We start from the raw sequence: 57,671 nt of genomic DNA on the forward strand, positions 1-57,671 counted from the left end.
TTCCTCCTGTTGTTCGATAAATTCGGTTGGCGAACCAAATTTATTGTAACATCGGGAGGAATTTTTTTGGTACATCGCTGGAAGCTCTCCTGAACCATACGCATAGCGTATGGTTTTCTTTTGACAATAAAAGCAACAGCGGCAAGTTTCTAAGGAAACTGCCGCTGTTGCTTCATTCACTGCCTTATGATGGTTTCACTTATCTGGAGACATCTTCATATAAACCGGCAGGCAAAATCTCTACGAACGGCGACCAATCCCCAGTCGTGTAAAGATAAAGCCGGTGCATCGCTCGTGTGCACGCCGTATAAAGCAGCTTTCGTTCGTTCTCCTGGGCGTAGGCCTGCGGTGAAGCATCGTAGACCAGGACGGCATCAAATTCGACGCCCTTAGCCAGATACACCGGAATCACCATGACGCCTTTTTCAAAGACAGGCGTCTCCTTCGTAACATGCCTAAGCCCCTTGGCTCCATAGCTCCGCAAAGCTTCATAGGCTTCCCTGCTCTCTGCTGCGGTCTTCGTGATGACGGCAATCGAATCAAAGCCCTCGGCCTGCAGCAATGCAATGTCGGCCCGAATCTGACGCTCCCGTTCTTCCTGACGATGAACCTTCGCCAAATGGGGCTTGGATCCATGCCGTTCAAACGGCATAATTTCATCTCCGCCCGGCAGCATTGCTCTTGTAAACTCCACGATCTCCTTCGTAGAACGGTAGCTGCGAACCAGGCGAATGAGCTCGGTATCCGCTTCGCCGAACAGCGAGATCAGTGGCGAGTCCTCCGCATCCAGGATGGTCGATTGCATAAAGATAGCCTGCCCAAAGTCCCCTAACACCGTCATGCGAGCACGCGGAAATAGCTTCTTCAGATATTCATATTGAAACGGCGAATAATCCTGGCCCTCATCCACAAACACATGGCGGATTTCCGTATTCGTCCGCAAGCCTTCGATCAGCTCCTTGACGAATAGATACGGAGTGGCATCCTCGTACAGCAGCAAGTTCTGCTCCAGCGCCTCTCTGGATTGCCGGCATATTTCATCCCAAAGCGGAGGAACGGCACTGCCGTTCGTTCGCATCAGATACGCCGGTTCCTCAACGAATAATTGACCGTAAATCCCCTTGAAATCAATGAATCCGAGTTTTTTCACTGTTTTTCTTAATGGCATGAAGTATTCCTTCGCGACCTTGATACGAAGCAGTTCTTCCTCCTTCTGGGCGAAGTCAAAGTCCCCTTCATCTTCCCTCCGCTTTTTGCTCAGCTTTTCGTAGACCGTAGCGTATTGCTCCGCCAAATCGAGCACCTCCCGATCCTTATGCAGCATACCGAAGATCTCGGCATACTGCTCCTTATCGAGATAATTCAGCTCATCCTCAACCCAAGAGGCTTCCCGCTCCTGACGCTCCAACGCAGAAAGCTCCTTCAACAGCCATTCCTGCAGCAGAATTACCCGGTTACGAAGCGGCAGGCTGCGGTCATAGCTGTAAAATTGTGATCGGATTTGCTCTCCCGTCAACAATTCACGCTCCCGCAGCTGGATCCCGTGGAACTTCATCCCCTCTTGCCCCAGCCATCGGCCATAATGAATCAGCGCCTTCAGGAAATCCTCGGATGCCTTATAGCGGATCCCTTGAACACGCGCTTCATATCCTTCTTTGCTTTGCGCTGTCAGCACATATTCCATCTGGTCAAAGGGGTCCTCAGACTTCAAAGAAGCGCCCAGCCAGTAATCGAGATATTCCTGGAAGGTCGCCTGCTGCATATTCTCCTCTCCCAGCTCCGGAAGAACGGTGGAAATGTAGCTTGAAAACATCGGATTGGGCGAAAAAAGCACGATCTGATCCGCCTTGATGGTCTGCCGGTGCTTATACAGCAAATAAGCCACCCGCTGCAATGCCGCCGACGTCTTGCCGCTTCCGGCAGCGCCCTGCACGATGAGCATCCGGCTCTTTTCATTGCGGATAATCGCGTTCTGCTCCTTCTGGATCGTCGCAACAATGGTCTTCATTTGCGAATCTGCGCCTTTGCCTAGCACTTGCTGAAGCAGCTCATCCCCAATCGTTTCACTCGCGTCAAACAGATTGCGGATTTGTCCATTCTGAATCTGGAACTGCCGTTTCAGCTCCATTGTTCCTTCAATAACTCCGCCTGGCGTCGTATAAGCAGCCCGTCCGGGAGAGTGGTCATAATACAGGCTCGCGATCGGCGTGCGCCAGTCATAGATCAAAAAGCTCAGCCCATCTTCTTCAATAAAGGAGGATACACCGATATAAATTTGCTCCGTGAAGCCAAGCCCGTCTTCGTGAAAATCAATCCGCCCGAAATAAGGAGACGGAAGCAGACGCTTCATATTTCTGCACTGCTGTAGCAGTAATCTGTGTCCCCGTTCCCGTTCTGCCAATAACGCGGACTGTTGATTGATCGTATGAAAGGTCTCCTCGAAGTCTTCATCCGTACTTGTATTAATCGTAACTTCTTCCCAGAACCGCTTGCGAATGTCTGCCGCCTGATCGCCAAGCCCGGCCACCTCTGGCTCCAATTTAGCGATCCTTTTCCGCAGCTTGTCTCTGACCTCATCCAGCCGTTTCTGCTCCAGCTGCCATTCATTGGACTCCATAAATATACAGCACTCTCCTCTTCCGTATTTTGGGGTAAGAAAGTGTATTGACAAACCGAAATGATTGATGTACTATTATAGTAGGGATAAAAATAAATACATCTTCACTTCAATTGTCAACACGCTATTGATTTTATCATAGCGTTATTTTTCGTTCAACATATTTTTTCTATCACCCCCATGCCACCCAGCTCTAAAGCCATTTACCTTCTCACTTATGCCCTGGCTACTTCGCCTTTGCTGTTTAACTGATATGCAGTTGCACATTGCTATTCCTAAGCAGCATAGCAATAGCTGCACTGCTATTAACTTGCCTCCCTGCGGCATACAAGCAGGATACTCCACGCCAGCCTTGAGCTAAGCGCGAATGGATGCTTGCGCTATTGCTTTTGCACGACGTCAATGACCTACAGAGCCTAAAGTTGCGCCTCCGCCTCACGATGTTCTGGTCTTACACCGAAACTTTGCCTGTCCTATCCGTACTGAAGCTTTTCTCCGAAATTAACTTGTCCCACTGGCATTCTAGGTCTTGCTCCGAACTTCAATCGCCCTACAAGACGATATGAGCACCTCATTCTGCTCATGCTCATCCGGTCGCGATTTAATGAAATTACTTCCCTTAAAATCTTCATTCGACGCACGAACCCACTTTTAGTGAAAAAACTTACCTTAGATCGCCAGTAACTAGCCAAACCCGTGTTTTAGTCAATTTTAAGTACAAAAATTTCACTATATCCGCATTTCTAGCATTTCTACTGAATTTAAGGTAACTTTTTTCACTAGATACGTATGATCGTATTTTCATGCGAACGAACGACCACTGTCATGTTGCGAAACACCGCGCCCTGGGAGCTGCGCTCGGTGCAAGGCGTACGGCATACGTACTTGGTGGGTATATTGCTGAATCTACTGGAATAGCCTTGCTCTGCGGGCTTATTGAAGTGGGGGTATCCCCAATAATGATACGGTGTTGTCTACTTACTGTTGAATGCATTTGCGTCTTAGAGTGAGTGCGGTGCAATCAGCACTATAAAGCCGAACTAACGAGTCTGCGTAAACAAGGGCATAAGTGTGAAGTGTTACAAGCTTTCTGTAAGAAAGCTACTTCGGAAGCATTAAGCGTAAGCGTTCGCCTTTGTGAGCGGATTCCTTCAATCTCAGATTTTATTTAATCAAAGGAATCCGCGAACAACAGCGATCGTAAGCACACTTCACACGTTGCCCCCGGAACGCAGAATCAATCTTTAGTCGGGTTTATACTACTGCACTCTTGCAGGAGATTGCGCCGAATGGGGTCCCAGTGATAACTTATGGGACACCCTCTTTATTTGTTCTGCTTGCTTTCATCTTCAGTTAATTGCCCTTACTTCTGTCCCATTAATTTCTGCAGCTTGTTTTCCGTCAAAGAATCCGGCGCAGGCGTATAGATGCTGCAACGTAAGTCCGAACTGCCTTGCACCTGCAGGGACGTCAAATGAAACAGCATCTTCCCTGCCTTTGCATGACGGAACTCGATCAATACTTCCGGCGCCGATTTCACCTCGCTTTCCTGCCAGAGCTGTTCGAATCCGGGGTGAACCTGCTTCATCTCCTCAAGAAACCGGTCGTACCAATCATCCTCCATATACTGTCCGTAATATGCGCGAAAGATGGCAAGAAATCCTCTGACGAAATGCTCCCAGTTCACAGCCAGCCTTTGCAGCTCCTTTCTCGTGAACAGTAATGAGATCAAATTGCGCTGTTCAAATGGAATCTGCTCAAAGTCCAAGAATACATGGGCTGCCGCCTCATTCCAACCGACAATGAAATAACGCCTGTCCGTGATGATGGTAGGACAAAACCGCAGCTCATCCATGATCTTTTTCAGAGGCTGACTGATTTCGGTCCGATCCTCCTGAAAAGGCACTGCACCAGAGCCTGACTCCATCGCCAGGGCAAATACATATTTTCGTTCATCGGCAGTCAACTGCAGCGCATTTGCAATACAATCCAGAACTGAAGCAGACATTCTGATGTCCCTTCCCTGTTCAAGCCAGGTATACCAGGTGGTGCTGACTCCTGCCAGCTGGGCCACCTCTTCCCTTCGCAAGCCGGGCGTTCTTCTGCGGCCGCCAGGAGCGAGACCTACCGATTCAGGAAGAATCTTCGCCCGTTTGGACTTTAGAAAAGCGGATAGTTCCTGAAGTCTGGCTGCACGGTCCATCTGATCGCCTCCCTTCCATACTGGTTATATCATGGTATTCATTATACTAGGATAAACCATAACTTGTAATAGGATAACTTATCGATCACAATGATTTTAACTTACTCAAAGGGAGGACAACGCTATGGAAAGAGTCGTGATTACGGGCATGGGCGTGGTTACGCCGCTTGGAAATACGGTAGATAGCTTCTGGAATCGATTAATAAAAGGGGAATCCGGAATTTCCTCGATTGACACCTTTGATACCTCCAGACATAAATCCCGAATTGCGGGATTAGTTCGGGACTTTGATGCGGACGAGCTGTTTGGGCGTAAAGAAGCCCGGCGCATGGACCGGTTCTGTCAATTTGCACTTGCTGCAGCTGAACAGGCTTGGGAAGATTCGGGCCTGTCTCTGGAGCAAATCGACCAGGAGCGGATGAGCTTGTATGTCGGGTCGGGTGTTGGAGGCATTCAGACACTGTTCGATCAAGCGGGATTGATTCGTGATCGGGGTCCGGAACGGGTAAGCCCGACCTTAGTGCCGATGATGATATCGAATATGGCCGCGGCCATGATCAGCATTAAATACGGTGCTATGGGCGCCAGCTTCTCCCCAGTGACAGCATGCTCTATCGGGAATACGGCGATTGGAGAGGCCTTCCGGTTAATTCGCTCAGGAGGCACGGATATTGTATTTGCCGGAGGTGCAGAAGCTGCCGTTACTGAAATAGCCCTGGCAAGCTTCGGCAATGCCACCGCCTTGAGTACGCGCAACGAAGATCCAGCTCGGGCCAGCCGTCCGTTCGATGCCGGGAGAGACGGGTTCGTCATCGCAGAAGGAGCGGGAATCCTGATCCTGGAGTCCCTCTCACATGCCTTGAGCCGTAATGCCCGAATCTATGCCGAAGTTATCGGCTACGGAGCCAGCTCGGATGCTTACCATGTCGTCGCTACCCACCCTGAGGGCCATGGCGCATATTTGGCCATGAAGTTGGCGATGGAGGAAGCAGGGATCGCTCCCGAGGATGTGGATGTGATCAGTGCTCATGCCACCAGTACAGAGCTCGGTGACCGATCGGAGACCTTGGCGATGAAAAAGCTGTTTGGAGACCATGCGTACCGGATCCCGATCACGGCGAACAAGTCCATGACCGGTCATTTGCTGGGCGCAGCCAGTGCGGTTGAAGCCGTCGCCTTAGTAAAAAGCCTTCAACAAAACATCATCCCTCCGACCATGAATCTGGAGACGAAGGATCCCGAATGTGACTTAGACTATGTGCCTAACGAAGCCCGCGAAGCAAAATTAAGCATCGGATTGTCCAATTCATTCGGTTTTGGCGGACACAACGCGGTCATCGCATTAAAATCCTTTGAATGATATGAGACTGGACTAAGCCTAGGATGAACCGACCGGGTAACTCCTAGGCTTAAAGCAAATCCAACTTTAGATTTCCCTTCACAAATCCTTCCCTTTTCCCGAGATTAACCCCTGCTCCAAGGCATACCGGGTTAACTGAACCCGGTTTTGAACCTGCAGCTTCTGCAAGATGTTTTTCAAATGATTCTTTACGGTATGCTCTGAAATCACCAATTTCTCGGCAATTTCCTTGTTGGTCATTCCATCTGCGACATTAGTCAATATTTCCTTCTCTCTCAACGTCAAGGCATCGGCTTCGGCTGCTTCTTTTTTATTCAGAAGAGATACATCCTTCAGGATCTCAAAAGCGAGCTCACGGCTTAACGGAGCTTCTTCATTGACAATGGCGTTCAAATATTTGAGCCAAGTGGATGGCGCAAGATTTTTAAGGAGATAGCCTTGAGCTCCGCGCTTTAAGGCTTCCAGAAGATGAAACATATCGTCCGAGACGGTAATCATGACAATTTTCACGTACGGAAACAGCAGCTTGATGCGTTGTGTGGCTTCCAGGCCATCCATGTCGGGCATTTGAATGTCCATCAAAATCAGGTCTGGCATCCATTGCTCGGTGAATTCAATCGCTTCCTGGGCGTTCGTTACGACGCCGATAATCTCGAACTGTCCGTCTCCTGAGATAATCTCGCAGATCGCTTCTCTAGCATGCGCATTATCGTCAACGACCAATACCCGAGTCTTCATGCTTCCTCTCCTCTCTTTCTAATTTCAAGCGTTGTCAGCTCATTCTGATTGAATATGCGAAGCTGCCAACTCATTTCTTCCGCCCGGGTCTTCATAATATTTAATCCGAAGCTGTCTTTAGCATCAATTTGGTCAGGTTGAAATCCTTTCCCATTATCCCTTATGCTCACTTTCCATGCCTTTTCGTTCCCTTCCGCCGCAATCCATCCCTTCGTCGCTCGGGCATGCTTCTGAATATTTACGACCGCTTCACGAATGCACGCTAATATTTCTACCTTCTCTCTTGGACTCATGGCGTCGTCCGGAAGAGTCCAGGCAATCTCCATAGGCGTCAGGACTTCATTGGCAATTTGCTTCACTTTATCTTCCAAGGTTTCCAGGATAGCTGCTTCATGTTGTGTAGTTGCAGCGTATCTAAGGCTGGCAATCGCTTGTCTTACATATCTGTTCACTTCATGAACCGTCTTTCGAACCGCATATACGGCTTCCTCATGGCTCTCCTGGTCTGGAGTGAATTTTAAACGATCTACTTTAACGGATAACAAAAAAAGCGACTGTGCAATTCCGTCATGAAGCTCTTTCGCCAATTGCTCACGGGCCTCCAGCGCTGCTTTCTGAGCCCGTTCAACCTGAAGCTCCTGTTGGATCTTCTCCAGTTGAGAGAATAACTGATTTAGTAAGGTGACGCTGACAAGGTACACCAGAACCGGGGTAAGCCAGTTCCCCAAATCCATGGAGATGTAAGGCATAAGAAATTGATGACGAACATATTCCCACAGTCCGACAATTAATGTAGGCACGAACAAGATCATCCACTTAATCTGTTTATATGTCACGAATACATCCCCCATTTTTTCAACCTATGTATATATCAAACTATACTGTAATCTGAACAAAAAGAGGATTAAATAAATTTAATCCCCTCTGGCATCTTCAATTGCGTTGTCTAATTGCTGCTTATTCTGTATCTCCCCAATGATTGCCTGAGAGATTGCTCCATCTTTATTAAGAATATAGGTGGCAGGCAGCCCTGTTATGGAATAAGCCCCTGCTATTTTTCCGGCAGCATCGATAAGGACTGGAAATTCGAACTGATGCGCGGCTAAGAATTCCATAATGGTTCCTTTGGATTCACCGGCATTGACGAACAGGGTTGCAACATCATCTGGATGATCCTGAAACACCCCGTTAATAAGCGGCATCTCATTCACGCAAGGACCGCACCAGGACGCCCAAAAGTTAATCACCACAACTTTTCCCCAATAATCAGCAAGCCGAATCTTCTCTCCATTCGTATTTACACCCTCGAAGTCCGGAGCGTGGCTCCCTATGCTTAATCGTTGCATCGCAGGCTGGCCATCATTATGGCGGGTTATGGATATGACTACCCAAACCGCAGCGATTAGCGCGATCAATAGGATGAACCAGGTTAGTCCTGATCGTATATGAAGTTTCATTGCTCAGCTTCCTTCTCTTGACTAGCATCCAATTCCATCATCTGCTGGTATGCCCGGTGCAGCGGATAGTCACCAAACAATTGGCGATATTCCGTTACAGAGCCTTCACCGCAATTTCTTCCTTCATTCAAAAAAATAACCTCATCCGCCAGTTCTTCAGCGATATCCAATTGATGTGTTGAGAAAATCACGCTCTGTCCTCCGCGTCTCAAGCCCTTAACAAGCTGGACAAACTCCTTCATCCAGTAAGGATCCAGCCCATTGGTGGGCTCATCCATAATGAGCAGTTGGGGCTCTGCCAGCATGGATTGAGCAAAGAGAACGCGCTGACGCATGCCCTTTGAAAAAGCGCTCACCGATTTATTTTTCTTATCTTCAAGCCCTACAAGAGCTAATACCTCGTTAACTCTTTGTTCAGAAACCTTGCGAAGCCCCGCCCAAAACAACAAAATCTCCCTGGCCGTCATCCCTTGCGGAAATTGATAATCGTCGGGCATGTATCCGATTTGTCCGGCAAACCTTTTTCTGTCATGCTTCCACTGTAATCCGTTAACCATGATTTCACCAGAGGTGGGCTGCAGAATTCCTGCGACCATGCGCAGCACCGTACTCTTCCCGGCTCCATTTCCCCCGCACAATCCAACTATACTTCCTCTTTCCATGTGAAAGGAAATATCCTGTACAATCGTCTGACCTTTGATCGTCTTGTATAAATTCGTAGCCGCAACAAAATGCTCAGACACGCGCTCTCCTCCTTTCCCAAATCCAGCAGACACAGGTTAAGGAAAAAAGAAGCCAGAAAAAGAAGAGTAAAAGAAACAAGAGGCTTCCGGATGATCCTTGAATCCAGTTCACCCATTGATAGTATTCCGGACCAAGTACAGAGCCGCCCCCCAGCTTGATCACGACGAATAATCTTACAAACTCCGCGGGATTTAAAAGGGTGAAAAGCGTCAACAGCGGTTTGATCCACAGATAGGGAAAGAGCCCCAGTCCAGCGATTAACACGGTAGGCCAGGCTATGATGGTGAAGAACCAGACCATGACAGAGACCGTCAAGGCTTGCCAACGATTTTTCGCCAAAGAACCTATCCAGAGAGCAAGTGTCAGGAAGAGAAGAACTAATCCGCAAGAGAAGAACAAAAATAACAGATAGGTGTTGATCTCAAAGTTCTGTCCAGCCATTCCGGATGCGAGTCCCATTACACCGTAGCCAAAAAATAGAATCGTTAACAAGACAACAGACAAGCCGATGTACTTTCCTAATATAAAGGAGGACGTACCCAGAGGATAGGTGGAAAGCAAATTCCAGCTGCCCTCTTCTTTTTCTGCGGTCAATGAGAAAGATCCCAGGAACAGCGACATTAAGGGCAGCAAGTATAAAATCAAACTTAACATCGAACCGGTGACACCGGAATACCCGCTCACCTCATACCGGGCATTAATTAATAGCAAGCTCAGGCTAAATACCGTGAACAGGATTAAAAAGGAGTACGCCCATGGATTCCGAAAGCCGATTCTAATTTCTTTTTTGGCTACAAGCAGCATATCCGATAACATCATCAATGTCCCGACTGGTCTTCGCTGTGTTCATCATGAGTGTGTGACTCTTCATGAGTGTGTGACTGCTCATGGGTATGCGGTTCTTCATGGGTTTCACCATCTTCATGCATATGCATATCCATGTCCATCATATCCATGCTTTGCTCCCATGTATGATTGGCAAGCTCCTCGGAGCTTAGCAATTGCCCGACACCCTGCTCCTCAATGAACTGTTCAGCGGATTGTTTGTCCTTGAAGCTCACAAGCCCATAAGCCATAGGAGTTCGGATCGAAGCGTCATAAACATAAGTAGCCTTTTTATATTCGATCCACTCTTTATCATTATAATCGCGGACATACTCCATTCCGATATCCTCGGTGCCATTTTGGGTCTTCCATTCATTCATGCAGCCAAGATCATCAAATTTGAGGCTCTTGCCCTCCTTCGTTACAATCTGCGTAGCATAGGCATCATCCTTGACCTGCATATTGCAGATTACGCATACATCAACATCCTCATTAATGGCTTGCGGCTGATACGCTTGCTTTCCGCAGCCCGTAACTGCGATCATTACCAACATCAAACCAATAGCGATAATCCCTTTTTTCATTCCTTTGACCCCCTGGAATAGATAATAGTTAAGCCTGAAACAAGCAGCAGCATGGATGCCACAATGGTTAAAAACGTGCCTTCAGGCAGTGAATTGTTGTCTGCGTCCGCGTCCAAGTCCATGCGGGGCATATTCAGCTTCATACCTGGCGAAGGATCTATTGTCCAGCCTTGACGATCCTGTTCTGCCATCGTGCTTAAAAAATGGATTCCGGGCGATTGAAAGAAAAGTTGAAAGGCCGGTATCCGCGTAATCAAATTCCTGTAAAACGGATTGATCGCATAGCTAAGCTCACTAACTCCGTCATCGTTCAAATCAAGCAGAGCTGCCATATCCCAAAAATTTTGATAGAGTTGATTAGACTCGCTCTTGGTCGCTTCTGCCTCAATGACGTTTCCAACGAAATCGTTATAATGAATAAGATTGTCTTCAGCAGACACGAATTGCATGCCCACAAAATTTCTGGAGATCGAGTTATAACCCAATTCATTTTGACGGGAGCGCTCAAGATAAATGCCGACACGGTTGCCTTCCAGTACATTTTTTTCAACGAGAGAATCCCGAACATCATAGAGTAAAATCCCTTGGGAGTTTACATTGCTTCTTTGCTCGGCGAAAGAATTTGAAGATACGATAACATCTCGAACACCCATAATCATTGCGCCGGTGATATTATTCTCACCGATATTTCCCACAATTTCAGTTCCATCGACATACATACAATGAATGCCGTAGCGGGACCCGAATATTCGGTTATCCGCGATCATCAGATCCTTGCTGTTATCCAGATAGATACCGTCTCTCATATTCACGATTACATTCTGTTCGATCAGGTTGTTGCTTGATTTGTACAGATCGATCCCATTCCCCTTTTCCCCCAGCGTGGACGGCCCTTGGCTTCTGTCCCAGGCAATATAGTTGCCTTTCAAGGCTCCACCATGAGCATCCCGCAGCTGAATACCATATCCGCGTGTACGAATCTCCAATTCCTTAAGCATGACTCCGTCGGCCTGAACGGATACTGCAGTTGACTCATCCCCGCCTTGCTTCTGTATAATCCGGACTCCCTGAATCTCTACACCATCTGCTTGTATAGATATTGCAGGAGCTGGATGATCGTTAACCAATACGACTTGTTCCAAGGCCTCAATCACGAGTCTCTTATCAATGTGCACCGGTCCCCTATAGGTCCCTTCCGGCAGAACGATTCGTTCCCCTGGACCGGCTTTGTCAACGAGATCTTGAAGAGAAATAAGTGCGGCATTCTCCTCAGCCGCTCTTGCATCTGAAAAGCAAGGTAACAAGAACGCTGTGAAGCTGATTAAGAAAAGTGCGAATCCTCCCAGTTTGTTTTTTCTGCGAAATATACCAGAAATATTTATCCTCCTTTCCAGCTACAGAAATACAAATACGCATGGGTTCCACATGTATCTTAAATGAAACCCATTTTGTCCGAAATAGCCCCTACGAGTGATATTTCTCATAGAACACAGAAAGAATGTGAACCTTTTGTGACTTGAAGAAAAAATAAAGAGGCCTGCAAGCCGGCTTACGGCTCACAAGCCTCTCCAGGAAGAAGAGAAACGGTGATTTAACTAGTCTGCTGTAACAATCCCGATTGTATTTGTCTTTTGATCAAAGGTAATGGTGATTCCCAAAGCGTCAGCAAGGTCACGAAGCTTGAAGTAGTTGTTGCCGCCAATGGTATAGGCAGTGAAGGCTACTTCCTCATCATCAAGGAATACCTTGGACGTGGACAATGCGGCCTTCTTGGACGTTGCCTTCGCAGACACAGCAAGCTCCCCGCCTTGCGGAGTATATGCCTCAAAGGATGTCAGGCTAATCGCATTATGCTCGCCATCCCAGCCTACTTCAAAGCTCTTGTCCGTTCCGTTCACGGCCATGGCAATATCGCGCAGCTTGAAGTAAGTGTTGTTGTTGATGCTATAAGCTTCAAAGGCAACCTGCTTGCCGTCTACCAAAACCTTGGATACGGAAACCGTAGCCGTGGCTGCAGTTACGGGTTTGACTGTTGCTTCCGGCTTTGGTTCAGCAGGTGCAGCCGGAGAATCCTTAGGCTCAGCAGCTTGCTCTGAGGATGCTGGAGCCGTTGAGGAGGAGCCGTCGGATACTTTGTAAATGATGTTCGACACTTGATCCCCTTCGCCAATGCTTAATACGTAGTAAAGGTCGACAGTAAAGCCGCCATATCTTTTCGAGAGCTGAACCGTAGCCGTCTTGTTCGCTGCGATTTCACTTGTCATTTCCTCCGAACCGTCAATGGTCCAGATCAACGCACCGCCGGAGCTTCCATCTACGAGATAGTAGTTCACTATGGCACGCATCTTTTCCTTCGGTGTAAATTTAATCTCAGCGCCGTCCTTTACAAGTACAACTTTGTAATTCTCTTCGGCGAGCAGATCACGGAACTGCTGATTATCATCGTAATCCTCTAGCTCGATCTTATCCGATTGCGAGCCAAGCTCGCCGGATAACTCATACGTGTACTTGTCCGCCGGCACCTCCGCAGCCAGGGCGGGAATTGCACCGAGCATGACCATGATGACTGAGAGCATAAGAGCTAATGAAACGCGAAATCTTTTCTTCATAAAGCGCCTCCCATAATATGTATTCAGTTGCTATATCTCCTCCATCGTAGAACTGTACTCCCTGCTCCGTCTGTGATATTTGTTTTAACTTTGTCGGAGTTAGTCAAATTTTGTTTAGGCTCGGGTCATCTCTTCGAGAATCACGTTATGTGATTGGGGATAAGCAAAAAACTTCTCTCCGCTTCATAACATAAAAAGCCCCCCGCGATTGGAGGGCTGAACCGGTTGAATCGATATTACTTCAAATACCTTCCTGTTATTGACTGCTCCGCATATACAATCAGGGATGGCGTGCCTTCAAAGATGACTTGTCCCCCCTTGCTGCCTCCATCCGGCCCCATATCGATGATCCAGTCGGCCTGGCTGATCACCTCAAGGTTATGCTCGATGACAATCACCGTATTACCTGCATCCACGAGCCGATTCATGATTTCAAGAAGATGGCCTATATCCGACATATGGAGGCCCGTTGTAGGCTCGTCCATGACATAGATGCTGCCCTTCTTGTGCAGCTCGCTGGCCAGCTTGATGCGTTGGCATTCGCCGCCCGATAGCGAACTTAGCGGCTGCCCCAGCTTAATATAGTTCAGCCCTACATCGCGCAGTGCCTTGAGCTTGCGTACAACTTCTTTCAATTGGAAAAACTCCAAGGCCTGCTCTACCGTCATCTCCAATACTTCAGCAATAGACTTGCCGTCCAACTTGTATTCGAGTACCTCTTCCTTGAACCGTCTGCCTCCACATACTTCACAAGGCAGTTTAACACTGTCGAGGAATGCAAGATCAGTATATACAACGCCAAGACCTTGGCAGTTCTCACAGGCTCCCTTGGAATTAAAGCTGAACAAACCTTGATTCACCTTGTTCGCCGACGCAAATGCCTTGCGCACATCATCCATGATGCCCGTATAGGTTGCGGGGTTGGAGCGTGTTGATACTCCGATTGCTGACTGGTCAATGACGATCGCATCCGTATGCTGGCTGAGGAATATTTCGTTGATCAGTGTGCTTTTACCCGACCCGGCTACACCTGTAACCACAGTTAATATGCCTGTTGGAATATCTACACTTACATCTCTAAGATTATGCAGTGTAGCATTCTTGATAGACAGCTTGCCGGACGGATGCCTGCAATCCTGCTTCAGTTGCAGCGGCCGCTTCATATGCGTTCCCGTCAGTGTATCCGTCTCTAACAAACCCTCGTAGCTGCCTTCATATACGATCGTGCCGCCGCGGCTGCCTGCATGAGGGCCCACATCGACAATATGATCCGCGACCTTGATCACATCGGGGTCATGCTCGACGACAATAACGGTGTTGCCTTTATCACGCAGCTTCTGAAGCAGCTCATTTAACCGGTGGACATCACGCGGATGCAAGCCGACACTCGGCTCATCGAAAATATAAGTGACATCCACCAAGCTCCCGCTCAAATGCTTCACCATCTTGACGCGCTGCGACTCGCCGCCGGATAAGGTATCCGTCTCCCGGTTCAGCGTCAAATACTCCAAACCAATATCCACTAGGTGCTGAAGCCGTTCCGTTAATGCTTTGACGATCGGGGCGGCGACCGGGTCATCAATCTCATGAATAACCCGAATTAGCTGGCCCACCTCCATTGACGACATTTCGGCAATGTTAAATCCGTTAATTCTGCAGCTTAAAGCAGCCTGACTAAGTCTTGCACCGCGGCAAGCGGAGCAAGACCCTTCCGAAATAAACGGGGCCACTGCCCGCTGCGTGCGCTCGGACTTCGTTTTTAAATCCTGCCTGATGTACTTGTTAGTGAATTTCTCTATCACGCCCTCAACGGTTATATTCATGGCCTTTCCGGCGAAATCCATCTCCACCTTTCGAGCCTTAGCATAGAGTAATTCCTCAAGCTCTTGTTCGGAATAATCGCTTAGCTTCTTGTCGAGGTCGAACTCTCCGGATTGTACGATCATGTTCCATTCCCAACCGTCCACTTTATAATCCGGAAGCTGGATGGCTCCTTGTCTAAGCGATTTGGACATATCCAGAGCCTTGCTGAGCTCAACGCCCAGCCTGCGCCCAAGCCCGTTGCACTCGGGGCACATCCCTTGCGGATCATTGAACGAGAACATATAAGCTTGCCCGATCTGAGGCCGGCCCGTACGAGAGAATAGCAGCCGCAGAATGGGAGAGATATCGGTAATCGTTCCCATCGTGGAATGGGATCCTCCGCCCAGACGCTTCTGATCCACAATTACCGACATGCTCAGATTCTCGATGCCATCTGTATCCGGCTGGGGTACACGGGGCAGAAAGTTCCGCACGAACATGCTGAAGTTTTCATTGAGCAGCCGAGTGGATTCCGCAGCTATCGTATCGAACACGATGGATGACTTGCCGGAACCGGATACGCCGGTGAAAATAGTAATTTTCCGCTTGGGAATTTTTAAAGATACATTTCTTAAATTGTTTTCCCGTGCGCCTGAAATAACGATGTACTCCAGATTAGATTCTCTCGTCACTGACGTCCCTCCAATTATTAGAATACTGAATGAGTCTAAATCTAATCTATATAAGTTGAACCAAGGATTGTACACTGGGGCAACGTGTGAAGTGTGCTTACGATCGCTGTTGTTCGCGGATTTCTCTAATTGAACTAAGTTATTATAAGGTAGAAATCCACTCACAAAGGCGAACGCTTACGAGCATATGCTCCCGAAGTAGCTTCCTTTCAGAAAGCTTTTACTTCAGCACACTTCACTCTTATGCCCTTTCTGTGTATTTTTCTAGTTCAACTTATATAAATTCATTTAGCTCCTCTGATCATAGTTTTAATATTATCAGATTTTAATATTACCAAATTAAAATACACAAATATATAGAAATGACATGGACGATAACGGTTCTTCATGTCCTCATCTGTTTAACCTTCTGTAGCTCCGCACCGCCAGCGGCAGGAAAATCACCAGGAGCAATAAGGGCCAGCCTAAGGCGAGCAGCATGGCATGCTCTGACATCCAGCTCTCGCCACGCAGGCCTGGATTGCCGAATAGCTCCCTCGCCGCCATCGATGTCGCCGACAGCGGGTTAAACTCCGCGATGGCTCCAAGCCAGGCTGGCATCGTCGTCGTATCGACAAAGACATTCGATAGGAAGCCCACCGGCCATACGAGCAGTTGCACCATGGACACGTTATGTGGATTCGTCGCGTGAAGACCAATGAAGATGCCGACCCACAGGAGCGAGAATCTCAGCAGCAGCAAGAGGCCGAACGCCGCAAGCGCATGGTCTGCGCCTTCATGCCATCCCCAGCCGAGCAATAGACCTGTTATGATCAACACAAGCAGCCCAATGATCGAATTAAGCATATCGACCATACATCGGCCTAGCAGAACGGCCGAAGCATGAATCGGCATGGACCGAAAGCGGTCCGTGACGCCCTTCGAGGCATCCGTCGTGACCGCCATAACGGTGCTCTCCACACCGAAGAACATCGCCATCGCGAACATGCCAGGCATGAGAAATTCAAAGTACGAGCCTCCCCCCGGAACCGCCATTGCTCCCCCGAACAGGTAGCCGAACATGAGCAGCATCATGACGGGAAATAACCAGCCGATCATAATTCCCCAAGGATTGCCTCCCCAATGCAGCAACTCCCGCTTCGACAATACCCATACATCGGTAAAGGCATAGCGGATACGTGCGGCAGCCGAAGGGTGAGTAGCATTCGCTTTGCGATCCATCGCAATCATCTGGATTCCTCCTTATTCGATACGCCATTCAGACCCGTAAAATGAATGAATACCTCATCCAAAGTTGGTCTTCGCAGAACCATATCCTCAGGCTCGAGCCCCGAGTCTGCGAACGCGCTTGCCGCCTTAAGCAGCGAGCCTGTGCGGTCGCTTACCGGCACGCTAATTCGATTCGCTGAGTTGTCTACGACAACAGAAGCTCCGCCGATTCCGCGTAGAATACGTTCCGCCTCCACGGCATCCTCTTGTCTCAGTAGCGTTACCTCCAAGCGGTCGCCGCCGAACGATGACTTCAGATGCTCGGGCGTGCCTTCTCTGATCACTCTTCCATCCTTCAGAATAGAGATCAGATCTGCAAGTTGATCCGCCTCCTCCAAATATTGTGTCGTGAGCAGCACGGTCGTCCCCGCCTCCTTCAGCGAGCGAATCGCTCTCCACACTTCTTGCCTGGCAAGAGGGTCCAGACCGGTCGTCGGCTCGTCGACGAACAGCACATCCGGCGACACGATCAGGCTGGCAGCAAGGTCAAGCCGTCTTCGCATCCCTCCTGAATATTTGCCCACAGCCCTGCTCGCCGCTTCTGTCAAATCGAATTGTGTCAACAATTCCTCGGCGCGTCTGCTCGCATGTTTCTTCGCCAATCGATTCAGACGTCCGAACATCTCCAGGTTCTGGTAGCCCGTCAATTGCTCGTCGACTGCGGCGTATTGTCCTGCCAGCCCGATCCTTGAACGGACGAGATGTCCCTCCTTGCTCACATCGTACCCCGCGACAGTGGCGCTGCCTTCATCCATGCGGAGCAGCGTCGTCAATATTTTGACCACGGTCGTCTTCCCGGCTCCATTCGGCCCGAGCAGGCCGAAGATACATCCTGTCGGCACGTTCAGTGTGAGACCATTCAGGCCCGGTCCTTCTTTCGTTCTTCCGTAATGCTTCTTCACATTGCGTGCTTGAATAGCATACGCCTCGGCTCCCATTGCATGCATTCCCCTTTCGAAGAGCCAGTATTACATCTGGCCTTGTATTTCCGTACGAGAATGAAACGCGGTTTTGCGCTTAAAACCTCTACCGCGATTTAATATCGTACAGTGTACGGTACAGTGTAACATCTATTGCTTTTAACTGTCAATGCTCCCGTGTATAATGGTGTTATCAAATCATGGGAATGGAGTTCTGTCGTTGATGACTATTAATCAATCAGGAAATGACTATACCCGTAGCTTGAGTCTCCTATGGGGCTCGCAGACTGTGCCGGGCCGAAGCGGCCTAACCGTGCAGAAGATCGTATTGGCCGGTATGGAGATAGCCGATGAGAACGGCATCGAGCAGTTGTCGATGCGCAAGGTAGCAGAGCGTCTTGGAGTTGGCGCCATGTCGTTATATACCTACGTGCCCAGCAAGTCCGAACTGCTGGACCTGATGCTGGACAAATCTCAGGCGGGCCTGTATGAAGGCTACACCGATATTCGGGGAGCATGCGGAGGGGATTGGCGCGAGGCGATGCGCTCCATTGCCAAGACGAATTGGGAATTGTACCGGAAGCATCCCTGGATTGTCGACCTCTCCGGCAGAAGACCCGTGATGGGCCCCCATATTGTGCTCAAATACGAGCTGGAATTATGTGCGCTGGATGGCATCGGTCTATCCGATATCGAGATGGACTCCACTCTCTCGCTTCTGCTCATGCATGTGGAGAGCTGTGCTCGGCTGCAGTTCAGCATGAAACGAACCGAGGCCTCCTCCGGGCAGGACGATAACGAATGGTGGCTCGCCTTGTCTCCCGTGCTCGATAATATAACCGACTGGAGCCGTTTTCCCGTCTCTTCTCGCGTCGGCAATGCCGCAGGCGAGATGCATCAAAGCGCTTATAGTCCGGAGCATGCCTATCTATTTGGTCTGGAACGTATTATCGCCGGTACAGCCGCGCTGATCCAGAAATCCTCGAAGTAAGCATTCGGCTATGCCAAAGCACTATCAGAACTTTAAAAAGAACTGGAGTGGAACCCTATGATCCATATCCTTGTCGTAGAAGATGATAAGCATGTGCGAAGATTAATGGAAACGGTCCTTAAGCGTGAAGGATACAAGGTATTTACAGCTGAAGACGGGGTCAGGGCGCTTCATCTGCTTGAGGTACAGCATATTGACCTGATTATTCTGGACATCATGATGCCGAATATGGACGGCTATGAGTTTGCGCAGGAGGTTCGGACCGCGGATAGCCAGATCCCGATTCTGATGGCCACTGCCAAGCAGCTTCCGGAGGATAAGAAGAAAGGGTTCCGGCTAGGAACCGATGATTATATGACCAAGCCGGTGGATACGGAGGAGATGCTTTTGCGCATTCAGGCATTGCTTCGCCGCTCCCAGATTGCAAGCGCCCGAAAACTGACGGTAGGCAAGGTAGTCCTGGACCATGATGCGCTGACCGTTACCCGTGGAGATGAGAAGCAGACCCTCCCCCAGAAGGAATTCTATCTGCTGTACAAGCTGCTATCTTATCCGGAGCGGATCTTCACCCGAATCCAGCTGATGGATGAGATTTGGGGGATGGAAAGTGAGAGCACCGACACCACGGTCAATGTACATATTAATCGGCTGCGAAAGCGGTTCGAGACGTATCCGGAATTTGAAATTGTATCTGTTCGCGGATTAGGCTACAAGGCGGTGAGACACGTTGAATAAATGGAGCCGTAAGCTTCATAGCCGAATTAGCTTGCCAATCTACTTCTCGCTGGCTGTCTTTTTTATTTTTCTGATCACCGTCTCAATTACCGGAACCTTGTTCTTTATAGCCCATTTCTTCGGGTTAATAAATAATGAGATTGGCCAGGACGGCGTCTATCTTCCGATTGTTTTGCTGATCTCCTGCGCGATTATCGGCACGACGATCTCGGCGATGACCAGCCGCAAAATGGTCAAGACGATTCGAACCTTCATCGAAGGAACCGCAAGACTTGCCAAAGGCGACTTTTCGATTCGCCTTGAGCTGGAGGGGCCTCCTGAGTTTAAGGTACTCTCGGAAAACTTCAATAAAATGGCCGAGGAGCTTGGCGGCATCGAGATCCTGCGTAAAGACTTCATCAATAATTTCTCTCATGAATTCAAGACTCCAATTGTGTCGATCAAGGGCTTTGCCGAGGTGTTGAAGCATGATGACCTGTCCAAGGAGGAGCGCGACGAGTATCTCGACATTGTGATCGAAGAATCCGCCAGGCTCGCTTCCCTCGCCTCCAATGTGTTGGTGCTTTCGAAGATTGAAGCGCAAAACATTCTCACAGATAAGGATCGCTTCAATATCGGAGAACAGCTCCGGCAATGTGTCCTGCTGCTGGCGGCCAAGATCGACAAAAAGCAATTGTCTCTGGATGTCCATGTACAGGATCGGGAAATATCCGGCAACAAGGAGTTGCTGAATCAGGTCTGGCTGAACCTGCTGGATAATGCAATCAAATTCACGCCCGAGGGCGGATCTATTCAGATTCAGATGAAGAAAAAAGAAGACCGCCTTGCTATCCTGATTCAGGACAGCGGACCCGGCATCGGTCCAGACGCTCTTCCCAGAATCTTCGATAAGTTCTATCAACAGGATGCCTCCCACTCCACCGCGGGCAATGGGCTTGGGCTTTCCATTGCTCATCAAATTGTTGAGCTGCACGGAGGAACAATTACTTGTGACAGCAGTCTGAACCAGGGAACAACCTTCACCGTAACGCTCCCCCTCTCGATGTAATCCAGGACCTGAAAGTACCGCATGGTAACTTTCAGGTCCTTTTTTCTTTTTTCAGAAAAGTTAACTTTGAGTTTATCTTTATCTAGTAATATACATATCAACAACCTGCAAAGGAGTCACAGCAATGCTAAAAATACTTAAGTACTTAAACCCAAAAGAATGGATGCTCATCTGTATCAGCCTTCTGTTCATCGCGACACAGGTCTGGCTGGATCTCGAAATGCCCGGCTATATGAGCGATATTACCCGGCTCGTACAAACGCCGAACAGTGAAATGAGCGAAATCTGGACGGCTGGCGGCTGGATGCTGCTGTGTGCCTTGGGCAGTCTGGCAACCTCGATTATCGCGGCTGGAATTGCGGCCAGGATTGCGGCTAATTTTTCCGCCCGTCTTCGTTCCAGATTGTTCGATAAGGTGCAATCCTTCTCTATGGAGGAAATCAACAACTTCTCAACTGCAAGCTTGATCACCCGTTCCACAAATGACATTACGCAAGTTCAAATGCTGATTGTTATTGGCTTGCAGGTGCTGATCAAGGCACCGATTCTTGCCATATGGGCGATTCTTAAAATTACGGGCAAGAGCTGGCAGTGGTCCTTCGCCACAGGAACCGCTGTTGCTGTTCTGATCGTGATCGTCGGAATAGCTATTACTCTGGTCCTGCCGAAATTCCAGAAGCTCCAGCAGCTCACAGATAATCTGAACCGGGTAGCGCGGGAGAACTTGAACGGAATTCGGGTCATTCGAGCTTATAACGCGGATGAATACCAGGAAGAAAAATTCGGTGAAGCAAACCATGAGCTGACCCGGACGAACCTGTTTGCCAACAATGTCCTGTCCCTGATGATGCCAAGTATTTCTATGATTATGAGCGGTCTAAGTCTTGCCATCTACTGGATTGGTGCGATTCTGATTCAGAATGCCGCAGCTCCGGCGAAGATTGGACTGTTCTCGGATATGATCGTCTTCTCCTCCTATGCAATGCAGGTCGTGATGGCCTTTATGCTGTTGATTATGATCTTTATCCTGATGCCTCGCGCACATGTATCCGCAAAGAGAATCAATGAAGTGCTCGATACCAAGCCAAGCCTTCTTGATGGACCACTTACCTCCTCCCCAGTCGGACGAGTTGGTGAAGTTGAGTTCAGAAATGTCAGCTTTAAATATCCAGATGCCGAGGATTATGTGATTAAGGACATCAGCTTTACGGCTAAAAAGGGGGAAACGGTCGCATTTATCGGCTCAACCGGCTGCGGCAAGAGTACGGTAGTGAATCTGATTCCTCGCTTTTATGATGCTACAGAGGGCGAGGTCCTTGTGGACGGCGTAAACGTGAACGAATATGAACAAGCCGCTCTCCGGAACAAGCTGGGGTATGTCTCCCAAAAAGCAATTCTGTTCGGCGGGACCGTAACCTCCAATGTGGCGTTTGGCGACAACGGGCGGGATGCTGTCTATGATGTGGTAGATGCCGTATACACTTCGCAGGCTTCCGAATTCGTTGAGAAAATGGAGGACGGCTATGAGGCCCATGTGGCCCAAGGCGGTTCCAATCTCTCCGGCGGGCAAAAGCAGCGCTTATCCATTGCCAGAGCTATTGCCCGTCGTCCGGAAATATTGATCTTTGATGACTCCTTCTCTGCCCTCGATTACAAGACAGACCGCAAGCTGCGCAGTGAGCTGAAGAAGGAATCCAGCGGAACAACGATGCTTATCGTGGCTCAGCGGATCGGTACGATTAAGGATGCGGACAAAATTATTGTCCTGGAGGATGGACGAATCGCAGGCATGGGAACCCATGAACAATTGATGGAATCCTGTGATGTGTACCAAGAAATTGCTTATTCACAACTTTCGAAGGAGGAGCTGGCATAATGAGCAAGAACAAAGAGAAGTCAAATCAATCCAACACCTGGGGCAAGCTTCTCCGTTATTGTAAAAGTCATATCCCTGTCATTGTGATCGCCATCCTAAGTGCAGCAATCGGTACTGTATTGACCCTGCTTGGGCCGGATAAGCTCTCGGAAATGACGGATTTAATTACCGCCGGCCTAGTTAATGGCATTGATATGAAGGAAGTTACTTCGATCGGACTCTTCCTTGTATTTATTTATGCGCTTGGCACCCTGTTGTCGATGATGCAAGGGATTATCATGTCGATCGTCACCCAACGCGTCTCCAAGAAATTAAGAGCTGATATCTCGCACAAGATCAATCGGCTTCCGATCTCTTACTATAACAAGTCGACTACTGGCGATATTCTGTCCCGGGTAACCAACGACGTCGATACGATTGGACAAGCGATGAACCAAAGCATCGGGACGCTGGTCACAGCTGCCGCCATGCTGGTCGGATCCCTTGTTATGATGCTCAAGACAAACATAATTATGACGGTTACTGCAATTATAGCTACCCTGATTGGTTTCGGCCTGATGTCGGTCATTATGAAGAAATCCCAACAGTTTTTTTTCAGTCAACAAGAGTATTTAGGTAAAATCAACGGTCACGTCGAAGAAGTATACACCGGGCATACCGTCGTGAAGGCTTATAATGGCGAAGATCGTATGCGTACTGAATTCGAGAGCCTGAATGACAACCTGAAAGACAGTGCATTCAAGGCACAGTTCCTCTCCGGTCTGATGATGCCGATTATGATGTTTATCGGGAACCTTGGCTTCGTTGCTGTCTGCGTCGTCGGTGCGGTTATGGCCATGAACGGAAAAATATCCTTCGGTGTTATCGTTGCCTTTATCATGTATGTACGGTACTTTACTCAACCCCTCTCCCAGATTGCTCAGGCAGCGCAGAGCTTACAGTCGGCTTCAGCCGCCAGCAAGCGCGTCTTTGAATTTCTGGAAGCGGAAGAAATGGACAATGAAGCGCATAAGAGCGAGCGTCTCGATACCGCAGTAGGTAAAGTGAAATTTGACCATGTACAGTTTACTTACGAAAACACGGACAAACCGGTGATCAAGGACTTCTCAACCGAGGTTATGCCTGGTCAAAAGATCGCCATCGTCGGCCCGACAGGCGCAGGGAAAACAACCCTTGTCAACCTGCTCATACGCTTTAATGAAATTAACGGCGGTGAAATCTACATCGATGACAAGCCGATCAGCAGTCTGACCAGAGAGAATGTGCATGATCTGTTCTGCATGGTTCTTCAGGATACCTGGCTGTTTGAGGGCACGATTCGTGAGAATCTTGTCTATAACAAGACAGGGGTTACCGATAAGCAAATTGAAGATGCTTGCCGCTCCGTTGGCCTGCATCATTTCATCCAGACCTTGAGCGCCGGATACGATACCGTGCTGAACGACAGAGTTAATCTGTCAGCCGGTCAGAAGCAGCAGCTCACGATTGCCCGTGCGATGCTCAAGGATGCGCCGATGCTCATCCTTGATGAAGCGACCAGCTCGGTGGATACTCGCACAGAGCTTCTGATCCAGCAAGCCATGGATAAGCTCATGGAGGGCAGAACCTCCTTTGTTATCGCTCACCGCCTCTCTACCATCAAGAATGCCGACGTAATACTCGTGCTGAAGGATGGCGATATTCTCGAGAGCGGCAGCCATGACGAGCTGCTGGCTAGGAACGGCTTCTATGCTGAACTGTACAACAGCCAGTTCGAGCAGGCATCCTAAGGCCTTGTTGCCTCGAAAAAGAACAGCACCTAGTCCATTGGACGAAGTGCTGTTCTTTTTTTACACCATCGTTTTCTGTAAAGCCTTGACATAACGTGATCTCGCAATGATAAAGTAGAGGGTCTGGGCGACCAGAAAAGCCAGTACCACTGTAAATGTAGCCGTATAGACATAGACATATGAGATCCTCATATATCCCATTACAGACTTCAAAACCATAAGCGTTTGTATCGTGGATACCGGAATCGGTATAAAAAAGATAGAAGCAATTTGCTTCGTAGCCGCCGCGCTCATCTCACTGCTGCTCAGTCCGATCTTGGAAAGTGCATGGTACGTTCGGCTGTCGGCGGATAGCTCCGTATAAAGCTTAAAATACAAAAAGCTTGCCGTCGAAATCGAGAATATTAATGTGATAAAAACCCCAATAAAGCTAAGCACCGAGGTCGTATCTTTCGTGCTCCAATACTTGGAGGAACGAACCGTCAAAAAGTTTGCACAATTTGGACAACCTTCGACACTGCCCCGGGTCTTGTCCATTTGCTTCTGATTCCATGTGTACAGCTTTGTACCGATCTCGGATTGCTCATCTTGCCGCGAGGGAAGCTGTGCCCAGGAAGGTACAGAATAGAAATACGTTGGTCTGCTATGTAAATCAGCCGTTAATTGGTTAAAAAAAGCATCATCAACAATGAGCATAACCCCTGCATCACTAACGCCTCCCAGCTGGGGTATGCTGATTTCCCGTACAATCGTAATGCTGGACTCGGTTCCCTCAAACTTTAATGGCCTGGGCAAACGTTTTGCGTCCGGATAAACCGCCACAGCCGCTTGCTTCGGCAGATTCTCCAGCGGCGGTAACTCCAGCAAAATCGCCAGCTCATTAAACTGACTTACCCGAACAAACTCTACATCGCTGCCAGTTGTTGGGTCGTGAGCGTAATTCTGCAGCCCCGCGAGAATAGAGTCTATCCGAAATCGCTCAAAAGCGATGCCTGATTCCTGCATTAATTTCTCAATAGTCGCCAGTTCTTCATCGATATGCTTTGGCTGAAATACGTTATACGTGAGAGCAAATTTATTATTCATAAACTGCTGCTTGTTGTCTTGATCAACGGCCAGTACAAAACCTGCGCTTATGCTAGCGATTGAAGTAACAACCGTCACCAGAAACAGCATTCTGGCATGATCCTTCAGCTTATAGCTGATCTCGGAAATCCACAGCAAATTAGTGCCGTGCCATACACGTTTTCGATTTCGTTTGAGCAAACGAATGAGGAGAACTGACAGCTGGGAGTAAAAGAGGTATGTGCCGAAAATGCCGGAAAAAGCGGCGGTCATCAGGACTTTCGGAGATAGAGTGTCCTTGCTAAGGACCACAAAACCAATACTCAGCAAAACCACGCCCAATACGGAAAGCCAAATCGAAGCTTTCGGCTCCCGCTTCGGCCTGCTGCTGCCCTTCAAAAGCTCCAGCACCCGGTTTTTGCGAATAAACAGCAACGTAAATAGTGATATCGCCATAAATAAAGCAACAAAGCAGCCCGCTGTCAGCACCATTGCCTTCACCGGCCAATAAAAGGCCAGCTCATTCAAATCGATCATTTTTGTACTGAACAGCAAGAACAGCTTGGACAACAGCAGCCCGCCGGCGATTCCGGTGACAATGGATACTGTGCCGATAATCATATTTTCCAAAAAAATCAGGCCATTAATTTGTCCCGGCCGTGCGCCCAGCATCATTAAAATCCCAAACTCCTTATTGCGGGACTTCAAAAAAGCGCTGATCGAGTAGAGCACAAAAAAGATCGCAAAAATAAACACCGCGTACGCGGCAACCTGCATGCAGATTAACGTCATTTTGCCCATCGGCGCCCGCTGAATTTCAGGATGATAGATGAAAACGGCATACGTAAAAAAAATCATCACCATAAATGCGCTGCTTAATAAATATGCCGTGTAAGCACGGCCATTGCGCCTGACATTATTAAACGCGAACTGAGGAAATTTCATTCATATTCCCTCCCCAGAACGACAAAGTATCGATGATTTTCTGAAAAAAGGTTTGCCGATTTTCTCCGCGGTGAATTTCCGCAGCCAAACGCCCATCTTTAATAAACACAATCCGACGGCAGTAGCTGGCTGCGACCGGATCATGAGTGACCAGCATCAGCGTAGTGCCCTGCTGTTCATTGATGTCGGCCAGCGATTCCATGACAACCTTCGAAGAGGTTGAATCCAACGCTCCTGTGGGCTCGTCCGCGAGCAGCAGCGATGGGGAAGCGATCGCCGCCCTGGCTATGGCAGTCCGCTGGTGCTGCCCTCCGGATATTTCATACGTCCGTTTGTTTAATATCGATGTAATGTTCAAACGCTCGGCGATTTGCCCCAGCCTCTCTTCCATCTCCGACAGTCGATAATTGTCCAGTGTCAGCGGAAGAACAATATTCTCTGCAACAGTAAGGGTGTCCATCAGGTTAAAATCCTGAAATACAAAGCCAAGCTGCCGGCGACGAAATAATGCCAGCTCCTTTGTTCTCAGCTGAAAAGGATTGCTGCCGTTAATGAGCACCTCCCCGGAGCTAGGCTCATCAATCGTGGAAACCATGTGAAGCAGTGTTGTTTTTCCGCTGCCTGACGGCCCCATAATACCTACAAACTCCCCTTGCTCGATAGTTAGATGGATATCCGTTAAAGCATGTGTCACAACTTTTCCCGGGTATACTTTATTAAGTGCCTTCACTTGCAAAATACTCATACTTCTCATTCCTTTCAAGAAAAGGTTCATTGGTCCCTACTCTATTAATCTACCTTATCGGAGGAATAGGAACTATCGATTTACCTTAACTACAGCTTACATCACCGTTAAGCTTATGTTCGCCTTACGTTCGGTGATTAGCCGAAAAATCATTTGTATTCCACTCATCAGACAGAAAAGAAGTGCAGGAGCAATCAAGGCTTCCGCACTTCTTTACCTGCCTAAACTATGTACGATGCTTAAACAGCAGAGTTACCCTTGTACCGGATCCCGGCTCTGATTGCAGCATAACCTCGTGTCCGAGCAGCTCGCACACCTCTTTAACCAAATACAAGCCCATTCCGGTAGATTCCTGATATTGTCTCCCGTGTTCCCCTGTATAGTAAGGATGAAACACGCGGTTCAAATCCTCTCTTTCAATTCCGATACCTTGATCCTGTACGGTCAGTTTACAGCAATCGCCCTGCTCCTCCGCTGAAATTGAAATCTGTTTATCTGTCCCGACGGTGTATTTCAAAGCATTAACCACAATTTGATCCAACGAAAATCGCAGCCATTTCGCATCAGTGTATACCTTCAAACCCTTTCTGATTTGGAGTGATGGAGTAATTCCCTTGCTTATAAACAGTCTGCGGTTGCCGGCTACAACCTGATTGACGATCTGAAGCAGTTCCACAGGTTGAACTGAGAAATCATGCTCGAACCGGTCGAGCCTGGCGGTATACAAAACCATCTCCAGCCCTTTGCTCAACCGATCCAGTTCCTCCTGAATGCTGTCGGCTGCCGGCTCCTCCAGTTCCTCCAGAAGCAGTTGGATAACGGAAATCGGCGTTTTCATCTGATGCACCCAACGGTTCATGAATACGAGGTGCTGCTCGTTTCCGCTTTGTTGTTGTCGGAGCTGGTCCCTGAAATGCCTGTCATAGCTGCGAAGGAGCTCATGAACCGCATTGGACAGCGGCGCCTCATCCATCGGCTGGAGCAGCTCTTCCTCCGCGGCAAGCGGTTCTTCCAAGCGTAGATACAGCTTCCGGTGCTGGCAATAGCGAAAAACCATGTATAATACAAGCACAACTGTGCTTAAAAGGACACCGTATAAGACGATCGCAAACGGCCGTCCCTCTCCGGTAAGCCAATAAAGGATAGGGACTAATGCAACTTGAACCGAATAGAACAGCATCAGGGGCACATGTTCCTTCCAAAACAGCTTCATTGCAGGTCTCCCCGCCTTAATACAAGCTTGTAGCCCACTCCTCGGACTGTTTCAACCCGATCCTCCGAGCCAAGCTCCTTCAGTTTTTTGCGCAGCCTTGTAATGTACACATTTAAGGTATTGTCATCGATAAAATGATGATCCTCCCACATCAGATCGAGCAGCTTCTCCCTGCTCACTGCTCTGCCCTCCTTCAGCATAAGCGCCTCCAGCAGCTGGCTTTCTTTCACAGTCAACTCGGTTCCTTGGCCCGCATAGCTTACGATGTAGCGCTCGGGGTACAGAATCAGCTCGCCGGACTCCAGCTTCCTCTCTACCTGGCTTGAAGCGTAGGCACCGTACGCTCTGCGCAACTGACTTTTTATTTTGGCCATGACAACCTCATAATGGAACGGCTTGGTTATGTAATCATCCGCTCCGTTCTCAAGCGCCATGACTTGATCCATCTGATTGTCCCGAGCAGATATAAAAAGAATCGGGCAATTCGAATGTGTGCGGATTTGCCGGCACCAGTAGAAGCCGTCATACTTGGGCAGGTTTATATCGAGCAGCACCAGATCCGCTCCATATTGCCGAAACTCCTCCAGCACCTGATTGAAATCGGCTGCCTCCCTCGCTTCGAATCCATATTTGGACATGTACGAGTGCAGCAGGTTGGAGATTTTGCTATCATCCTCGACGATAAATATTTTGTGCATCAGTCCAGCTCCTTTTGATTCAAGTAGAAAGAGCTTTGCCCTTCTTTAGATTTTCGGCACTTTAATCGCGGACATAGCATTTCGCTTCTGTTCATCATTGATATGCGTGTAGATCATCGTCGTCTCAATGGATGCATGGCCCATCAGTTCCTTGACGACACGGATATCTACATTGTTATTCAGCAGCAGTGTTGCGAAGGAATGACGTAATTTATGGCAGGACAGCTTCATGTCCGTCAAATGCGGGTGATCCAGCTTATAGGCCTCAAACACCTGTGCCGCAATCTTCTGAATCTGGCGGATGGACAGCCTTCTCCCCTTTTGGGATACGAAAAAGGCTTCTTCTTTGGCGCTAAAGGGAGAAATTCGCTCCTCAGCGGCTCGCATCAGTACCTCCGTTACCATCGCCGGCAGCGGAATCTCATTCCACTTTCTTCCCTTGCCAAGCACCTCAAGAGCTCCCCTCTCCTTTTTGAAATGAGAGATATTCATCCGATGAACCTCTCCCACCCGCAGCCCGCAATAGCCCATAAGCAGAAAAATGGCCAGATTCCGTTCAAGAAACCGCCCGCCCACATAGTGCAGCACCTTTTGCAGATCCTGCTCCTCGAGATAGACCGGATTCTTATTCTTCTCTGTCTTCGATTTCTTCACTTCCATAGCCGGGTTCCGCGTGGCCAGCTCAAAATCAATCAAGGAAGCATAGAACGAACGGATTGCAGACAACGTCCGGTTGCGTGTCCGATCCCCCGCCTTCTCTTGCTTCGACACGAGAAAGCTGACCACATTCAGCTTGCCAGCTTGCTGCACAGGTGCTTCATCTAATGAACTCAAATAATCATAGACCTCTCTCAAATACTCTTTCCGTGTGGCCTCCGTGTAACCGGATTGCTTCATCCATACCTGGAAGGCCTGGATCTGCTCGGCATACATGTCTTCGATGTCATACTTGGTGTTCAATGCTATCCCTCGCTTTAAAATCAAAAGTGCGCAAAATACGTGTTTGGCGTACTTAGTATAGCACAGTTCTATTGTCCTTCCAGATAAGAACTTCATCAGACCTCTTAGTCCTTTGTACTCCTAGTAGTCAATGAAATCATACTGGGTATGTAACAATTGCCCCTGGTTATGAGAGTGTGCTGCTGCTTTTACAGCAGGGCGAACGTCAGTGGCAGGCTCACCGAATTTTGAAGGCGTTGCTGATGGAGGCGAACGGTCATTAGACACAAAGGAGCGGCATTATTCCGCCGCTCTTGTTGCTTCTCTATTCCCCTGGCCTCGTCATCATTAATTAATTGATACATCAACGTGTCTCGCTGGAACTGATCCGCGAAGAGAGCAACTATATAGCAGATAGAGACATATCATACTCTGATGCCTGTTTATTTATTCTCCAGTAGGATCGGTATGAAGATCTTGGTCGGGACTCGTAAAGTCCCAGCGAGTAAAGGTAACCTCAAATCCCTCTCGAGTCGGAGAGGTGGTATAAGGGCCTGCCTGATTCCCTGTTGGGTAGGGAAAACGTGCTACACGTATGGTACGCCAAGCATGGTGCTGTGTCCGTGCGCGGATAATCACGGCATCCTTAATAATTGAAGCGCGAAGAGTAACTTCTTCTCCAAACCACTCCGGTACGGCAGCAAGCGACCAGTCAGAGTAACCATCGGTTACAACTGCGGAAAGCTGAGGAATACCGTCATTGACTTCAACCCCGGTTTTAATCCATTGCCCGGGGCCATGATATAACAAAATCCCTGCCTGATCATACAATTCTGTGAATGACGAGAGTAGAAAGGATACTTCCACGGCTGTATTGTTATCCCAATTCGCCAACAAAGCGGAGCCATCTTCATATTCGAAGCCATATAAGGTTTTTTTCCAGAAGTCTCTTCCCTTCTCAGGCATAACCTTATAGAAATCCCCTTCTTTTTGGGCGGATTGCGGCTTATTCAGCCATTCCCCTGCACTCCAGTCCATTTTCTTAATGGTCATTTTTTTGTCCTCCTTAGTGAAATAAAATGCTGATTATGCTTAGAACGTACCCGCCAGTGCTTTTCCTTCGTTTGCAGCCTTGATAACCCGGGCCTGGCTAAGCGGGAAAAGCGCTGTATGCGCAATGCCCCATATTGCCAGTGCAGCTATGAACATCGCAGGGTGTCCGACGAACAGAACTGCACTTGCCGCGCCCACAGCCATCAGAAGGCAGAACAAAACGTTAGCCTTGACGGCGTGACGGTCAACAAGTCGGCCAGCCAGATAGTTGCCGTATAGACCGACTGTACCAAAACCCATCAGCCACCTTCCATAATTATGGCTGAACAAGCTCCAGTCTTTACATCAACATTACGTAATTGGGAATGTTAACGCATCTCTCTCCGCCAACGCTCGATAGTGATTAGTCGTAGATTACATTTTTTCCTTCTTCACTTAGCTTTTTTAAAGATGTAAGCATATGATTTATTTCTTCCTCGGAGTGCCTTTCCCATGAACTTAATTCAGCTATTATTTTCAAGGGAGATTTAGACCTGTAAGATCGTGTTGGATTACCAGGAAATCTTTTGTCAGTCAAGTTCGGATCATTTTCAAAATCACCTAATGGTTCGACAATATAAATTCTTTCTTTTGATTCAGATCTTGCTAATTCAGCACCCCATTTAGCAGCATCTAAGGTTGCAGTAAAATATATATGGTTGGATTTTTTGTCTTGGTAATTGGATAAGTGCTGTGGTTCTAATAAATCTCCAATTTTTAGCTCTACTTTAGTACCATGAAAAAAAGGACCTCTATCCAGGACTTCTTTATTGTCATTCATAATGGTACACCTCTCTTTTTGATTTGTATCTAACAGTATAGTATGGGAATTCTACAAATGAATAGTCTATAATTAATTTACAAATTATAGTATACTCTAAGTAGAGAGAATAATACTGACATTGGGTTTTGTATTGTTGTACTGAAATAATAATGTCATCTGTAAATACAAAAAAGGATAGATGTAACAGGGACTCTCCTCCTGTTCATCTATCCTTTTAGTTTACTCTATATAAGGTGTGACATTTTCCGATGCATGTATTCGAAATTCATCAATTAATAAGTTTACAAACGCTGCCATTTCCGCTTGAAGAAGATCTGAAATACACGAACAACAATAATTTTTAGGATCATGTACACGGGAATGATAATAATCATGCCCACGATCCCGCTAATGTTCCCCGCTCCAAGCACCAGGATGATGGTAGTTAACGGATGGATGTCCATGCTCTTGCCAAATACATACGGAGCAATCAGATTATCCTGAACCTGTTGAGCTGCAAGAATGATGATAAGGGCCCACACCGCCGTAGCAGGTGATTGGGTCAGGCCCACGATAATGATCGGAACGGAGGACAAGATCGCTCCGATCACGGGAATAAAGTTAGCAATGACAGCCACCGCAGTTAACAGGAAGGCATAGGGCAGTCCGATGATGAGAAATCCAATGTACATCAACACGCCCAAGGCGAGGTTAACGAGCACTCTGCCTACGATAAATCCGCTCAGCATCTTGTCGATATCCGTAATTATACTGAGCATGTCGCGTTTGAAGCGTACAGGGGTTGCGCGAACCGCTTTGCGCCCCAGCTTTTCCCCTTCCTTCAGCATATAAAACAGAAGAATCGGTGTCGTGAACAGGATAATCGCAAAGTTGGAGACAAAGGAGAAAAATTTCCCCACATAATTCGTAATCGACGAGAATCCTTTATTCAAAAACTCAGTAATGGTAGCGACGATATTGTTATCCGACGGGAACACAGAGGCCACCCATTCGTTATTCTCCAGCTGGCTAAGCTGGAATTTAACATCTGCCAGAATATCAGGGAACCCGTTCACCAAGCTGACCATTTGATCCGTTAGCTTTGGCCACTGACTCAAGATGAACCAAAGTAATATGATAGTAAACACGACATAAATGATCAGAATCGCAGGCGTTCGTTTGATTTTATGCTGCTCCATATACTTGACGACCGGTCTTAACAGATAATACAAGAACATCGACAATAATAATGGAATGGCAACGGCTTGAAATAATAACAGGAAAGGTTGAAAAATGAAGCTTACTTTGGAGCCTAAATAAATGATGAGCAGCAGCAGAGCGACAAATAAACTGAATAGAATGGATTTGTTTTTAATCAACAACTGGTTTCCTCCGAATCCGCATATTTCGGGTCTCAAAAATATTCTCTCTAAATACCCCATAAAGTGATGTTACTTATATTGGCAAGCGAATGCAAGCTGGGAATTGCATTTTGCCTCGCCTGCCGCAAGTTATTCTACCGTTTCTATAATAATAGAAGAGAATTAACTCAACATTAACTTCCGCAACGGAATTATCTTTTGCGCCTCGGATACGACTTGCTTGATCCCTTGCGGGCTTTGGGCCATCGATAAGGAGCCGCATGTTGAAGCATGGCAAGATACAGCTCCTCCCATTGCTGTACGTTCAAAGAACAAATCGGCTGGGCACGATCCATGCGCAAAGCCTTCGCCAGCTTGGCAATTTGCGGGGAGGTGAATATATCACCGACCGCTTCGAAAAAAGGTTGCCGGGGATCGTGAAGGACATACGAGACAAAGGCCTTAAATTTTCCACGATGCCCACTGGGAATCGCCGGATTTTTTCTTCTATAAACGGTCACAACGGCCGCTTCCACACTGGGAGGCGGCGAGAAGCACTCCGGCATTACCGTTCGCTTAATCCGGATGTCATACCACATCCTCCATGCCAAAATTTGCGGATTGGTCACGGGGAACGATGTAAAACGTTTTGCGGCTCCTTTTTCCAGGATCAAGACAGCCCGTTCCAGAAAGGATGAATGACCTAGAAACTTTTCGAAGATAGGCGTTGTAATAGAGAATGGGATATTGGCGACAATGCAAAATGGACTGCTTGGAGGCTGATATTGAAGAAGATCCAATTGCTTCACAATGACATTAGCCTTCTCCCCTGCTCTGGATTTCAATTTCTCAACACTGACAGGATCGTTCTCGATGGCAATAACCTTCCCGGCCTTCTCCGCCAGCGGAATTGCGAGCGCGCCTGTTCCCGCTCCGAGATCGAGAACAGTATCGCTCTCTTGAAGCTTGGCAAGCGAAACTAATTCTTTGATCAAGGATTTATTGATTAATAAATGCCTTCCAGGAAAATTGGAAGCACATCGACATTTATTTTTAGACATAGCAAAAAGCACCTCATTCATTCGTATTAGAAAATGAAAAAGGCACATCACAAATAAACCCGGGCTTGCCTGATTAAAAATCGCAGGATGATGGGTTAAATTTGTTCTGTACCTGTCATTAACGAATACGCATGAATGCGATGCAACACATGAGAGACCTCTCTCCTTTAAATAAAAATCGGCCTAACTTAACCGATTCTAGCACACCCGGGTTAGTGCAGTCAAAGAAACAAAAACACCGCCCTGCCCTGGCCCATAGTATTGCTCGATTGTCGATGAACCTGCACTCATAACTTTTCTCTCCAAATTTCCTGCTAAAGCGTAGACTAACTGACGATGTCAGGTTATGGTTAAAACAAAAGCTAAATAAAACCTAAGGAGCGGATGATGGATGTATACGCTTGTGGCTATATTTGCTGTATTGCTGCTGGTTGGCGGCGGGATTGCAACGATGCTGATCGGTTTTTCCGAGAAAAATAGAGAAGGCGATCCGAGCTATGATAAACGAACAAAAAGAAATGTTGCCGGCTTAACCCTCTATTATGCAATCCCTGTAGTTCTGGGAATGATAGCATTCATCGTGTTCATCTTCACAAGAACCCGTTAATTGGGGTTGACTCTGCCCGAAGAGATACGGTGTTGCATATTTACATGATACTGTGCAGTAGCAGCGAGTTAGATGGGGCAACGTGTGACCCGAAGTAGCTTTCTTACAGAAAGCTTTTAACACTTCACACTTATGCCCTAACTACTTCGCCTTTGGAGATCATCTACTATCCAGTTTGCACCTGCTGAGCCCTAAGCACTGCAATAAACTTGTCTCCTGTGGCATCATTTGAACGAGGCACCATTTGCGCTAGAATTGCGCCCCGCTCTAATGATGCTCCAAGCCTTGTTGCGCCGAAACTCCGCCTGTCCTGCCAGTACCGAAGTTTTTCTCCGAACTTAACTTAACCCACCGGCATTCCACCTTGCTCCGAACCTTATCCTCTCTTCATGACCAACCTTATTCTGCTCATGCTCATCCCGGTCGCGATTTAATGAAATTACTTCCCTTAAAATCTTCATTCGACGCACGAACCCACTTTTAGTGAAAAAACTTACCTTAGATCGCCAGTAACTAGCCAAATCCATGTTTTAGTCCACTTTAAGTACAAATATTTCACTATATCCGCATTTCTAGCATTTCCACTGTATTTAAGGTAAGTTTTTTCACTGCATGCGTAAGACATATTTTCATTCGGTCGACCGACCACCGTCATGCAGTGAAATTCCGCGCCCTGGGAGCCGCGCGCTCTGTGCGAGGTGTCCGCATGCTTACTTGGGAGGGATATTCAGAATTTACAGGAATACCCCTTGCTCTGCGGGATTATTGATATTGGGGCATCTCCAATGATGATGCGGTGTTGCACATTTACTGTTTACTGTGCAATAGCAGTTAGCACGCAGGGAGGGCAGCCCTATGAAACGATACTACAAAGTACTTTGCCACTGCATGATAGAGCCGTGTGAGAGCTACTATCCATGCATCTATAAAGCCGGATTGAAAAGCCTGCGTAATAAGGGCATAAGTGTGAAGTGTGCTGAAGTAAAAGCTTTCTGAAAGAAAGCTACTTCGGGAGCATATGCTCGTAAGCGTTCGCCTTTGTGAGCGGATTCCTACAATTTCAGATTTTAATTAATCAAAGAAATCCGCGAACAACAGCGATCGTAAGCACACTTCACACGTTGCCCCCGGCACGCAGAATCGTTAGCCTGTTTTATATTTGCTGCACCCTTGCAAGAAACTGCGGCTATTCAAACTCGATATGAAGCTCCACGATTTCGGATCTCGTCCCGATCCGGATCGGCGGCCCCCAGAAGCCATAGCCCGAGGTAACAATCGAATGAAGGTTTCCTTTATGGAGATAGCCCCAATCATTTTCAAATAGTGCGTTAGTAATCAGGCTCCCAGGAAACACTTGCCCATGGTGAGTATGACCGGATAACATCAGATCAACCCCCGCCTGCTCTGCAAGGTCCAGCTCTTCCGGCTGGTGCTCCAGCAGGATGACCGGCTTGTCCAGATCCACCCCTGTCATGATTGCGTCAAGGTTCATTCGCTCAGGATCACTGAAGTCCTTACGCCCCACCAGTGTGAACAGATCATTTACCGTTGTCGTCTCATCATATAGAATGTTAATTCCGCTGCGTTCGAACGTATCGATCAGTTCCTGCATCGTCCCCCGATGCTTGTCATGATTACCAAGGGTAGCATATACGCCGAGGGGCGCCTTAAGCTCCGACAGAATCGAATCCAGCTTTTGATCTACAAATGGCTGGATATCATCATCAAACAAATCGCCCGGCAGCAAAATAATATCCGGCTCAAGCTTGTTCATTTCCTGAACCAGCCGCTTCGCATGATCCTTCCCGGACAGCAGCCCAAAATGCATATCCGCTGCCATGGCAATATGCAGAGAATCAATGGATGACGAGCCTTTATCCATCTGAATGGTATAAGTGCGAACAACAGGCATGTAGGCATTGTAGCTTCCATATCCAAGCAAAACGACCATCAATCCCAGTGTAATCGCCCCTGCCCAGAAAGAGGTTCTCTCCCTCCTGAACCTGGATTTCCGCAGCAGTATAACAGTCAAATGTGCCAACGGCACCAGCAATATGGATAAATACAACACGGCCATCCAATAAGCACCGATGATACCGAGAAGCTTAATGTTCACAAATCGCCCGGTAATGAACGAAGTTGCTACTATAATAAGGACAACCGTATACAATATCTTGAATCTGCGCGAGGAAGTCTTCGGACGGAGCCAGCGGTATCCGCGCCAGCCGATATAATAGACCAACCCGCCGTAAAGAAGCAAGCTAATGACTCCAATAATGACAAACATAATTACTACACCTCGTCTGACTTAAAAAATGCTGATGATTTCGTTATCCGTTACGTTCTTGTGCGGAAAATCTCGGTAAAGGCTTTGGTCAGCGAACCGATATACTTTCATTGTAAGCTAACTCCCCTCATCTTCACAAATTGCTCCATATAAAAGTAAAAAACCGCACGGAACATATTCCATACGGTTATGCCGGCCTATTCTATTCCAAATGAACTCTATCCCAATGCCACATCAAGTATCATCATTAAAACAAAGCCGAACATCAAGCTCATCGAAGCCAAATCCTTATTTCCCTTCTCCTGAGAGCTGGGAATGACCTCCTCGACAACAACGAAGATCATAGCACCTGCTGCAAAGCTTAGCGCATACGGGAGAAGCGGCTCAACGAAGGCAACGGCGAACGCCCCAAGCACTGCAGCAATCGGCTCAACCATCCCGGAAAATTGCCCGTAGAAAAAGCTCTTGCGGCGGGACATCCCTTCACCGCGCAATGGCATCGACACCGCAACCCCCTCAGGGAAGTTCTGAATCCCGATACCCAGAGCCAGCGTCAACGCGCCAACCAAAGCCGCCTCGGTTCCGCCGTTAGCCAGCGCGCCGAAGGCAATCCCGACGGCCAAGCCCTCTGGGATATTGTGAAGCGTGATGGCAAGCACAAGGAGCGTGCTTCTTTTTCTTTTATTCGGAGAAACTCCCTCCGCCTCTCCGATCGCAGTGTTCGGATGAAGATGGGGAAGAATCTTATCGATTCCCCATAAGAAGACGCCGCCAAGCAAAAAACCTAAAGCGGCCGGGAACCAGTTGCCGACGGGATTGCCCTCCGACATTTCAATTGCCGGCGCAAGAAGCGACCAGTAGCTGGCTGCGATCATAACACCGCCTGCGAACCCCAGCATACTGTCGAGCAGCCTCTGGTTAAGGGTTTTGGTAGCGAAGACAAGCGCTGCGCCCAATGCGGTCATGCCCCAAGTAAACAAAGTGGCCAGCAAAGCCTGCATGATCGGATTTAAACTTTGAAAAAAAGCAATCAAAACAACAACTCCTTCTCAGGATGATGACAAGTCTGAATGGTGATTTCTCTGTACATATTTTATCCCATTCCTGTGAATCGTCAATTGCTTTTGACTGCTACTAATCAATTATATGAAATTATAGATGATCCACGAGATTGCGAGAAACTGCACCGAGCCAACAATCTCCAAAATTCCGGCTTTCATCGGCTTCATGGCTTTTCCGGTAAAGAGGAATGTGCGGATCAAAGGGAACACATAAGGAATCGTCATCCAGGGCATGCCAAGCAGCCAAGGAATGAACAGGATCAGCACATGATAAATACGGGCCGTGGACTCCCAGCGACGATTGCCTCGCTCACGGAAGATCGTTTTGACGAAAAAGGCGGTGCCCATAAAGTAAGCGAAGTTCAATACTACAATAGCAAGCATCTCCTGCCCAAAGCTTCCTCCTCCGTGTAAGAATGAAGCGGCACCACCCAGGGAGAAGATGATAATTGCACATAAATCATTTACAATAGCTCGTTCATCCTTCTGCTTCACATGCCAAATGTTGACGATAAGCAGCAGCAGGAACGGGATTCCGAAATAAAACAGCTCGGGTGTCCTGATCAATGGATAAACGAGTGCAGCAAGAGCAACCACTCCGTAAATGCCAGACCATTTCAATAAATGCTGACGCTGATTTCTCCGTTTCAAGGCCTGCAAGAAAGGATAAGATGCAAGGTACAAGCCCAGCCAGGCGATGAACAGGAGAATATGACTCCACTGCGCCGTACCTGCCATCACCCCGAAGAGAAACGGTACGCTAATCATCGCCCACCCACCGTGCTCATGCGGTATAACGATACTTTTCTTCTTTTTCCTGCTCATCGCCTAGCTCCCCCTGAACTCATCAATTTTAGCTCTTTTATATATAAGAATACCTGCCACCGTATTTCACGAACACGTCCAACGCTTCCTTGGTTTGAAGATAATCATAGAGAGCCTTTGCTTCTTCAGCATTTCCGGTCTCTACATATTGCAACACTTGACGAACATCCTTTGCCTGCACCATTTAAGCCTGAAGCTCCTCCCAGACTCCAGCATTGGTGAGTGCCTGTTGAGCATATTTTCCGGCAGGTACGGATTCGGGGATACCAATATCTTGAATTTCCTGCAAGGCATCAGTAAGGCTCGCTGCCGCGGACACGGTCAATTCAACCGCAGGAAGCTCCGTGTTCTCAGCCTCTTTTGATCCACCGCAAGCTGTTAGCGACAATACCAAGGCTATTGTGAAAAATGGAGCAAGGAAACGCATAGCTTTTCTATCGAATAACCTTGCCGTTTAAATCCTCTCCTAACCGCCAATTTGCGACATCCTCCGAGACGTTGGAGTGTGCGAGATGTCTGGGTCACCTTTCAAAAACTTGGACATTTCATGATTCTCAGGCTTTGTGCCCAGGGCTTCCAGAAACATCTGGCGAATAGCTTCATCATCACCAATGACACTGCGGACCTGAAATTGCTCTGTCCAGGCAAGACAAGGCTTGATATAGCCGTCTGCCGTAAGACGAAGCCTGTTGCAGGTTTGGCAGAAGTGCTCGCTGACCGGATGGATCAGACCAAAGCTGCCTGCCGCCCCCTCAAGCCGGTAATTTTCCGACGGCCCGCTTCCTTGTACGGAGCTAACTGCGCTGAATTTCCACTGCCGCTCTTCGCATACTTCTTTAACCCGCGTGAGCGGCAAATACAGCTTCTTCCACTGAGCATCATTGTGGCCGATCGGCATGTATTCGATGAACCGCACATGAATGTCCCGCTCCCTCGTCATCTCGATAAAATCCGCGATCTCATCATCATTCAGACCATTCATCAGCACCACATTCAGCTTGATCGGACTTAAGCCTGCTTTGGCGCAGGCATCGATGCTGTTCAGCACCTTTTGCACGTCCCCGCCGCGGGTAATCATTTTGAAGCGTTCCGGTTTCAGGGAATCCAGACTAATATTAACGCGGGTAAGTCCGGCTTCCTTTAAAAGCGCGGCACGAGGCGCCAGAAAGATGCCGTTTGTCGTCAATGCGATATCTTCGATCCCCGGGATCGCAGCAATCATGGCGACCAGCTTCTCCAGCTCCTTGCGAACAAGCGGCTCCCCGCCTGTCAGACGGACCTTGCGGATCCCCATTTCTGCTATAACACGCACTACATCGGCAATTTCTTCATAGGTCAGAATGTGATCCGCAGGTTCGAATTCCATGCCTTCCTCAGGCATGCAATAAACACAGCGCAGATTACAGCGATCCGTTACAGATATCCGCAGATAATGATGCTCACGGCCAAAAGGATCGATTAAGCGGGGAATGGTCATGGTGTTACGCTCCTTTCAGAGGGCGGAATATCTTGATACCCGTCACTCTTCTTCATGGTTCAATTCATCCTTCGGAATGTCCTCCAAGAGAGGCCGGCCCTCCGGGTAAGTCTTCTGGTTCAATTGATCTCCAATCCACTCGGAGCCATCTTCCCCATATTCCTTCTTCCAAATCGGCACAATTTGCTTGATCCGTTCAATCACATACTCGTTCGCTTCATAAGCTGCTTTGCGATGGGGCGACGAGACGGCTATGACGACTGCAATGTCGGAAATCTCAAGCCTGCCTACCCGATGGGTCACCGCCACTAGCGTGTCCGGCCAGCGCTCTCTTACCTCTTTCCCGATCATTTCGAGCTGCTTCACCGCCATGGTTGGATACGCCTCATACTCAAGATAGAGAGTACGCTTCCCATAAGTAAGCTCACGTACGGTGCCCAGGAACAAGGTAATTGCTCCGGCTTCGCGCCGCCTGACCTTATCCGATACTTCTTCGGGCTTGATCGGTTGATCGGTGATGACAAACAAGTTGCTGCTCATAAGACCTTCCCTCTCTTCCCTCTGAAATCAAGAAATCACAGTCACAGCGTCTTTCGCTCATAGTCACCGCTCTTGCCGCCCTGTTTTTGCTCCAGATACGTTGGACCCAGAACCATATCCTTATCGATGGCCTTGCACATATCATAGATAGTCAGTCCAACTACCTGGGCAGCCGTCAACGCCTCCATCTCGACCCCGGTCACACCGGTGGTCTTCACCTTAACCCGGAAGGACAATATTCCTTCATCAGGAGCTTCGAAGTTAATATCGATGCCGGTCAGCGGAAGCGGATGGCACATCGGGATCAGATCCGCTGTTTTCTTCGCAGCCATAATCCCTGCAACCTGTGCCACGGCGAGCACATCGCCCTTGCCAATCGAGCCCTCCTGAATTCGGCGGAGCGTCTCGGGCTTCATCCGGATTTCGCTTTTGACTACAGCCATCCGTTTTGTTTCGGATTTGTCCGACACATCCACCATATGAGCTCTTCCTTGTTCATTGAAATGGGTCAAGTTCTCCTGGCTCATTGCATTCATTCCTTTCTCGGGCCGCCTTCTTAACCGCCGCTGACCGGTGGCAGCAAGGCCACTGTATCATTCGCACCGATCAGGTGATCTTCTTCAACGAACTGCTCGTTCACTGCAATCATAACCTGATCAAGCCTGGCGTTGGGATAGCGGGACTTGAATTCCTCGACGAAGGACGCTACCGTCATCGGGCCAAGCTCCAGCTCAAGACTCGGCGAGCCGATCTGCTCACTCAGATGAGCAAAACATAGTATTTTCACAGAATCACCTTCCCGGCATATTGTTCTTCCTTTAGGAGACATAGCGCTGGTAGAGCTTCTTGGCCTCCAAAGGATCAGCAGTTCCATGCACAAGCGCGCGTCCATCCTGGAAAAGAACCAGGCGGAAATCCCCTTCCTGAATCTGAATCAGGTATGGATTGGACTTCACCTCTGCCTGCAATTGTTTGGCATGATCTGCTACCGCCTCCAGATTCAGCGCTTCTTGGCGCGGATACCGCAGCCAGACCGAAGTCCGGCCGCACAGCGTCTCGGCCTTGACCGCACTTTCGCTGTTCAGGTAAGGATAGCTCGGCTGCCCGCCACAGGTTGGACAGGCCTCCTGTCGCGCCCTTCGATTCAGACCAATCGATTGATGCATATTCGACCACAGATCAAACACCGTATAATTCACATTCATTTGCGTCCGGTTCCCGGACAACCACTTAAGCGCCTCCGCCGACTGCATGGCCACTACCATCTGTACGGTCGGGGCAATGATGCCTTCAAGATCACATGAGGCAGATACGACCGGCATCTTTTTCAACAGACAGTTCAGGCAAGTGGTCTGTCCGGGAATGAAGCTGCATACAGCTCCGTAGCTGCCTGAGCAAGCCCCGTAAATCCATGGAATCCGGAAGCGGTATGCAGCATCATTGATCAGATAGCGAATCGCGAAATGGTCCGTTCCATCCAGAATCAGATCGATGGAATGACGCTCCAGAAGTGAGACCAAGTCAGCAGCATTGCAATCCATCACATGTGCATTTATGGTCATTTCGGAGTTAATCTGCTTCAGGCGGCTTGCGGCTGCCACTGCCTTCGGCAATTGCTCGAAGGCGTCCTGTTCGGCGTACAGCGACTGCCGCTGGAGATTGCTCCACTCGACATAATCACGGTCAATGATCGTTATAGCTCCAACCCCTGCACGTGCCAAGGTCTCCGCTGTCCCTGAGCCCAGCGCGCCTGCGCCGACGATCAGGACATGTGAATCCTTCAGCTTCTGCTGTCCGGAGACACCGATGGGCGCAAAATTCTGTTGTCTGCTATACCGGTCTTGTGACATCGCCGTCTGTCCTCCTCTCTTCCTGAAGTAATCCTAGATACTGCAATGGTGTATCCACATCTTCTGTAAAATCCACGCTTATTCCTGCTTCCATCCAGTCCAATTCCTTTATTCCCAGCCAATGAATCGAGTCTAGTAATCCGGATAGCCGATATCGTTTGGCTTCAAGCCTTTCAGTAATTAGCGGCAGCAGCCGTTTGGGCCGGTAAATGCCATGCAGCATTTGATGCTTGCCGCCAACAACAGGAAGAACTGCGTCATAATCGCTGTTAGTTAATATGGTTAACATTTTCGTTGCAGCCTTGGCGGATAGCTTAGGAATATCACACCCAACCACCCAGGCATAGTCATTCGTTAATGTTGAGAAGGCAGCATGAAATCCGCCGAGCGGACCGGAACCTTGAAAAATGTCCGGAGTATATATCATATCGGGCTTTGCCCAGCTTGTATAGACAGAGGCGTCGTTAGTTACCACGACCATCTCACCGCAAATCGAGCTCATTTCATGAATCTGCCGTTCGATAAAATGCTCTCCTTCATAAGTAAGCAGCGCCTTGTTCAGCCCATGCATTCGGGAGTTCTGCCCTCCCGCCAGAATCACTCCGGTTAACATCGGACAGCCCTCCGCTTCAATCCGGATTACCGGCGTTTGCGATAAAGCACATAGCTGCGCTTCAAGTAGGTGATCGGCATGCTGAGCATATGAACCAATCTCGTAAATGGAAATACCGCAAATAGAGATAATCCTAGAATAACATGAATTTTAAAGATTACGGGAACTTCCTTCATCAAAGTATGATCGGGCCGAAATGCAAGCACCCCTCGCATCCACGGTCCAATTGTCTCACGGTAATCGAATTCTACACTCCCGCGCATATTGAACAGCGTTGCTGACATCCCCGCGACGACAATCAGTGTCAATAAAATGATCGACAGCATATCGCCAAAGCTGCTGGTTCTCCGCACGCGTGCATTCGTTAATCTGCGGAACACGAGAATAATGCAGCCGACAAGGGTCATTAGTCCAGCTACGCTGCCGATGGACATCGCCATTAAGTGATACATATGATCATCTACTCCAAGTGCCGATACCCATGCCTTCGGAATCAAAATACCGCCGATATGTCCGATAAGAACAAGCATAATGCCGATATGAAACAGAATGCTGCCGACCCTTAGCTGTTTCTTCTCCAGAATCTCGCTAGATTTGGCTGTCCAACCGAACTGATCGGTTTGATAGCGGTAATAAAGCCCAACAAGGAAGATGACCAGAATCAGATAGGGGTAAATGACCCACAAAAATTGACTTCCCCAAGTCATAGCGGATTTCTCCTTTCCTGTCCATATCCGGCAGCAGCCCACATCGGACCGCAGCCCATAGTCTGCGGCGTACTGCCGCTTCCGGCAAGCTCGGAAACATCAAAGCTGCCTTCTGCCACACCGGATCGGTCTAGGATCAACAGAATCGCATCCAGGACATGCCGATAAGGACTATCTGTCTGGTGAAGCACATCTCTGGTATGCTCCAGCGCCTTGCGGAAGGACACCAGCAGCTCAATGCCGCGATTCTCCTTGGCTACAGCCACATATTCCAGGACAAGCGGTAAATAGTCCGGAAGCTCATCCGTATAGAGGACCATATCCTCTTCCTCATACAGCTGCTTTAGCCGAAGCAATGCAGGGCCCCGTTCCCGGTCTTCCCCTAGCTGACTGTAGGTTAGGTACAAATTGCTCTTCTTGCTAAAATCAAAAGTCTTCACATAGTTCGCTGTAATTGTCTCAGCATCCATCCCGGCGAAGGCTGCCAAGCAGTCTCCGGCAAGCGTCTGGAGGTCCTTGGCCTCCTCCGCTTGTTCGCCTTCAATCCATTGGCACCAATTCACGTACATGTCATCTGATTCATCCTGCCATTCGGCATCGGGGTATTGCAGCAGCTGGGAGAATAGCATCCAGCTGGAGCGTAATGTCATCTCGTTCATTTGCCTCACTCCTTGTCCAGTTTGCCGCACTGCTCCCAGGTCAACCGCCGCAAGGCCCTGGTCCGCCCATCATGTTCGTAAACCCGCAGGCTCCTTGCTCGGAATAGAGGTCAGAGAATTCTTCGCGGTGGGCTGCCGGGATCACAAAGCGATCGTCATACTTGGCAATCGCCAATAAACGGTACATCTCTTCGGTCTCTTTCTCTGTCATTCCGAACTGCGCCAGCAATTCGGCGTCGGTCTCCTTGTTCAAATTCCGCGCACGCATATGAGAACGCATGACAGCCATTTTCTTCAACACTGTCTTGATTACGTCGGTATCGCCTGCCGACAGCAGATTCGCCAAATACTGGACTGGAATTCTCATATCGTCAATAGCAGGAAAAATATCATCCGGCGATGCAGTCGCCCCTTTGCCTTCCACCATGTTTGTAATCGGGCTAAGCGGCGGTACGTACCATACCATCGGCAAGGTCCGGTATTCCGGGTGCAGCGGAAGCGCGATTTTCCAATCGACCGCCATTTTGTAGATCGGCGAACGCTGGGCATATTCAATCCAATCCTCCGGAATGTTAGCTTCGCGGGCTGCAGCAATCACTTCAGGATCGTTCGGATCAAGGAAAATGCTCAATTGCGATTCGTACAGATCTTGTTCATTCTCCACCGAAGCTGCCTCCTCGACGCGATCGGCGTCATAGAACATAACCCCCAGATAACGGATTCTGCCTACGCAGGTCTCCGAGCAGATCGTTGGCAAGCCTTGCTCGATCCGCGGGAAGCAGAGCGTGCATTTCTCCGCTTTGTTCGTCTGCCAGTTGAAGTAGACCTTCTTGTAAGGACAGCTTGATACGCAGAACCGCCAAGAGCGGCAAGCATTCTGGTCTACAAGCACAATTCCGTCTTCCTCGCGCTTGTACATCGCACCCGATGGGCAGCTCGATACACAGGACGGATTAATGCAGTGCTCGCAAATTCTCGGCAGATACATCATGAATACCTGTTCGAATTCCATGCGAACGGCTTCTTCGATGCCAGCCATGTTCGGGTCTTCATATCCCGACTCATGCACACCCGCCAGATCGTCTTCCCAGTTCGGACCCCATTCGAGATTCATATATTCGCCGGTAATTTTCGATTTCGGACGCGCTACCGGCTGGTGCTTCAGTTCCGGGCTTTGCTGCAGCTTCTCGTAATCGTAATCCCATGGCTCATAGTAATCGTCAATCGTCGGTTGGTCCGGATTGTGGAAGATATTCATCAGCCGGTTGGCACGGCTGCCGGAGCGAAGCTCCAGCTTGCCGTTCTTCAATACCCAACCGCCTTTATATTTGTCCTGGTTCTCCCACTGCTTCGGATACCCGATGCCTGGCTTCGTCTCGACGTTGTTGAACCACATATATTCTGCGCCCTTGCGGTTCGTCCAGGTGTTCTTGCAGGTTACCGAGCAAGTATGACAACCGATACATTTATCCAAGTTCATGACCATCCCGATTTGCGCTTTAATCTTCAAGCCAGTTCACCTCCTCAAGTTTGCGGATCACGACGTACAGATCCCGTTGATTGCCTGTTGGTCCGTAGTAATTGAATCCGTAGCTAAGCTGTGCATACCCGCCAATCATATGAGTTGGCTTCACATGGATACGTGTCGGACTGTTGTGCGTACCGCCGCGCGTTGTGGTGACGTCGGTTGCCGGAACGTTGATCGTCCGATCCTGGGCATGGTGCATATAGGCCATTCCTCTAGGCATCCGGTGGGTAACGACTGCCCGGGCAACTACAGCGCCATTCTGATTGAAGCATTCAATCCAATCGTTATCGACCACATCGGCCGCGGCTGCATCATCCTTGTTGATCCAGATGGTCGGGCCGCCGCGGAACAGCGTCAGCATCGGCAACGAATCGAAATACATACTGTGAATGGACCATTTGCTGTGCGGCGTCATGAAGTTCAAGACAATTTCTTTGCCTTTCTTGGCCGGACGATTCTTGTTCGTATGGAAAGGCGCATGCTTCATCGTCGGCTTGTAAATCGCCAGGTTCTCACCGAATTCCGTCAGCATTTCGTGATCCAGATAATAATGCTGGCGTCCGGTCAAGGTACGGTAAGGGATCAAGCGCTCCACATTTGTGGTGAACGGCGAGTAGCGTCTTCCATGCTGCTCCGATCCGCTGAACGCCGGGGAGGTAATTACCGTCTTCGGCTGAGTTGTAATTTCGTCGAACGTAAAGCGTTCTTCGATCCGATCCTCCGCCAGATCCTTCAGCTTGAGCGCCGTCTTCTGCTCCAGGGACTCCCAGGCCTTTACAGCCATTTTCCCATTACTGGTCGTGGACAATGTGAGAATGGCTTCGGCCATATGACGATCCGTCACCAGCTTCGGACAGCCCTCGCTGATTCCCGGCTCCTCGACGACGCCGTTCACTTTCTTCATAAGCTCATACTCATTGGCTGCAGACCAGTTGATTCCTTTAATGCCATAGGGCTTATCTTTGATGTTCGGGCCAAGCGCGGTCATCTTCTTGTAGACGGAAGCATAGTCCCGCTCTACCACCACAAATTTCGGCATGGTCTTGCCCGGAATCGCCTCAATTTCACCCTTGCTCCAATCCAGAACCCGGCCGAACGGCTGAGACAGCTCATCCGGTGTATCATGCTGTAGCGGCATCGCTACGATATCGCGCTGCGGTCCGTCGAATTGGCTTTCTGCCATTTGAGAGAAGGTCTTCGCAATCGCCTTGAACGTCTCCCAGTCCGACTTGGACTCCCAGAGCGGCGGCACCGCAGGGTTGAACGGATGGATGAATGGATGCATATCGGTCGAGGACAGATCGCTCTTCTCATACCAAGTTGCCGCCGGAAGCACGATATCGGAATAGACCGCGGTCCCGGACATCCGGAAGTCGATATCCACCATCAAATCGAGCTTGCCTTCTGCCGCTTGGTCATGCCATCTGATCTCTTCCGGACGCATTGTCTCGGAGTCATCGTTGAGCAGACCGTTATGCGCGCCGAGCAAATACTTCAGGAAGTATTCATGCCCTTTGCCGGAGCTTGAGATCAAGTTGGCGCGCCAGACAAACATCACCTTCGGATGATTGCCCTCCGCATCCGGGTCCTCAATTGCAAACTCCAGATCACGGTCTTTCAGCCGTCCTGCTACATAATTCGCGATTGCTTCCGGTGTGTCATGTCCTTTGGCTGCCGCTTCATTCGCCAGATCAATCGAATTCTCGTTGAATTGCGGGTAGGAAGGCAGCCAGCCCAGACGCGCAGCCATGACGTTATAATCCGCATAGTGTGCATAACGCGCCTTATCTACAAGTGCTGATGTGTGTCCATCAACCGGGTTGGATTCAAAGCGCCATTGGTTCGTTGCAAAATAGAAGAAGGAAGTGCCGTTCTGTTGGCGCGGCGGCATCGTCCAGTCCCGTGCAAAGGCGACATTCGCCCAGCCTTCTGCCGGACGAAGCTTCTCTTGACCGACATAATGCGCCCAGCCTCCGCCGTTCACACCTTGGCAGCCCGTCATCAATACCAGGTTAAGCACACTGCGATAAATCGTATCCGAGTTGTACCAGTGGTTAATGCCCGCGCCGACGATAATCATCGAGCGTCCCTGGCTGTCTACCGCATTTTGCGCAAATTCGCGGGCGATCTGAATGACGGATTCACGATCCACACCTGTGATCTGCTCTTGCCATGCCGGTGAGTAGACCGTGCTCGCATCATCGTAGTTACTGCCGTTGACGGAATCGACTCCATATTGGGCAAGCATCAGATCGAAGACACTCGTCACGCGATAAGATTGTCCGTCTGCCCCCGTAATCGTACGATAAGGGATCGAACTTGAGATAGCCGATTTGCCTTCATCAGCGAAGTAAGGCAGCTTGAGCTCAACCTGTCCTTCGGCGGTTCCGCGGAGCCCGAGCTGCGGAGAGATTTCTTCACCTGTGAAGGTGTCCACCATTTCAAGGTTCCATTTGCCCTCCTCGCCCCACCGGGATCCGATTGTTCCGTTAGGGATGCGAAGCTCGCCGGTATGCTCATCGATCAGGACGGTTTTCCATTCGGCATTGTTCGTATCGATGCCAAGATCCTTGGCTGTCAGGAAGCGGTCTGCCGTATAAGCATCCCCCTGCTCCTGAAGCAGCACCAGGAATGGGAAGTCCGTATATTTCTTCGAATATTCATTAAAGTATGGCGTGCTGTTTTTCACATAGAATTCATTCAGAATGACATGCCCCATTGCCATCGCAAGCGCTCCGTCGGTTCCTTGCTTGGCAGCGAGCCATTTATCCGCAAATCTTACGAATTCCGCATAATCCGGGCTAATCGATACAACCTTGGTGCCGCGGTATCTTGCCTCGGTCATGAAATGGGCATCCGGTGTCCGGGTCATGGGCAGATTCGAGCCCCATACAAGCAAATAGCTTGAATTATACCAGTCACTGCTCTCCGGTACGTCGGTCTGATCGCCCCAAATCTGTGGTGATGCAGGCGGGAGATCCGCGTACCAATCATAAAAGCTAAGTAACGGTGAGCCTACGAGCGACAGGAAACGTGAGCCCGCAGCATAGCTGACCATGGACATGGCCGGAATCGGAGAGAACCCGATCACGCGGTCAGGACCATTTTTCTTAATCGTATGCAGCATGGATGCGGAGATAATCTCTGTAACCTCATCCCAGGAAGCACGTACCATGCCGCCTTTGCCCCGAGCCGATTTGTAGATTAGCTTTTGTTCGTCATTTTCAACAATCGAGCTCCAGGCAGCGACCGGGTCCTGATAAGTCCGTTTGGCTTCACGCCATAATTGGAGCAGCTTGCCGCGAATATAAGGATATTTCACCCGCAGCGGGCTATAGAGATACCAGGAGAAGCTTGCGCCACGAGGACAGCCGCGCGGTTCAAATTCAGGCATGTCGGGTCCGGTTGTCGGATAATCCGTCTGTTGCGTTTCCCAGGTGACAATGCCGTCCTTCACAAATATTTTCCAACTGCATGAACCTGTACAGTTCACACCGTGTGTTGAACGCACTACTTTGTCATGCTGCCAGCGGTCGCGGTACATATGTTCCCAAGAGCGATCCTCGTGAGATACTTCACTCCAGCCTTCCGCGTTCTTCTCGCGCTTTCGGAAAAACTTTAACTTCTGCAGTAGCGGGTTGGTTTTGTTCATCGTTCCAGCTCCTTGCGCTTATTGATACTATAATTGTAGGCGCTAGGATCGATCATGAAGAGGGGGGAACTCCCTCATTCCGAGGTAGGGAATCCCCGTTATATTGAGGATAGGAGTGACAATGCGAGGTGAAGTGCTGATTTAATCACGGTTGTTTCATCTTTTAGTGCGAGCATGGGCGCTGTGGAATTTGAGGGGAGTTCACTAAGAGAAGCGGGATCCCTCTCTTCCCCTGTCCCTGTCCAGCTAATCCATAGCCGGATGTTGGACGCTTCACAAAGAAGCTTCTGCTGTTCATCCAATTCGCGAAGCAGAGCAATTTTGGGGTAGCGGGCCGACTTGAAGCCCTCCGCAATCAAAATGTCTACTCTGCCGTACATGCTGCTTGCGATTTCATCCAGTGTCATCGGTGCCTGGCTCATCACTCTTGTTGCCGACTTCGACGTGAGTACGGTCTCTAAAGCACCATGGGACAGATGCCTTTGGCTGTCTGTCCCATCGTCGTCCAACTGAAATTCATGCGCATCATGCTTGGCAGAGCCAACGCGGAGACCGCAGGCTGTGAGCTCGGATATCAGCTTGCAGGCAAGGGTTGTTTTGCCGCTGTTCTTATAGCCGATGATCTGCAGTACAGGAACCACGTTATTCATTGCACCTGTATCTCTCCAGGCAAGCTTCGAATACATAAGTTGTACTCCTTTACTATAGAGACTGTCCCATAATCCCCTGTTAATGATTCTGCGTGCCGGGGGTAACGTGTGAAGGTTGCTTTCGATCGCTGTTGCTCGCGGATTTCTTGGTTGAATAAGCCATCACAAGGTAGAAATCCACTCGCAAAGGCGACCGCTTCGCTTCTGCAGCAACCTTCAAACTTATACCCTTTTTACGCAGGCTCTTAGCTTGTCTTTATAAGGCCCAGTTGCTCGACATGTAAAATACATGGAGTTTCGTACAAGGCCGGACCATCATGAGGCCGGGGTTCATTTCAGGTGCGTATCCTGTTTGCATGCCAAAGGTAGCATGTTTATTGAGGCACCTATATGGCGTAGCTATGTGCAATCTTGTATAGTTGTCGAACTAGCAGGCGAAGTGGCATGGGCATAAGTGTGAAGGGTTGTGAAGAAGCGGAGCGTTCGCCTTTGTGAGCGGATTTCTCCCTTATTAGAACTTAGTCCAATTGAAGAAATCCGCGAACAACAGCGATCGTAGCAACTCTTCACACGTTGCCCCACCTAACTCGCAATTCAAATAGGGCTACGCGCACAATCCTTAGCTCAACTTAGATAGCTCCCGCCTCATGCAAACTTCTTGGATAGCTCCGACGGATCAATTTCGTTGAACACGCCGACATAATAGCTGATTTCCCCCATGTCGTTCTGGATGCCGTTGATCGTCAAACGCTGCAAATACATTTCCCCGGTCTGCTTCCTATTCCAGATGTTCCCGGACCAGGCCTTCTTCTCTCTAAGCTCTTTCCACATGGCGTCATAAAATGCTTTGTCATGCTTGCCGGATTTCAGGAACCCCGGCCTCTGACCGATGGCCTCCTCCGATGTATACCCCGTAATTGCCGTGAACGCAGGGTTGACGGTCTGAATGATCCCTTTCGGATTCGTTACGAGAACCGCTTGCGAGGTTCCATGTACAATTTGCTCTGCCAGCTTCATTCGGTCATTCCAGTACATGTACAGTACCAGCAGGATACTGCAGAGGGCAACCATAGCCAATGACATAAACCCGATCGCATAATGACCTGTCATCGAGAGCAACAGGGTCAGCATCAATGGCGGGAAGAAGCCCCCCAATCCGCCTACCGCGGAAATAAGCCCGTTTGCAATCCCTGACTGCTTCGAGAAATAAAGCGGGACCAGCTTGAAGATCGTACCGTTGCCAAGACCTGCGCACAGCCCGATCATCAGACAGCCGAAAGTAAAGAGCGGAATCGTCGGTGAAAATGCCAGAATAATGGCGCCGATTGTAAGTCCCGTAAATACAAACAGCAGAATTTTGAAAGGATTAAACTTGTCGCCGAGCCATCCGCCTACCGGACGCATAAAGGTCGCCAGGGTGACGAAGCCTGCTGTCCGAAGCCCCGCATCCACCTTCTCGATACCAAAGTTATTAACGAGGTGATTCGGAAGGAACACGGTAAAAGCTACGAAGGCTCCGAAGGTAATAAAATAAAAGAAACAGACCAGCCACAATTTTTCGTTTTTGTAAATGCCCTTGATTTGCTCGGAAAGGGAAGTTTCGAGCTTGGCTTCCTTCCGGTCGCCGATGAAGAAATTTGCCAGAATAAATATTCCAAGCAACACCAGATAACACTGCACCGTGGTGCGCCAGCCGAACTGAGACGCCAGGACGGGTGCGAAAAAGGTGCTTAGTGCCGAGCCCAGATTGCCCAGGCCATAAATTCCGTTTACCAGACCATGCTTTTCTTTTGGATAATACTTCGGCAAGGATGTCACTCCGACCGAGAAGGTTGCTCCCGAGATCCCCAGAAACAGCCCGCCGATCAACAGGTCCACGAAGCTCTTGGCCTGGCTGATGTAGAATACGGGAATCAGGAGAATCAGAAAGCTGATGAGAAACATGAAGCGCGCCCCGTATTTATTCGTCCAATACCCGAAGGGAATCCGCAAGACGGAGCCCAGTACAACAGGCACGGCTGTGACTAGCGACAACTGGCCCGGTGTAAGCGGAATTCCTTCTTTAATAAATACAATGAGCGATGATAGAATGCCCCACACTGCAAATCCGAGAATTAAACTCAACGTCTGCAAGGGAAGTATGGCTTTGGTTGATGATTTCATGCGCTTCCTCCTTGTAAAGTCAACAGCTAATGACTCTATTATCCCGGGAGGCAGACCTAAAAAAAATTGGGGAATTCCCTCATTTGCTTTCTAGGAAATTCCCCATCTCATATTTGCTTATGATGCGAGTTCAAAAAGTCAGCTTTTCAGCACTGAAGACCGACTTTTTGAACTACCTCTTATGGATTCCAGATCTGCTCATCCAGTAATAGACGAGTAGGAAGCGTAAACCGCACGGACTGCCGTTCGGCTTCCACTGCGATTTCAAGGTCGCATTTTAAGGATATCAAAAGATCATTAACGGGATTAAATAGATCCTGGGACAGCGGTTCGCCTCCAACGCACTGAAATTCAATCCGTGTATGACCCAACTCATCCTGCTCCATTGTAACGCTTGCCTGATGGATGGAACGCATGCTGTGATGAACCAGCAGGTCGAGAATCTCCCCAATCTGCTGCTGCCGAGTGTGAGACAATCTCGTAATTCGTTGATCGAGCAATTCACAGGTTATTCCTTCCGCCCGGAACTCTCGCAGCCGCTGCAAAAGCGGACTCTTCACGTCGGTATGCTCCGCCCGCTCCTGCTCTTTTGCAGGCTCAAGGACCACGGTACTGTCATATAGCACGGCCAGCACAGCCGCACTTTGCTCCACCCGCGCAATCTCCTGCTCGTGATATACCCGCTCCTGCCGCTGTCCTACAAGAAGCACACCGTAAGATTGCTTCTGCTCCGGCCGCTTCGAATCCACCGAGACGCCAACGGCGGACCGGATCGCTTCCACAAGGAAGATCGGATACTCCAGCATCTCGTCTCGCACCTCCTCGGGATAAGAGGTAACGATATGCGGACGCTTGGTTTGCATGACTTTGCCGGCCATCCCTCTGCCCATGCGAACCGTTATTTTACGATAACGCTCCGATTTGGCACCAAGCGCTATTTTCCAATAAATATCCCGATAATTGGCATCCGCAAGAGCAACGGCAACAAAATCCAAGGCCAGGTCCGACTTCAACTGCTGGAGTTCTTGCTGAATCTGCTGCTGGATGGTCAGCGATTGATCGTCCTCCCTAGTCAAAATCAAGCAGCCCCCTTCTGAAGGCGAACTTCATTAATTCTCGCCGATTATTGAGCTGCAGCTTATCCATGATATTCGCTTTGTGGTTCTCTACTGTTTTTACGCTGATCGAGAGCAGCTCGGCCGCTTCCTTGTTCGTATAGCCTTTGGCGACTAAGGTTAACACCTCTTTTTCACGCTCCGATAAGGTTTCGAAGGTGTCCTGCGGCTCTTTGGAGTGTCCGTGCAAATACCCCTCTATGACCTTTTTCGTCGCCGTAGGATGCAGGTAGACCAATCCTTGATGAACCTGCTCGATCGCTGTCACCAGCTCCGTAATCGGCGCTGATTTCAGAATGTAACCGGAAGCCCCGGCTTTAAGGGCCCGGAACAAATATTGCTCATCATCATGCATCGTCAAAATAATAACCTTGACCTCTGGCATGGATTGCAGCAATTCACTGGTTGTATACAGGCCGTCGCGCCCGTTCGGCATGCTCAAATCCATCAAGACCAGATCGGGATGAAGCTCCAGCGACTTCTTGATGCAAGAAATACCGTCCGCGGCCTCCCCGATAACCTTGATTCCCGGCTTCGTATCCAGTACGGCGCGAAGTCCGCTGCGAACGACGGCATGATCGTCGACGATTAGCACTTTAATATCCATCGCTGCGCAAATCCTCCTTACGGCCAGAGATCTCATCCGCTTCAATCGGCACTCTGACCTGAATGGTTGTTCCTTGTCCGGGAACCGATTCAATCTCAAATTCTCCGCCTAATATCTTAACTCGCTCTTCCATGCTGTATAGGCCGACACCCTGCCGCAGCTCCGTTGTCAGTTCGAATCCGACGCCATGGTCGCGGATCAGGAGCTCAGCCGCCTCCGGGAGCAGCTTCAGCCCGACGTTCACCACTTCAGTATGCGAATACTTGGCTGCATTCGTCAAGGCTTCCTGCACAATCCGGTACAGGGCGATCTCATGTCCTGCCGGCAGTCGGCCGCTGTCGCCGTCAATCGAGAACAGCACTTGAATGCCGAACTTCTGTCCATATAATTTTACGTAATTCCGGAGTGCTGCCACAAGCCCGATATCGTCTAGTGCGGATGGCCGCAGCTCCACAGATAAATCCCGGATGTCTTCAATGGTGTGACGAATGGACTCCTGCAGGGAATCAATGGATTCGTCGGCTGGTGTGTTTACGGGCTCCTCCAATTGGCCCTTCAGCACTTCGGTCTGAATCAAAATGCTGTATAGCGACTGGCCAATCCCGTCATGCAGCTCGCGCGAGATGCGTTTGCGTTCATTTTCCTGGGCGGACAGAATCGAGTGCGTAATCATTTGCGCAATCCGGTGCTGCTCTTCCTGCCTGTTCTTCTCGACCGCCTGAAGCCGAATGATGTTCAACGGACCAAGCACCGGATCTGTATAGTGCGACACACTTGCATTCATAGACTTGGTTATCCCGTCTGAGGTTGTAATCAACACTTCAGTATGCTGCGAAGCTGGCTCGGTAATAAAGCAATTTTGATAACTGCAGCGCTTGTTCAACCCGGGATAGTTGGAGCAATGATTGCAAAAGCTGACGCTCGCCGGCTCCTCCGCCCAATGCAGCAGGTGCTTGGCAGTGGGATTCATGCGGATGATATTCAAGGTATTGTCCGTTACCAGAACGCCATCGGGGCTGTGCATGAACACATTCGAGAACAGCTCCTGCTCCGAACGCAGCTTGCGGCTCTGCCAAAAGATAATAAAGAAGAATAGCGTGGTAATCATCAATACGAACAGAAAAATGGGCGTGTCATCCTGCCAGCTGCGATTTTCCACCTGTAAAATGGCGCGAATCGCCAATACGATGATCAAAGTAGTCGTGATGGTAAGTATACCGTTATGTACCATGAATTTGACGAAAGTTCTTGTTCTCTGGGCTGTTGAAATCAATGCTTTTCACTCCTCTCGTCCTTCGTTTACATGATCCTTCAGCTAATAATACAATTGTGACATATATCACGAACTATGAAAAGCAGGTTTTCCACTTGAACTGTGACGATTCTTAAGCACTTTACGGCAAAAAAAGAGGGCACCCAAAAGTCATTGACTAATGGATACCCTCAAGCCTCTTCAAGCTTCCATGGGTGAGGAACAAGCTCAGGACCTCTGGCTGTACGAAGCAGAACCTTGCCGGTCCTGCTCTTCACCAGCTCATGCAGCAAGTAGGCTCCCTCCGGGGTCTCTAGTTGGATATCAGTTCTGACCGGCAAACGATCAAGCTGTCTCAGCAATCGCGATGCCCATTCAGCTTGCGCCCTTCCCTCTAGTACGGACGACATGTCGATGACGAGGTCCAGATCGCTGGATTCCTTCAAGACAGGCGCCCCCGTCGCCATCTCGAATCCTCCGCTTCCGGCAGGTCCCCATCTGCAGCCGGACAGAACCTTGGCAATCTCTTGCATCACTCGAATGACCGGCAACGGACGGCGATGCTCAGAGACATTGTTCCACAGCTGCTGCCGGGCAATATCATAAGGTGTAATGATTCTGGCGGCTCCGGCTGGGGATAAATAAGCACCCATTCGCTGACTTCGTTGGTCACCGCGAATACCGACAGGGATATGGCCGGATCCGGAAAACGGAGCGCGCCGAACGACGACGAACGGAGCATGCCACAAGGAATCCTTCACCCACCCAAGCCCCTCATCCTCAACTTCCGTGAAAGATAAGGCAGCAATATCCGATAGCTCAATCAAATCATGCGGCCGGATTACCATTGCTGTCTTAACGCCTCACGCACCCGCAGCGTCGCTGCCCGTCCTCCATTCTGCGCTGCCTCGCTTTGCAGGCGGGAACTGATGAGGTCGCGAGGAGCAGTCTCAATCGAGGCAATTGCTTCGGCAATGGCGAATTCAACTGCCAGCAGATCCTTGGTTCGAGGAGCATCTGCTTGAATGTCCTGCAATAAGCGGAATAACGAGCCCAGCGTGCTATAGCTGGTTATATCATAAGCCATCGCCGGTACTTTGCTTGTCGCCTCCTCCAGCTCTGCGCTGCTTCTGCGTGTAATCCGCGCCGCCGAAGTCTTGGACATGGCCTGAATATGAACTCCGGGATCATCCAAAGCGATAAGGCGGTTGGCCTGAAGGCCATGGGCCAGGAAGGCGCCGGAAATTGCGTTGCCAACGATGAGAGCGACCACCGGATGCCCCTGCATTCTGGCACAAGCATACGCATCCGTGCTTGCCGCCAGCGCCAGGCTGATCCCGATCAGCTCCTCGCTGTAGCCGTAGGCTTGACTCGGCACATCAACGATAGCAATGATCGGGCGTTTATTCGCCGAGTCCTGATCCAGCCGAATTGCATCGCGAACCAGCTGGGCGACCGTCCATCCCTCCAACAGTCCGACCTCTCCATCTTTTGCACGTGGATAGCGGCTTGTAGCATCAGGGACAACGGAGATATACCGGCATATTTGTCCATCCTTAACGATATCTGCCGCCAGCACAGAAGGAGTATCGCTCACCGGATGGGCCATGCCAGTTAATGCAGCAAACCACCGATAACCTCGGCTATCTGCTTGATCGCTAGGACCTTCTTTTGCATACGATGGAAATTGATTTATAGGATTAACCTTCTCATACAACTCAACATAGTTATCAGGAGTCCACTTCTGTGCCGGGTCGAATTGGCTGAGCAAGCTAAGGTAGAAATCAGTCTGCAACGTTTTCGGCGCTTGGGCAGGACGCTTCATCGCCTGATAGATCGCAGCAGTCAAGGCCGCGGCATCATCCTCCACAAGCTCGTCAATTAACCCGGTAGCCTGACGCTGACGGGCTCCGATTGTATTCCAGATCAGCTCCTTGTCCCGGGAATCAAACTCCA

At 49.2% G+C, this 57,671-nt stretch carries 51 protein-coding genes and 1 pseudogene (1 of these 52 running past the window's edge); 7 read left to right on the forward strand and 45 right to left on the reverse strand.

The features are described from left to right. The 3 genes from KI362_RS22225 to KI362_RS22235 form a co-directional block, all read right to left on the reverse strand. The coding region (locus KI362_RS22225; RefSeq protein WP_301630581.1) for a hypothetical protein at positions 1-180 on the reverse strand (180 nt) is incomplete at its 3' end. A gap of 19 nt (positions 181-199) precedes the next feature. Next, the gene (gene helD, locus KI362_RS22230) at positions 200-2,617 is read right to left on the reverse strand and encodes an RNA polymerase recycling motor HelD (protein WP_301630582.1); all 2,418 of its coding nucleotides are present in this window, start codon (positions 2,615-2,617) and stop codon (positions 200-202) included. Positions 2,618-3,980: 1,363 nt separating this feature from the next. Next, on the reverse strand, positions 3,981-4,820 hold the full coding sequence (locus KI362_RS22235) for a helix-turn-helix transcriptional regulator (RefSeq protein WP_044478619.1): 840 nt from the start codon (positions 4,818-4,820) through the stop codon (positions 3,981-3,983). Between the two features lie 124 nt (positions 4,821-4,944). Here KI362_RS22235 and fabF point away from each other — a divergent pair, with 124 nt between their 5' ends. Further along, positions 4,945-6,180: a beta-ketoacyl-ACP synthase II gene (gene fabF, locus KI362_RS22240; RefSeq protein WP_301630583.1), complete on the forward strand. Its 1,236-nt coding sequence runs from the start codon at positions 4,945-4,947 to the stop codon at positions 6,178-6,180. Between the two features lie 78 nt (positions 6,181-6,258). Here the strand turns inward: fabF and KI362_RS22245 are convergent, their stop codons facing one another. The 11 genes from KI362_RS22245 to KI362_RS22295 form a co-directional block, all read right to left on the reverse strand. Next, positions 6,259-6,918 (reverse strand): response regulator, encoded by a 660-nt coding sequence (locus KI362_RS22245; protein WP_301630584.1) that lies wholly within the window; start codon positions 6,916-6,918, stop codon positions 6,259-6,261. Beyond that, positions 6,915-7,754: a sensor histidine kinase gene (locus KI362_RS22250; RefSeq protein WP_301630585.1), complete on the reverse strand. Its 840-nt coding sequence runs from the start codon at positions 7,752-7,754 to the stop codon at positions 6,915-6,917. The genes KI362_RS22245 and KI362_RS22250 overlap by 4 nt, the downstream gene beginning before the upstream one ends. Before the next feature lie 78 nt (positions 7,755-7,832). Beyond that, positions 7,833-8,375, reverse strand: a complete 543-nt coding sequence (locus tag KI362_RS22255) for a TlpA family protein disulfide reductase (protein ID WP_301630586.1) — start codon at positions 8,373-8,375, stop codon at positions 7,833-7,835. Continuing rightward, on the reverse strand, positions 8,372-9,118 hold the full coding sequence (locus KI362_RS22260; RefSeq protein WP_301630587.1) for an ABC transporter ATP-binding protein: 747 nt from the start codon (positions 9,116-9,118) through the stop codon (positions 8,372-8,374). Before KI362_RS22260 ends, KI362_RS22255 begins: the two co-directional genes overlap by 4 nt. Continuing rightward, positions 9,111-9,938 carry an ABC transporter permease gene (locus KI362_RS22265; RefSeq protein WP_301630588.1) on the reverse strand — a complete coding sequence of 276 codons (828 nt, stop codon included), beginning with the start codon at positions 9,936-9,938 and terminating at the stop codon, positions 9,111-9,113. The genes KI362_RS22260 and KI362_RS22265 overlap by 8 nt, the downstream gene beginning before the upstream one ends. Beyond that, entirely contained in the window at positions 9,938-10,528 is a 591-nt protein-coding gene (locus tag KI362_RS22270) for a nitrous oxide reductase accessory protein NosL (protein WP_301630589.1), read from the reverse strand. Before KI362_RS22270 ends, KI362_RS22265 begins: the two co-directional genes overlap by 1 nt. After that, positions 10,525-11,832: a right-handed parallel beta-helix repeat-containing protein gene (locus KI362_RS22275; protein ID WP_301630590.1), complete on the reverse strand. Its 1,308-nt coding sequence runs from the start codon at positions 11,830-11,832 to the stop codon at positions 10,525-10,527. Before KI362_RS22275 ends, KI362_RS22270 begins: the two co-directional genes overlap by 4 nt. A gap of 291 nt (positions 11,833-12,123) precedes the next feature. Then, on the reverse strand, positions 12,124-13,137 hold the full coding sequence (locus KI362_RS22280; RefSeq protein ID WP_301630591.1) for a stalk domain-containing protein: 1,014 nt from the start codon (positions 13,135-13,137) through the stop codon (positions 12,124-12,126). Between the two features lie 236 nt (positions 13,138-13,373). Beyond that, complete coding sequence (locus tag KI362_RS22285; RefSeq protein WP_301630592.1) at positions 13,374-15,632, reverse strand: excinuclease ABC subunit UvrA; 2,259 nt, start codon at positions 15,630-15,632, stop codon at positions 13,374-13,376. A gap of 393 nt (positions 15,633-16,025) precedes the next feature. Next, positions 16,026-16,862, reverse strand: coding sequence for an ABC transporter permease (locus KI362_RS22290; RefSeq protein WP_301630593.1), 837 nt, complete (start codon positions 16,860-16,862; stop codon positions 16,026-16,028). After that, a complete protein-coding gene (locus KI362_RS22295; RefSeq protein ID WP_301630594.1) occupies positions 16,859-17,839 on the reverse strand; it encodes an ATP-binding cassette domain-containing protein in 981 nt (326 codons plus the stop codon). Before KI362_RS22295 ends, KI362_RS22290 begins: the two co-directional genes overlap by 4 nt. Before the next feature lie 205 nt (positions 17,840-18,044). Here KI362_RS22295 and KI362_RS22300 point away from each other — a divergent pair, with 205 nt between their 5' ends. The 5 genes from KI362_RS22300 to KI362_RS22320 all read left to right on the forward strand — a co-directional run bounded on the left by KI362_RS22300 (position 18,045) and on the right by KI362_RS22320 (position 24,240). Beyond that, the gene (locus KI362_RS22300) at positions 18,045-18,812 is read left to right on the forward strand and encodes a TetR/AcrR family transcriptional regulator (RefSeq protein WP_301630595.1); all 768 of its coding nucleotides are present in this window, start codon (positions 18,045-18,047) and stop codon (positions 18,810-18,812) included. A gap of 57 nt (positions 18,813-18,869) precedes the next feature. Next, the gene (locus tag KI362_RS22305) at positions 18,870-19,547 is read left to right on the forward strand and encodes a response regulator transcription factor (protein ID WP_301630596.1); all 678 of its coding nucleotides are present in this window, start codon (positions 18,870-18,872) and stop codon (positions 19,545-19,547) included. Further along, positions 19,540-20,595: a sensor histidine kinase gene (locus KI362_RS22310; RefSeq protein ID WP_301630597.1), complete on the forward strand. Its 1,056-nt coding sequence runs from the start codon at positions 19,540-19,542 to the stop codon at positions 20,593-20,595. Before KI362_RS22305 ends, KI362_RS22310 begins: the two co-directional genes overlap by 8 nt. A gap of 124 nt (positions 20,596-20,719) precedes the next feature. After that, positions 20,720-22,471, forward strand: a complete 1,752-nt coding sequence (locus tag KI362_RS22315) for an ABC transporter ATP-binding protein (RefSeq protein ID WP_301630598.1) — start codon at positions 20,720-20,722, stop codon at positions 22,469-22,471. Continuing rightward, the gene (locus tag KI362_RS22320; RefSeq protein WP_301630599.1) at positions 22,471-24,240 is read left to right on the forward strand and encodes an ABC transporter ATP-binding protein; all 1,770 of its coding nucleotides are present in this window, start codon (positions 22,471-22,473) and stop codon (positions 24,238-24,240) included. Before KI362_RS22315 ends, KI362_RS22320 begins: the two co-directional genes overlap by 1 nt. A 60-nt stretch (positions 24,241-24,300) precedes the next feature. Here the strand turns inward: KI362_RS22320 and KI362_RS22325 are convergent, their stop codons facing one another. From KI362_RS22325 to KI362_RS22370, 10 genes are all read right to left on the reverse strand, one after another. Continuing rightward, entirely contained in the window at positions 24,301-26,250 is a 1,950-nt protein-coding gene (locus tag KI362_RS22325) for an FtsX-like permease family protein (protein WP_301630600.1), read from the reverse strand. After that, positions 26,225-26,995 carry an ABC transporter ATP-binding protein gene (locus tag KI362_RS22330; protein ID WP_301630601.1) on the reverse strand — a complete coding sequence of 257 codons (771 nt, stop codon included), beginning with the start codon at positions 26,993-26,995 and terminating at the stop codon, positions 26,225-26,227. Before KI362_RS22330 ends, KI362_RS22325 begins: the two co-directional genes overlap by 26 nt. A 226-nt stretch (positions 26,996-27,221) precedes the next feature. Then, complete coding sequence (locus KI362_RS22335; protein ID WP_301630602.1) at positions 27,222-28,208, reverse strand: sensor histidine kinase; 987 nt, start codon at positions 28,206-28,208, stop codon at positions 27,222-27,224. Then, positions 28,205-28,906 carry a response regulator transcription factor gene (locus KI362_RS22340; RefSeq protein WP_301630603.1) on the reverse strand — a complete coding sequence of 234 codons (702 nt, stop codon included), beginning with the start codon at positions 28,904-28,906 and terminating at the stop codon, positions 28,205-28,207. Before KI362_RS22340 ends, KI362_RS22335 begins: the two co-directional genes overlap by 4 nt. 45 nt (positions 28,907-28,951) lie before the next feature. Beyond that, positions 28,952-29,866 (reverse strand): tyrosine-type recombinase/integrase, encoded by a 915-nt coding sequence (locus KI362_RS22345; RefSeq protein WP_301630604.1) that lies wholly within the window; start codon positions 29,864-29,866, stop codon positions 28,952-28,954. 426 nt (positions 29,867-30,292) lie between these two features. After that, complete coding sequence (locus KI362_RS22350) at positions 30,293-30,898, reverse strand: DUF1349 domain-containing protein (protein WP_301630605.1); 606 nt, start codon at positions 30,896-30,898, stop codon at positions 30,293-30,295. 39 nt (positions 30,899-30,937) lie between these two features. Continuing rightward, positions 30,938-31,198 (reverse strand): hypothetical protein, encoded by a 261-nt coding sequence (locus KI362_RS22355; RefSeq protein ID WP_301630606.1) that lies wholly within the window; start codon positions 31,196-31,198, stop codon positions 30,938-30,940. 103 nt (positions 31,199-31,301) lie between these two features. After that, positions 31,302-31,718, reverse strand: a complete 417-nt coding sequence (gene arr / locus KI362_RS22360; protein ID WP_212939735.1) for an NAD(+)--rifampin ADP-ribosyltransferase — start codon at positions 31,716-31,718, stop codon at positions 31,302-31,304. A gap of 284 nt (positions 31,719-32,002) precedes the next feature. Continuing rightward, the gene (locus KI362_RS22365; protein WP_301630607.1) at positions 32,003-33,079 is read right to left on the reverse strand and encodes an AI-2E family transporter; all 1,077 of its coding nucleotides are present in this window, start codon (positions 33,077-33,079) and stop codon (positions 32,003-32,005) included. Between the two features lie 194 nt (positions 33,080-33,273). Further along, positions 33,274-34,170 carry an rRNA adenine N(6)-methyltransferase family protein gene (locus tag KI362_RS22370; protein ID WP_374705703.1) on the reverse strand — a complete coding sequence of 299 codons (897 nt, stop codon included), beginning with the start codon at positions 34,168-34,170 and terminating at the stop codon, positions 33,274-33,276. 343 nt (positions 34,171-34,513) lie between these two features. On the opposite strand from KI362_RS22370, the gene KI362_RS22375 reads away from it, so the two are divergent. Then, the gene (locus tag KI362_RS22375) at positions 34,514-34,729 is read left to right on the forward strand and encodes a hypothetical protein (protein WP_301630609.1); all 216 of its coding nucleotides are present in this window, start codon (positions 34,514-34,516) and stop codon (positions 34,727-34,729) included. Between the two features lie 1,186 nt (positions 34,730-35,915). Here the strand turns inward: KI362_RS22375 and KI362_RS22380 are convergent. The 21 genes and pseudogenes from KI362_RS22380 to mdcD all read right to left on the reverse strand — a co-directional run. After that, a complete protein-coding gene (locus KI362_RS22380; RefSeq protein ID WP_301630610.1) occupies positions 35,916-37,016 on the reverse strand; it encodes a metallophosphoesterase in 1,101 nt (366 codons plus the stop codon). A 218-nt stretch (positions 37,017-37,234) separates the two neighbouring features. Next, the gene (locus tag KI362_RS22385) at positions 37,235-38,017 is read right to left on the reverse strand and encodes a ZIP family metal transporter (RefSeq protein WP_374705704.1); all 783 of its coding nucleotides are present in this window, start codon (positions 38,015-38,017) and stop codon (positions 37,235-37,237) included. 141 nt (positions 38,018-38,158) lie between these two features. Further along, a complete protein-coding gene (locus KI362_RS22390; RefSeq protein WP_301630612.1) occupies positions 38,159-38,902 on the reverse strand; it encodes a YwiC-like family protein in 744 nt (247 codons plus the stop codon). Between the two features lie 37 nt (positions 38,903-38,939). Continuing rightward, a pseudogene (locus tag KI362_RS22395) lies at positions 38,940-39,224 on the reverse strand (substrate-binding domain-containing protein); the annotation flags it as partial. A 144-nt stretch (positions 39,225-39,368) separates the two neighbouring features. After that, a complete protein-coding gene (moaA, locus tag KI362_RS22400) occupies positions 39,369-40,379 on the reverse strand; it encodes a GTP 3',8-cyclase MoaA (RefSeq protein ID WP_301630613.1) in 1,011 nt (336 codons plus the stop codon). A gap of 42 nt (positions 40,380-40,421) precedes the next feature. Continuing rightward, the gene (locus KI362_RS22405; protein WP_301630614.1) at positions 40,422-40,919 is read right to left on the reverse strand and encodes a molybdenum cofactor biosynthesis protein MoaE; all 498 of its coding nucleotides are present in this window, start codon (positions 40,917-40,919) and stop codon (positions 40,422-40,424) included. 41 nt (positions 40,920-40,960) lie between these two features. Next, a complete protein-coding gene (gene moaC / locus KI362_RS22410) occupies positions 40,961-41,446 on the reverse strand; it encodes a cyclic pyranopterin monophosphate synthase MoaC (protein ID WP_301630633.1) in 486 nt (161 codons plus the stop codon). A gap of 29 nt (positions 41,447-41,475) precedes the next feature. Continuing rightward, a complete protein-coding gene (moaD, locus tag KI362_RS22415; protein ID WP_044478578.1) occupies positions 41,476-41,706 on the reverse strand; it encodes a molybdopterin converting factor subunit 1 in 231 nt (76 codons plus the stop codon). A 31-nt stretch (positions 41,707-41,737) separates the two neighbouring features. Further along, complete coding sequence (locus KI362_RS22420) at positions 41,738-42,769, reverse strand: ThiF family adenylyltransferase (protein WP_301630615.1); 1,032 nt, start codon at positions 42,767-42,769, stop codon at positions 41,738-41,740. Further along, complete coding sequence (mobA, locus tag KI362_RS22425) at positions 42,750-43,382, reverse strand: molybdenum cofactor guanylyltransferase (protein WP_301630616.1); 633 nt, start codon at positions 43,380-43,382, stop codon at positions 42,750-42,752. Before mobA ends, KI362_RS22420 begins: the two co-directional genes overlap by 20 nt. Positions 43,383-43,408: 26 nt before the next feature. Continuing rightward, a complete protein-coding gene (gene narI / locus KI362_RS22430) occupies positions 43,409-44,089 on the reverse strand; it encodes a respiratory nitrate reductase subunit gamma (RefSeq protein ID WP_301630617.1) in 681 nt (226 codons plus the stop codon). Next, on the reverse strand, positions 44,086-44,748 hold the full coding sequence (gene narJ / locus KI362_RS22435) for a nitrate reductase molybdenum cofactor assembly chaperone (RefSeq protein ID WP_301630618.1): 663 nt from the start codon (positions 44,746-44,748) through the stop codon (positions 44,086-44,088). Before narJ ends, narI begins: the two co-directional genes overlap by 4 nt. A gap of 40 nt (positions 44,749-44,788) precedes the next feature. Continuing rightward, positions 44,789-46,258, reverse strand: a complete 1,470-nt coding sequence (gene narH / locus KI362_RS22440; RefSeq protein ID WP_044478573.1) for a nitrate reductase subunit beta — start codon at positions 46,256-46,258, stop codon at positions 44,789-44,791. After that, a complete protein-coding gene (locus tag KI362_RS22445) occupies positions 46,248-49,928 on the reverse strand; it encodes a nitrate reductase subunit alpha (protein ID WP_301630619.1) in 3,681 nt (1,226 codons plus the stop codon). The genes narH and KI362_RS22445 overlap by 11 nt, the downstream gene beginning before the upstream one ends. Before the next feature lie 98 nt (positions 49,929-50,026). Continuing rightward, positions 50,027-50,614, reverse strand: coding sequence for a molybdopterin-guanine dinucleotide biosynthesis protein B (gene mobB / locus KI362_RS22450; protein WP_301630620.1), 588 nt, complete (start codon positions 50,612-50,614; stop codon positions 50,027-50,029). Positions 50,615-51,223: 609 nt separating this feature from the next. Beyond that, on the reverse strand, positions 51,224-52,741 hold the full coding sequence (locus tag KI362_RS22455) for an MFS transporter (RefSeq protein WP_301630621.1): 1,518 nt from the start codon (positions 52,739-52,741) through the stop codon (positions 51,224-51,226). A gap of 179 nt (positions 52,742-52,920) precedes the next feature. Then, positions 52,921-53,817: a GAF domain-containing protein gene (locus tag KI362_RS22460; protein WP_301630622.1), complete on the reverse strand. Its 897-nt coding sequence runs from the start codon at positions 53,815-53,817 to the stop codon at positions 52,921-52,923. After that, positions 53,810-54,463 carry a response regulator gene (locus KI362_RS22465; RefSeq protein WP_216479963.1) on the reverse strand — a complete coding sequence of 218 codons (654 nt, stop codon included), beginning with the start codon at positions 54,461-54,463 and terminating at the stop codon, positions 53,810-53,812. Before KI362_RS22465 ends, KI362_RS22460 begins: the two co-directional genes overlap by 8 nt. Further along, positions 54,453-55,736: a sensor histidine kinase gene (locus KI362_RS22470; RefSeq protein ID WP_301630623.1), complete on the reverse strand. Its 1,284-nt coding sequence runs from the start codon at positions 55,734-55,736 to the stop codon at positions 54,453-54,455. Before KI362_RS22470 ends, KI362_RS22465 begins: the two co-directional genes overlap by 11 nt. Before the next feature lie 170 nt (positions 55,737-55,906). After that, positions 55,907-56,563: a malonate decarboxylase holo-ACP synthase gene (locus KI362_RS22475; RefSeq protein ID WP_301630624.1), complete on the reverse strand. Its 657-nt coding sequence runs from the start codon at positions 56,561-56,563 to the stop codon at positions 55,907-55,909. After that, a protein-coding gene (gene mdcD / locus KI362_RS22480; protein WP_301630625.1) for a biotin-independent malonate decarboxylase subunit beta crosses the window boundary here: on the reverse strand, positions 56,557-57,671 show its 3' portion. Its footprint extends 562 nt past the window's final position; only the last 1,115 of its 1,677 coding nucleotides appear in the window; its start codon lies beyond the right edge, outside the window; it ends in the stop codon at positions 56,557-56,559. The genes KI362_RS22475 and mdcD overlap by 7 nt, the downstream gene beginning before the upstream one ends.

The organism is Paenibacillus apis, from assembly GCF_018333295.1.
In the GTDB taxonomy this organism is placed as follows: domain Bacteria; phylum Bacillota; class Bacilli; order Paenibacillales; family Paenibacillaceae; genus Fontibacillus; species Fontibacillus antibioticophila.

Bases quoted from the DNA above. Each gene is read 5' to 3' on its own strand.
- helD (WP_301630582.1), bottom strand. From the start codon at position 2,617: ATGGAGTCCAATGAATGGCAGCTGGAGCAGAAACGGCTGGATGAGGTC.
- KI362_RS22235 (WP_044478619.1), bottom strand. From the start codon at position 4,820: ATGGACCGTGCAGCCAGACTTCAGGAACTATCCGCTTTTCTAAAGTCC.
- fabF (WP_301630583.1), top strand. From the start codon at position 4,945: ATGGAAAGAGTCGTGATTACGGGCATGGGCGTGGTTACGCCGCTTGGA.
- KI362_RS22245 (WP_301630584.1), bottom strand. From the start codon at position 6,918: ATGAAGACTCGGGTATTGGTCGTTGACGATAATGCGCATGCTAGAGAA.
- KI362_RS22255 (WP_301630586.1), bottom strand. From the start codon at position 8,375: ATGAAACTTCATATACGATCAGGACTAACCTGGTTCATCCTATTGATC.
- KI362_RS22265 (WP_301630588.1), bottom strand. From the start codon at position 9,938: ATGATGTTATCGGATATGCTGCTTGTAGCCAAAAAAGAAATTAGAATC.
- KI362_RS22270 (WP_301630589.1), bottom strand. From the start codon at position 10,528: ATGAAAAAAGGGATTATCGCTATTGGTTTGATGTTGGTAATGATCGCA.
- KI362_RS22280 (WP_301630591.1), bottom strand. From the start codon at position 13,137: ATGAAGAAAAGATTTCGCGTTTCATTAGCTCTTATGCTCTCAGTCATC.
- KI362_RS22290 (WP_301630593.1), bottom strand. From the start codon at position 16,862: ATGATTGCGATGGATCGCAAAGCGAATGCTACTCACCCTTCGGCTGCC.
- KI362_RS22295 (WP_301630594.1), bottom strand. From the start codon at position 17,839: ATGGGAGCCGAGGCGTATGCTATTCAAGCACGCAATGTGAAGAAGCAT.
- KI362_RS22300 (WP_301630595.1), top strand. From the start codon at position 18,045: ATGACTATTAATCAATCAGGAAATGACTATACCCGTAGCTTGAGTCTC.
- KI362_RS22305 (WP_301630596.1), top strand. From the start codon at position 18,870: ATGATCCATATCCTTGTCGTAGAAGATGATAAGCATGTGCGAAGATTA.
- KI362_RS22315 (WP_301630598.1), top strand. From the start codon at position 20,720: ATGCTAAAAATACTTAAGTACTTAAACCCAAAAGAATGGATGCTCATC.
- KI362_RS22320 (WP_301630599.1), top strand. From the start codon at position 22,471: ATGAGCAAGAACAAAGAGAAGTCAAATCAATCCAACACCTGGGGCAAG.
- KI362_RS22325 (WP_301630600.1), bottom strand. From the start codon at position 26,250: ATGAAATTTCCTCAGTTCGCGTTTAATAATGTCAGGCGCAATGGCCGT.
- KI362_RS22330 (WP_301630601.1), bottom strand. From the start codon at position 26,995: ATGAGTATTTTGCAAGTGAAGGCACTTAATAAAGTATACCCGGGAAAA.
- KI362_RS22335 (WP_301630602.1), bottom strand. From the start codon at position 28,208: ATGAAGCTGTTTTGGAAGGAACATGTGCCCCTGATGCTGTTCTATTCG.
- KI362_RS22340 (WP_301630603.1), bottom strand. From the start codon at position 28,906: ATGCACAAAATATTTATCGTCGAGGATGATAGCAAAATCTCCAACCTG.
- KI362_RS22350 (WP_301630605.1), bottom strand. From the start codon at position 30,898: ATGACCATTAAGAAAATGGACTGGAGTGCAGGGGAATGGCTGAATAAG.
- KI362_RS22355 (WP_301630606.1), bottom strand. From the start codon at position 31,198: ATGGGTTTTGGTACAGTCGGTCTATACGGCAACTATCTGGCTGGCCGA.
- arr (WP_212939735.1), bottom strand. From the start codon at position 31,718: ATGAATGACAATAAAGAAGTCCTGGATAGAGGTCCTTTTTTTCATGGT.
- KI362_RS22370 (WP_374705703.1), bottom strand. From the start codon at position 34,170: ATGTGCCTTTTTCATTTTCTAATACGAATGAATGAGGTGCTTTTTGCT.
- KI362_RS22375 (WP_301630609.1), top strand. From the start codon at position 34,514: ATGTATACGCTTGTGGCTATATTTGCTGTATTGCTGCTGGTTGGCGGC.
- KI362_RS22380 (WP_301630610.1), bottom strand. From the start codon at position 37,016: ATGTTTGTCATTATTGGAGTCATTAGCTTGCTTCTTTACGGCGGGTTG.
- KI362_RS22385 (WP_374705704.1), bottom strand. From the start codon at position 38,017: ATGCAGGCTTTGCTGGCCACTTTGTTTACTTGGGGCATGACCGCATTG.
- KI362_RS22390 (WP_301630612.1), bottom strand. From the start codon at position 38,902: ATGAGCAGGAAAAAGAAGAAAAGTATCGTTATACCGCATGAGCACGGT.
- moaA (WP_301630613.1), bottom strand. From the start codon at position 40,379: ATGACCATTCCCCGCTTAATCGATCCTTTTGGCCGTGAGCATCATTAT.
- KI362_RS22405 (WP_301630614.1), bottom strand. From the start codon at position 40,919: ATGAGCAGCAACTTGTTTGTCATCACCGATCAACCGATCAAGCCCGAA.
- moaC (WP_301630633.1), bottom strand. From the start codon at position 41,446: ATGAGCCAGGAGAACTTGACCCATTTCAATGAACAAGGAAGAGCTCAT.
- KI362_RS22420 (WP_301630615.1), bottom strand. From the start codon at position 42,769: ATGTCACAAGACCGGTATAGCAGACAACAGAATTTTGCGCCCATCGGT.
- mobA (WP_301630616.1), bottom strand. From the start codon at position 43,382: ATGTTAACCGGAGTGATTCTGGCGGGAGGGCAGAACTCCCGAATGCAT.
- narI (WP_301630617.1), bottom strand. From the start codon at position 44,089: ATGACTTGGGGAAGTCAATTTTTGTGGGTCATTTACCCCTATCTGATT.
- narJ (WP_301630618.1), bottom strand. From the start codon at position 44,748: ATGAACGAGATGACATTACGCTCCAGCTGGATGCTATTCTCCCAGCTG.
- KI362_RS22445 (WP_301630619.1), bottom strand. From the start codon at position 49,928: ATGAACAAAACCAACCCGCTACTGCAGAAGTTAAAGTTTTTCCGAAAG.
- mobB (WP_301630620.1), bottom strand. From the start codon at position 50,614: ATGTATTCGAAGCTTGCCTGGAGAGATACAGGTGCAATGAATAACGTG.
- KI362_RS22455 (WP_301630621.1), bottom strand. From the start codon at position 52,741: ATGAAATCATCAACCAAAGCCATACTTCCCTTGCAGACGTTGAGTTTA.
- KI362_RS22465 (WP_216479963.1), bottom strand. From the start codon at position 54,463: ATGGATATTAAAGTGCTAATCGTCGACGATCATGCCGTCGTTCGCAGC.
- KI362_RS22475 (WP_301630624.1), bottom strand. From the start codon at position 56,563: ATGGTAATCCGGCCGCATGATTTGATTGAGCTATCGGATATTGCTGCC.